This is a genomic window from Pseudomonas shirazensis (genome assembly GCF_050496565.1).
In the GTDB taxonomy this organism is placed as follows: Bacteria; Pseudomonadota; Gammaproteobacteria; order Pseudomonadales; family Pseudomonadaceae; genus Aquipseudomonas; species Aquipseudomonas shirazensis_A.
In genome coordinates this window covers 790934-846833 of record NZ_JBNWAE010000001.1, presented here as the reverse complement: position 1 = coordinate 846833, position 55900 = coordinate 790934, and the positions used below count along the sequence as shown (strand labels likewise).

Sequence of the window (55900 nt, the reverse complement as noted above, 5' to 3'; positions counted from 1 at the left end):
CACGGCCTGTCCTACGGGCCTTCGGTGCAGCGCGAAAGCTTCGGCGACAGCGGCATGCTCAGCCTCAACGCCGACCTCGAGCGCGAAGACCTCAACGCAGCGATCAAGGTGCTGCAGGAGCTGTTCGAGCACCTGCGCAAAAACGGTCTGGACGCGGACACCTTTGCCCGTATCAAAGAAGCCGCCATCGCCCGCGAGAGCTGGAACAGCCAGGGCAACAGCGCTTTGGCCGACTACTACTGGGGCGGCTTGAACAACTACACCGACGGCCGCTTCAGCGACCCGATCCGCGCATTGCGCCAGGTCAGTCTGAAACAGGCCGACGCCGCCTTGCAGGAGTTGCTCAAGGAGCCGGGCTATGTGCGCATCGAGCAGCCGCTGCTTGGCTATGACGAACTGTATGGCCTGGTCGCCTTGCTGCTCGGTGTGATTCTCGCCCTGGGCCTGCTGCGCCGCCGCCGTCACACACCGAGCAAGCCCAGCGGTGCTACACGCCAGCGCTGATTCAGCGGTAAGCTGTGCACAGCCATCGCGGGGCTCCCGCGATGGTGGCCCTCATACTCTTTCTGTAGCCCGTCCATGCCGCCCATCCCGCATATAGTCCAGCGCATCATCGAACTGCTCAAACGCTACCCAGGCGTTATCGCGCTTGGCGGCTTCCTCTCCGGGATCGGCAGTTTCATCCTGGTCGACCGTCAGGCCGGGCTGGCCAGCTGGGTGGCGATCCTGCTGTTGGTCAGCTGGATATGGCTGATGCTGGAGAACACCCTGACCGGTTTGTTCGCCCGCACCTTCAAGCGCGAGATCCCGCAGCCGCTGCTGCGTTACGCCACCCAGATGATCCACCAGGAAAGCCTGTTCTTCGTCCTGCCATTTTTCTTCATCACCACCACCTGGAACAGCGGCCAGTTGATCTTCACCGGCCTGCTTGGCGCCGCCGGTCTGATCTCGATCGTCGACCCGCTGTACTACCGCTGGCTGGCGCCGCGGCGCTGGCTGTTCATGGCCTTGCATACCCTGACCCTGTTTGCCGCGCTGCTGACGGCGCTGCCGATCATCCTCCACCTGACCACCGCGCAGAGCTTCAAGCTGGCGCTGATCGCGGCCATGGCGCTGTCGTTCCCGAGCCTGGCCAGCAGCTTCCCGATCACCAGCTGGCGCCGCGGCGTCGCCCTGGTGCTGGTGACGTTGTCGGTGGGTGCCGGCGGCTGGCTGCTGCGCTCCTGGGTGCCGCCCGCCACGCTGTGGCTGACCGAAGTGGCGGTGAGCACCGAAGTGATTAACCGCGAGCCGGGTGATTCGCTGGATGAGATCCCGGTCAGCCAGATTCGCGGCGCCGGGCTGTATGCATACACCGCGATCAACGCACCGCGCGGGCTCAACGAGCGCATCTATCATGTCTGGCAGTTGAACGGCCAAGAGGTCGACCGGATTGCCCTGGATATTCATGGCGGGCGCAAGGAAGGCTACCGTGCCTGGACCCACAAGCAGAACTTCCCGCCCAACCCGGTGGGCCGCTGGCAAGTCCGCGTGCTGACCGAGGATGGCCAGGTTATCGGCGTGCTGCGCTTCAAGGTGGTTGACGCTGCAACGGGCCCGGCCAGCTGAGCAGATTGCCATTGCCCGGCAGCGCCTGCACTGCGCTATGATCGGTGCCTTCCTCGCGCACTGTCAGAAGCATGGAGCCCATGACTACACCGAGCGCCACTCTGGACACCAGCAGCCAACCGCCGTGCCTGCGTATCAGCGGTGACTGGACCCTGGCCCACTACGCCCAGCTCAAGCGCGACAGCGAGCGCCTGCGCAGTCAATACAGCAGTGACACCTGCGCCGACCTCAGCCAGCTCGGCCGCCTCGACACTGCCGGCGCCTCGCTGCTGGCCGAACTGCTCGGCAGCGAGCGCCTGTCGCGCTGCACCGATGACCTCGGCGCGGCCAATCGGGCCCTGCTGAAGACGGTTTACCACTCGGTGCAGGATTACTGCATTCCGCTCAAGCAAGCCGAACGGCCGGTGCTGCTGATGCTGCTCGAGCGGATCGGCTGCTCGGTCAACAAGCTGTGGGGCGACACCCTGCAACTGCTCGGCTTCATTGGCCTGATCATCCAGACCCTGCTGTTGCGCGCGCTGCAGCCACACCGCTGGCGGCTCACACCGGTCGTTGCCCATATCGAACAGACTGGCCTGAACGCCGCGCCAATCATCGCTTTGCTGACCTTTCTGGTCGGCGCAGTGGTGGCTTTTCTCGGCGCCACGGTGCTCGCCGCGTTTGGTGCGACCATCTTCACCGTGGACCTGGTAGCGTTCTCGTTCCTGCGTGAGTTTGGCGTGCTGCTGACGGCCATCCTCATGGCCGGGCGCACCGCCAGCGCCTTCACGGCGCAGATCGGCTCGATGAAGGCCAACGAAGAGATCGACGCCATCCGCACCCTCGGACTCAACCCGATCGAACTGCTGGTAGTGCCACGCGTACTGGCATTGCTGATCACACTGCCGCTGCTGACGTTTGTCGCGATGATCTGCGGCATCGTCGGTGGCGGCGTGGTCTGTGCGCTGTCGCTGGATATCTCGCCGGCCATGTTCCTCTCGCTGTTGCAGACCGATATCGGTGTGCAGCACCTGCTGGTAGGCCTGGCCAAGGCGCCGTTCTTTGCCTTTCTGATTGCCGCGATCGGTTGCCTGGAAGGCTTCAAGGTCAGCGGCAGTGCCGAGTCGGTTGGCGCCCACACCACCTCGGCCGTGGTCCAGTCGATCTTCGTGGTGATCGTGCTGGATGCCGTTGCCGCGCTGTTCTTCATGGAGATGGGCTGGTGAGTGCAGCAACCCAGGCAGTTATCGAGGCGCGCGGGCTGTGCAACCGCTTTGGCACCCAGAGCGTGCACGAGAACCTCGACCTTGATCTGTACAAAGGCGAGATTCTCGCGGTAGTTGGCGGCTCGGGCAGCGGCAAGTCGGTGCTGCTGCGCAGTATCGTTGGCCTGCGCCAGCCCGACGAGGGTCAGGTCAAGGTGTTCGGCCAGGACCTGGCCACCCTCGACAACGAACAGCGCTCGCAGGTCGAGCGGCGCTTTGGCGTACTGTTCCAGAAGGGCGCGTTGTTCTCGTCGCTGACCATAACCGAAAACGTAGCCCTGCCTTTGATCGAACACGCTGGCCTGTCGCGCAGCGATGCCGAGCATCTGGCCGGGGTCAAGCTGGCCCTGGCCGGGCTGCCGATTTCCGCCGCCGACAAGTACCCCGCATCGCTGTCGGGCGGGATGATCAAGCGCGCGGCGCTGGCGCGGGCATTGGCGCTGGACCCGGACATCCTGTTTCTGGATGAACCCACCGCCGGGCTCGACCCAATCGGCGCAGCGGCCTTCGATCAGTTGATCCTGACCCTGCGCGACGCGCTGGGTTTGAGCGTGTTCCTGATCACCCATGACCTGGATACGCTGTACACCATTACCGACCGCATCGCCGTGCTGTCGCAGAAAAAGGTGCTGGTAGCCGGCCCCTTGGCCGAGGTCGAGCTTACCGACGACCCCTGGATCCACGATTACTTTCACGGCCCACGCGGGCGCGCAGCGGCTCAAGCTGCCAGCCGTGTCGGGCAGGAGCGCTGAAGCATGGAAACCCGAGCTCATCATGTGTTGATCGGTCTGGTCACCGTTCTGGTCGTGGCTGGCGCCTTGTTGTTCGGCCTGTGGCTGACCAAGTCCAGCGTCGACTCGACCTTCAAGGACTATCAGGTGGTATTCAACGAGGCGGTGTCCGGCCTGTCGCGCGGCAGCCCGGTGCAGTACAACGGCATCAAGGTCGGTGACGTCACCACCCTGCGCCTGGACCCGCAAGACCCGCGCCGGGTGCTGGCACGCATCCGCCTCAGCGCCGACACGCCGGTCAAGCAGGACACCCAGGCCAAGCTGACCCTGGCCGGGGTTACCGGCAACGCCTTTATCCAGCTCAGCGGCGGAACCCCGCAAAGCCCCGAACTCAAAGGCAAGGACGGCCAGTTGCCGGTGATCGTTGCCTCGCCATCGCCGATCTCGCGCCTGCTCAACGACAGCAGCGACGTGGTCGGCAACATCAACCTGTTGCTGCACAACGCCAATCAGCTGCTCTCCGACGACAACGTCAGCCGCCTCAGCAACACCTTGGCCAACCTTGAGCAGACCACCGGCGCTTTCGCCAGCCAAAAGGGCGGTATCAGCGACGCCATCGCCCAGCTGGCTGCAGTCGGCAAGCAGGCCAACGCCACCCTGGCCGAGACCCAGGCGCTGATGCGCAACGCCAACGGCTTGCTCGGCACCCAGGGCAAGCAAGCCTTTGGCAGCGCCGAGCAGGCCATGAACGCCCTGGCCGAGAGCACCGCGACCATCAACGACCTGCTCAAGAACAACCGCGAGGCCATCGACGATGGCGCGCAGGGCTTGAACCAGCTGACCCCGGCGATCCGCGAACTGCGCGAAACCCTCAATGCCCTCAAGGGCATCTCGCGCCGCCTCGAAGCCGACCCCAGCGGCTACCTGCTGGGCCGCGACAATGACAAGGAGTTCCAGCCATGACCCCGCTGCGCCTGATCGCCCTGCTGGCCACGCTGAGCCTGGCCAGCGCCTGCTCGATCCTGCCGCAAAGCCCGCCGGTGGATATCTACCGCCTGCCGGTCAAGCAACCCATCAGCAGCAATACGCCGCTGGTCTGGTCACTGCGGGTGAACAAGCCGTTGGCCAGCGAGGCACTGGCCGGACAGCGCATTGCGGTGATCGCCGAGGGCGACGTGATCAGTGGCTACAAAGGCGCCCGCTGGAGCGACCCGGTGCCGTTGCTGGTACGCAACCGGCTGCTCGATGGCTTCCAGCGTGACGGCCGGGTACAGCGCCTGAGCGCCGACGACAGCAATCTGCAAGCCGACTACGAGCTGGCCGGCGAGCTGCTGGCGTTCAACAGCGAATACCGCGAGGGCAGGGTGGAGGTGGTGATCAGCTACGATGCGCGCCTGGTCCAGGGCCGCAGCCAGCGCATCGTCGCCAGCCGGCGCTTTGAAGTGCGCCAGCCGCTAAGTGCTACCCAGGTGCCTGCGGTGGTCACAGGCTTTGGTGCCGCCAGTGACCAGCTGATGAGCCAGCTGGTCGACTGGACACTGGCTCAGGTTGCTCAGGCTCAGGCTCAGGCTCAGGCGAAGAACCAGTAGCAGACGCAGATCGCCGCGATCACCCCGGACAGCTCGGCCAGCAGCGCGCAGCCCACTGCATGGCGCACGCGCTGGATACCGACCGCACCGAAGTACACCGCCAGCACGTAGAAGGTGGTCTCGGTGCTGCCCTGAATGGTGGCCGCAACCAACGCCGGGAAGCTGTCGACGCCCTGGCTTTGCATGGTTTCGATCATCATCGCCCGCGCCGCGCTGCCCGAGAACGGCTTGACCAGCGCGGTGGGCAGGCCGTCGACGAAGCGCGTGTCCAGGCCAAACCACTGCACCGCGTGGCGAATCCCGTCCAGTGCCAGCTCCAGCGCCCCGGAAGCGCGCAGCACGCCTACTGCACAGAGCATGGCGACCAGATACGGCAACAGGCTCTTGGCGACGTCAAAGCCTTCCTTGGCGCCTTCGATGAAGGTTTCGTACACCTTGACCCGGCGCAGGGCGCCAACCACCAGGAACGACATGATGATGCCGAACAGAGTCAGGTTGCCCAGGATCGACGACAGGCCTGCCAGCGCGGTCGCCGACAGCGTCCCCAGAAACGCCATGAAGCCGCCCAGCAGCAGCGCACCAGGGATCAGGTAAGCGAGCACCACCGGGTCCCACAGCCGCAGGCGCTGCATCACCGCGACCGACAGCAGGCCGACCAGGGTCGAGACGCTGGTCGCCAGCAGGATTGGCAGGAACACCATGGTCGGGTCAGGCGCGCCTTGCTGGGCGCGGAACATGAAGATGGTCACCGGCAGCAGGGTCAGCGATGAGGCGTTGAGCACCAGAAACAGGATCTGCGCATTGCTCGCCGTGGTGCTGCTCGGGTTGAGCTCCTGCAGCGCGCGCATGGCCTTCAGGCCGATCGGCGTCGCCGCGTTGTCCAGGCCCAGGCCATTGGCGGCGAAGTTCATGGTGATCAGGCCCAGCGCAGGGTGGCCACGGGGCACCTCCGGCATCAGCCGGGCGAACAGCGGGCCGAGCATCTTCGCCAGCCATTCGACAATGCCGGCCTGCTCGGCAACCTTGAGAAAGCCCAGCCACAGGGTCAGGGTGCCGAACAGCAGGACCATGACTTCGACCGACAGCTTGGCCATGGCAAAGATGCTCTCGACCATCGCGGCGAAGATCCCGGCGTTGCCGCCGACCAGCCACTGCGCCATGGCGGAGATGGCCGCGACCAGGAAAAAGCTGAGCCAAAGGCCGTTTAGCATCCGCGTGTTCCCCCGAAAAATGCCACGCATGATAACGCAAGCGGTTGGGTACTTTCCTGCAGGCAACAAAAAACCCCGGCATGCGGGGCTTTTGTTCACCTTGAGTCGGTACCGCCTGACAGAGGGGCTGCTGCGCAGCCCTTTCGCGACACAAGGCCGCTCCTACAAAGAGCAAACCGCGTTCGAAGGCCGGATGCTTCTGTAGGAGCGGCCTTGTGTCGCGAAAGGGCCGCAAAGCGGCCCCAACCACCGCAAATCTTACTGCTTGGCCGCTTCGCCCACAGCGCCAGCAACCTTGTTACCGGCCATATGCGGCAGCGAGTTGTAATACGCCTCACCCTTGGCCGAGTCGTACATACCTTCCCAACGAGCGATGACCAGTGCGGCCAGGGCATTGCCGATCACGTTCAGGGCAGTCCGCGCCATGTCCATGATGCGGTCGACACCGGCGATGAATGCCAGGCCTTCCAGCGGGATGCCAACACTGCCCAGGGTCGCCAGCAGGACCACGAACGACACGCCCGGCACACCGGCGATACCTTTGGAGGTGACCATCAAGGTCAGCACCAGCAGCAGCTGCTGGCTCCACGACAGGTCGATGCCATACAGCTGGGCAATGAAGATTGCCGCGATGCTCTGGTACAGGGTCGAGCCGTCGAGGTTGAACGAGTAGCCAGTCGGTACCACGAAGCTGCAGATCGACTTCGGCGCGCCGTACTTCTCCATCTTCTCGATCACACGTGGCAACACGGTCTCGGAGCTGGAGGTGGAGTAGGCGAGGATCATTTCGTCTTTCATGATGCGCATGATCTTGATGATCGAGAAGCCGAACATCCGCGCGACCAGGCCCAGCACCATGAAGGCGAAGAAGGCGATGGCGAAGTACACCAGCACCACCAGCTTGGCCAGCGGCAGCAGCGACGAGAAGCCGAAGTTGGCGACGGTCACAGCGATCAGGGCGAACACGCCGATCGGGGCGTAGTTCATGATCATGTGGGTGACCTTGAACATGGTTTCCGATACGGCCTGGAAGGTGCGTACCAGCGGATCACGCAGGTCAGCCTGCAGGCTCGACAGGCCCAGACCGAACATCACCGAGAAGAAGATGATCGGCAGCATTTCGCCGCGGGCAACCGCTGCAAAGATGTTCGAAGGGATCAGGTTGAGCAGGGTCTCGATGAACGCATGCTCATGCTGCACCTCGGCCGCAGTGGCCTGGTACTTGGAGATATCCACCGTACCCAGAGTGCTCATGTCGATGCCGACACCAGGGTGGAACAGGTTGGCCAGGCCCAGGCCGACGACGATGGCAATGGTCGTCACTACCTCGAAGTAGAGAATGGTCTTCAGGCCGATACTGCCCAGCTTCTTCGCGTCGCCAACCCCGGCGATACCCACGATCAGCGACGAAATCACGATCGGGACGACGATCATCTTGATCAGGCGAATGAAGATATCACCGGCTGGCTGCAGGACATTGGTGATCCACCATGCCTTTTCTGCACTGAAATGGTTCAGCAGCGCGCCGATTGCAACGCCCAGTACAAGCCCGATGAGGATTTGCCAGGCGAGGCTTAGTTTTGCCTTCTTCATGTCGTTACCTTTTCTTCTAGTGGTCATGGGCATCGAGCGGAAACGCGCGTACCAGAGCCATTAGAAGCATGCTTGGCAGCGAGATTGTTCCGTACGACGACTCCATCGAAGGTCAGCGCAAGCGAGCGGTTCGGCGCTCTGGCTAGCGAAAAAGGCGGCAACTATTGCTACGCAGGCGGAGCCAGTCTAATGCCGGAAACGACTACCCTATGCCGGATCGGCATAATAGCCCGAGGCAAAACGACGCAGCTGCAAGTCATTGATTTATAACGTTCGGCTTTCCGAACAAGACCAAAGCGCCATGAAACGGCCAATTTGGCAGATATGGCATGGTCATGCACAACTTCTGTTCGACAATCCGAATGGGATGCACAGGGTGTAGGAAGGGGGATGTCAGCGAGGAAAATAATTCGATGTACGGTCACGAAAAAATGTGTCTTCAGCAAGATTTTGCAACAAGCGCTCTGAGCACATCCATAGATGCTTCGGAAGCCAGGCCTGGCACGGTGCATTCGGCACTGCCAGACCTGAGACTTCCGATGCCATCTTTTCCTGACCCGGCCCAGTCAATGGAGGCACTCCCTGTACCCCTAGGCCACTCCGACCCTGCAGCAGTCAGAACAGCCCGGCCCCATGGTCATGTGCCAACCCTCTTCGAGTCGGCGCATCATAGAAGCCTGAACCTTAGAAAGGTTCGGCTTCTATTGCATTACAGTTGCGTGAACTTTAGTCAGTACCACTTCGGATCACGCTTGAGTTGCTCCTGCAACATCGCCTTCATGCCGTCATCCGGCTTGCCCAGCCAGCGGTATTGCGCATGGCGAGTTGGCGACTTGTCCTTGGGCAACCCCTCGGGTACCTCCACGAGCATCCCGTAGGCATCGTCCTTGTCCCAGCTAAACGCCACGATCAGGCGCTTGTACGTGCATTTGTCGTCCGATTCGCACAGCGGACCGACAAGGTACTTGTCGCCGTCCTCTGTTACCGCCGACATCTGCTCCTGCGAACTACCGCTGAGGTTGATCACCCACTCGGGCAATCGCTCCTCACCTTTGATGGTGTCCTGCCAGGTTTCAACATACTCAGGGTCCGTCGCCAACAATTGGTTGGCGTGGACCTGGCCATCATTGGCCGCCATCGCCGCCGCGCTACTGCCCAACAGCAGGGCAGTAGCCAGGGCTTTGCTGATCATCCGCTTCATGGCTTAGCGCCTGCCGCGCCCGAAGAAGAACGAAGCAATGAACAGCACCAAGAAGACGATGAACAGGATCTTGGCAATACCGGTAGCAGCGCCAGCGATACCACCGAAGCCCAGCACGGCAGCGACAATGGCGATGATCAGGAATGTGATAGCCCAACTAAGCATGATGAATCTCCTTTTTCCTTGAAATTGTATGCAGGCGCCTTAGAACACCCAGCGATCCTGCGGTACTACGTTTTGCACAGTGGCGGGTGACGAGGCCTTGGGCGACGGCTGTGGATCTGCCGCACGCACCAGGTTGTTGGCACGGGTTGCCTGGATCTGGCTCAACAGCGCTGTCTGCGCTGCCACCTGATCGGCCAGTCGTGCAGTCTGCAGGCTGTAGTAAAACTGGCCGGCGGCCAGGGTTACCAACAGGGCAAGTGCCACGAACAGAAACTGACGTACTGGCACTGCGGTGGTCTGCGACTGGTTGACTGGTTGGCGACTCATGCCGATGTCTCCTGCAATGTTCTTGTTAAACGCTATGAACAAGTAATTGCAGCCTGCATGCCAGTCTTGCCAATGTTAAAAAACGTATATATTTCAATAAGTTAGCTACATGCAGGTAGTGCCTGTAGGACGTATCCTGCACGATGGGCCCGTTAGCGTCGTGCGTATTGCACGACTCAACCCTCCACCTTGGTCGCCACCTTGAGCAAATCAGCGTCAACCCCGCGCACACCAAGGATTTGCCGCGCTACCTCGACAGCGATGGTTTTCTGCTCACGGCTGACCACCTCACCCGCCAGGCGGACCATGCCTTGCTCACTGCTGACCTTTAGGTTGAGGCCATCCAGGTTACGGCTGTAGCCGTAGCTGCTCTGAATCTTGTTGATGATCCAGCTATCGGAAGGCTGCTCGTCCTGGGCTGCGGCCACAGGCGTCTCGCGGGCCTTGGCCATTGCCGCTGTGTCCAGGCTGATCAGGTTGTTGACCAGGTGGATACCGTCGGTGGTGCGTGCCAGCACGCCTGCCACTTCCTTGGCCTCGACCCGGTCGACGCGACCGCGCAAGGTGACCACGCCATCGCGACTGTCTACTTCAATCGGCGCCTTGCTGGTTACCTGCGCCCAGGACAAACGCGCACGAACAATAGCTGTCAGCGTTGCATCCTCCAGCCGCTGGGCGTAAGCGCGCAGGTCCAGCGACTGCTCGACCAGACCGGGGTTGACCTGCAACTGGTTATCCACCTGCTCAATACCGCGGGTAGCCAGTGCTACATCCTCGGCCAGCTGGCGCTCCACGGCGCTTTCGACCTCACCGGTGAGGCGCGCCTGCTGTTCCTGCACCGCCACCTCGATACGAAACGGATTGAGCAGACGGTTGAGCGACAGTGCGGTTTGCAGCGCGCCTTGCAGGCGGGCGTCTTGCAGCGGATCAGCAAACACCGGAGAGGTGAAAGCGGCGATGGACAGCGCCAAAACGGCGCTTCGTGGAGAAAAAGCCATGCTGAGTGCTCCTTTTGAAACAAATCCAAATATCTTCGCAACCACCGTGCCAGGCCAAAAACACAGATAAAAGCCTTAGTATTCAACTAGTTAATCGAATACGCGACCAACGGCTAGCATGCAAAGGACGGAATCCTTCAGAATTGACCATGCAACTTGCCCGATCTTTCCGACACTAACTCAGATCAATCCGAATGGAGCGTAGGAAAATGGAGTCTGCCCAGGACAATCAAGGCCGCATTCTGCTGGTAGATGATGAGTCCGCCATCCTGCGAACCTTCCGCTACTGCCTCGAAGACGAAGGCTACAGCGTGGCCACGGCCAACAGTGCGGCCCAGGCCGAGGCGCTGTTGCAGCGTCAGGTATTCGATTTGTGTTTCCTCGATCTTCGCTTGGGCGAAGACAACGGCCTCGATGTGCTGGCGCAGATGCGCGTACAGGCACCTTGGATGCGCGTGGTGATCGTCACTGCCCATTCGGCGGTCGATACCGCCGTAGATGCCATCCAGGCTGGCGCTGCTGACTACTTGGTCAAACCGTGCAGCCCGGACCAGCTGCGCCTGGCCACTGCCAAGCAGCTTGAAGTACGCCAACTGTCGGCGCGGCTGGAAGCCCTCGAAGGCGAAGTACGCAAGCCCAAGGACGGCCTCGATTCGCACAGTCCGGCCATGATGGCCGTGCTGGAAACCGCGCGGCAGGTGGCGACCACCGATGCCAACATCCTTATCCTCGGAGAATCCGGCACGGGTAAAGGCGAACTGGCCCGGGCCATTCACGGCTGGAGCAAGCGTGCGCGCAAGGCCTGCGTGACCATCAACTGCCCATCGTTGAATGCCGAGCTGATGGAAAGCGAGCTGTTCGGGCATACCCGCGGCGCATTCACCGGTGCCAGTGAAAGCACCTTGGGTCGGGTCAGTCAGGCGGACGGCGGAACGTTGTTCCTCGACGAGATCGGAGACTTCCCGCTGGCGCTGCAACCCAAACTGCTGCGCTTTATTCAGGACAAGGAATACGAGCGCGTCGGCGACCCGGTTACCCGCCGCGCCGATGTGCGCATTCTGGCCGCAACCAACCTCAATCTGGATGACATGGTCCGCGAAGGGCGCTTCCGTGAAGACTTGCTGTACCGCCTCAATGTCATCACCCTGCACCTGCCGCCACTGCGCGAGCGCAGCGACGATATCCTGACGCTGGCTGACCGTTTCCTCGCACGCTTCGTCAAGGATTACGCACGCCCGGCACGTGGGTTCAGCGACGAGGCCCGCGCGGCCCTGCTCAACTACCGTTGGCCGGGCAACATTCGCGAGCTGCGTAACGTGATCGAGCGCGCCAGCATCATCTGCCCGCAGGAGCGGGTTGAAGTCAGCCACCTCGGCATGGCCGAGCAACCCACCAGCAACGCACCGCGGATTGGTGCTGCGCTGAGCCTGGACGAGCTCGAACGGGCCCATATCGGCGCGGTGCTGGCCTCCAGCGATACCCTTGATCAGGCAGCCAAGACGCTTGGGATCGACGCCTCGACGCTCTACCGCAAACGCAAGCAATTCAACCTGTGAAGTGGCCCATGAAGCTGCGCGCGAGGCTCTTTCTAAGCATTTCAGCGCTGGTCACGGTGGCGCTGCTGGGCCTGCTGCTGGGCCTGGTCAGCGTTTTGCAGATGGCCTCGACTCAGCAAGCGCTGGTGCGTGACACCACCCATACGCTGGAGTTGGGCCTCAAGCTGCGGCAGAACCTCGGCGAACAGTTGATTCTGATTCTGGACGAGGACAGCGACGCCGACAGCCTCAACAACCTGCAGACCCAGTTCCAGACCTTGCTCAGCCACGGCTTGCAGGAAGGCGGCGAGAAAACCGGTTTCAGCAAGGCCAGCAGCAATTACCAGGCCTTTCTTCAGGCCTACCGGCAAACCCCCAATCCTGCCCGCAGCATGGCCACCGACAAGCCCCTCGGCGCTGCTTTCAATCAGGTCCGTACTGACTTGATCGACTCCTACAAGCAATCACTGGAGCAGATATCCCGCAGTGAAGAGGCCAGCCGTGATCGCGCGCTGCTGATCAGTGGCCTGCTCGGGCTGATGGGCTTGACTGTGCTGATCCTCGGCTTTGTCACTGCGCACAATATCGCGCGCCGCTTCGGCCTGCCGATCGAAGCCTTGGCCAAGGCCGCCGATGAAGTCGGTCAAGGCAACTTCAATGTCACCCTGCCGCTGTCCCAGGCCACCGAGCTGAACCAGCTGACCCGCCGCTTCGGGCTGATGGCAGATGCCCTGCGCAAGCATCAGGCGACCAATATCGACGAAGTTCTCGCTGGTCAGCAGCGCCTGCAAGCGGTGCTCGACAGCATTGATGATGGTTTGCTGATCATTGACCAGCAAGGCCACCTTGAGCACCTCAACCCGGTTGCCCAGCGGCAATTGGGCTGGGAAACCAGCCGCCACGGCACCAGCCTGGTCGAGGCGCTGCAACGTCCCGAGCTTGAACAACAGCTGCGCCAGGTATTACGCGGCGGCAGCCTGGACCGGCCACCGGAAGACCTGAGCATTGAAGTCGAAGACGAAACGCGCCTGCTGTCGTACAGCCTGACCCCGGTCAGCCATCCGCAAGGGCCGATTCTAGGGGCGGTGATGGTGCTGCACGACGTCACCGAGCAACGCGCCTTCGAGCGCGTGCGCAGCGAGTTCGTGCTGCGCGCCTCGCATGAGTTGCGCACCCCGGTTACCGGCATGCATATGGCCTTTGGCCTACTGCGCGAGCGGATCTCGTTCCCGCCACAGGCCCGCGAAAACGACCTGCTCGATACCATCGGCGAAGAAATGCAGCGCCTGACCCAGCTGATCAACGACCTGCTCAACTTCTCCCGCTATCAGAGTGGTTTGCAGAAGCTCGAGCTGGCCCACTGCGGTGTCGAAGAGATGCTTGAGCGGGCGCAGGCGCGCATCGCCGAGCTGACAGCGGACAAGCAGGTCGAGCTGGTGATCGAGCTTGAACAGCCATTGCCACGTATCCAGGCCGACGTTGCGCAGCTTGATCGGGTGCTGGACAACCTCCTGCACAACGCCGTGCGCCATACGCCTGATGGTGGCCGGATTCGCCTGCATGCACGGCGCCACGGCGAGCGGGTGATCATCAGCGTCGAAGACAACGGTGAGGGGATTGCCTACGGCCAGCAAGGACGGATCTTCGAACCCTTCGTTCAGGTTGGGCGCAAAAAGGGCGGGGCGGGGCTCGGGCTGGCCCTGTGCAAGGAAATCGTCCAACTGCACGGTGGGCGCATGGGGGTTATTTCACGGCCCGGCGAGGGCACCCAGTTCTACATGGCCCTGCCAGTCTGAACCCGCTCACGGCTCATCATCGATGCGCCGTGAGCGGACTCGCCGGCCGCGGGTAATCAGCTCGGCGAACTGGCGGGCGCTGAGTGGATGGGCAAACAGCCAACCCTGGCCATAGTTGACCCCCTCGCTGTTGAGCAGCAGCGCCTGATCCTCGCACTCGATGCCCTCGGCAATCACCCGCAGGTGCAGGTCGTGGGCCATGCGGATGATATGCGGTGCGACGCCACTGCTGGCGGCATCATGGCCAAGCGCGTCAATGAACGCCTTGTCGATCTTCAGGCAATCCACCGGCAGGGTCTGCAGGTAGGCCAAGCTGCAATAGCCGGTGCCAAAGTCGTCGATCAGCACCTGATGGCCAACCGCGCGCAAGGCTTGCAGGTTGTCGCGCGCCACCACCACGTCGATCAGCCCGCGCTCGGTGACCTCAAAGGCGATCTGGCTGGCCGGGACCCGGTGCAAGGCCAGTAAACGTGCCGCCACCGGCCCGATGCGCGGCACCATCACATCGCACGCGGCAAGGTTGACCGAGATGTACAGCTGGCGGTTGGCGCGCAGCAACTGGCCCAGTTGCTCCAGCACTCGCTGCAACACAAAGTCGGTGATTTCGCGGATCTGCCCGGTGTTCTCGGCCAACGGAATGAACAGGTCGGGGCTGGTCAGGCTGCCGTCCGGGCGGCGCCAGCGCACCAACGCTTCGGCGCCGACGCAGCGCCGGCTGTCCAGCTCGAAGATAGGCTGATAGAGCACCTGCAGTTCACCCCGGCGCAGTGCGTGCTGCAGCTCGGAGCTCATCGAACGACGCTGCCGAATCAGCTGCAGCACCAGCCAGCCAATGCAGCACGCCAACAACAAGCTGCCTGGAAACAGCAACCAGAGCAGGCCGTTCATCTTCAGGGGCAGGCCCACACGCGGGGCGATCAGCACCAGTTGGTAGTCCGGCGACTTGGTCGGCATGCTGTAGATCAGCCGGTCGCTTTGCTCGAACAATGACTGGCCCGAAGGCGGCGGCCATTCGGCCAGCGGTGGCCAGGGCTGGGCCGGGCCCAGTACGGGGATCGCCCGGCTGCCATGATCAAGCACTACCAACAAGCTGCCACCCGGTGGCAGATCGACCACATCGGTCAGATGCCCGCGCGAGGTCGACACCAGAAACTTACCCCGGCCAAGCATCAACGCGGCCAGGTTTTCATCAGGTTCGGTGGTGGTGTTGAGCCAGTAGCTGTAGGTGGGCCCGCGGATATCCGGTGGGCGCAGCGGCTGCATGGCGCTTTCCTTGCCACGGCTGGAGCAGAGCACGTTGCCGTCCAGGTAAGCGGTTTCGTAGATGAAGCGCGAGCTCAGGCTGACCTGCTGCAACGCCGCCAGCATGCGCCCGTCGCAGCCGCGCAAGGGCAGCGCCTGCAGCTGGTCGACGCCCTCGCGCAGTTGCCCAAATACCTGCTCCAGACGCTCGAGAAACCGCTCGCCCTGGGCGTTCATCTGCGCGCTTTCGCTTTCTTTCATCTGTTGCAGGGCAACGCCAACGCTGCCGGCAATCAACAGGACGGCGCTGGCCAGGGCCGCGAATGCGGCCAGCAGCCAGGGACGGTGGAAAATTTGGCGCAACCCATCGAGAAAGGTCGGCATCGCACTCATCCAGTTGATTACCAAAGGTATAGCAACGGATCGGCTAATCAGCATGGCCGTCTGGCGTATTACTCACGGCTGCCAGCCACGCACTGCTCAGCGAGCACGCTCCGGCAGTCGCTGCAGCAGCTTCAGCGCATCTGATTGAGTACTTGCAGCATGGCCGCAGTTTGCGCGTCTGGTTGCCCGTCAAAGCGCTGCGGGCGGAAGCGCATCTGGAACGCCGCGATCACGTGCCGGGTAGCGACATCCAGCTCGCCGGTCTGCTCGATGGCATAGCCAAACCGTGCCAGCTGCTGCTGATACCAGTTGATGCTGGGTGGATTGACCGCAAAGAAGCCCTGCTGACGCGCCACTGCGTTGGCATCAGGCCAGATGCCGATGCCTGCATCCGCCAGGCGCTTCCATGGGAACAGCGGGCCTGGATCGAGCTTGCGCAGCGGTGCGATGTCACTGTGGCCAATGATGTAACGAGGTTTGATGTTGTTACGTTTGACGATGTCCTTGAGCAAGGCGATCAACGACTGCACCTGCGCCTCGCTGTAGGGATACCAGACGCGGCCGTTGGGCGTGTCATCGAAACCGGGATTGACGATTTCGATACCGATCGAGGTCGAGTTGAGCCAGGTTCGTCCATCCCACTGACTGTCGCCGGCATGCCAGGCGCGGCGGCTTTCGTCGACCAACTGATACACCGTGGCCGGGCCGTCGCCAATCAGGTAATGGCTGCTGACTTCGCCCTTGGTGAGCAGTGCGAGCGAGCGCTCCAGCGAAGCATTGGTGTAATGCAGCACGACGAACTGGATGCGTTCGTCCTGGTTGGCGGAGGTGTGGCTGCGGTCAATGCGCAGCCCCGAGCTACAGCCGGTCAGAGCCAGAACGAGCAGGGCGGTAAGGAGAGTTTTCATCGGCAGGGAACACATATCAGCAGCTACGAAGTTGCTACAGTATAACGTGCTCCCTGCCCACTGTTTGTAGGAAACCGCTTAGCCCTGCTCCACCCGATTTCGCCCCAGATCCTTGGCCCGGTACAACGCCGTGTCGGCACGCTTGAGCACCTGGTCGCCACGCTCGCCCGTGCGAAAGGCGCTGATACCAATGGAGGTAGTGATCACTACCCGCTCGCCCTTGAAGTGGAACGGGCAGGCTTCGATGGCCGCGCGCAGGGCCTCAGCCACCTGCAAGCCGGCTGCGGGCGAGGTCTGCGGCAGCAATACAACGAATTCCTCGCCGCCAAACCGGGCAATGAAGTCGCGCCCGCGCAGGCGCTTGCGCAACTGGTCGGCGACGATCTTAAGGACCTTGTCCCCGGCCAGGTGGCCGTAGCCATCGTTGATCCGCTTGAAATGGTCGAGGTCGAGGATGGCCATCAGCAGGTGACCGCCATTTTCCTGCCAGTCGAGTACTTCGCGCTCGACCTGCTCGGACCAGGCCGCGCGGTTGGGCAGCCCGGTCAACGGGTCGATCAGGGCTTTCTGGCGTTGCTCTTCAAGGTGCTCGCGATAGCCCAGCGCTTCCTGCTCCATGTTCGCCACACGCTCAGCCAGGCCGTGCAGGCGCCCAGCCAACTCCTGTTCGCGGCGGTCACGTTCCTGCTGATGGTCGTCGATGGTGACCAGCAAGCCTTCAAGGCGATTGTCGAGGACATGCTTGAGGCTGTTGAGGTCAGCTGCGCCCTGAACACTGCTTTGCAGGCCATCGACCTGCTCACGCAGCTGGGTGTCGAGTTCGCGGGCCGCCGTGGAGTTGTCGGCATGCCCGGCACTGGCTTCGTGCAGATGGCTCTGGAAGGTTTCCAGACGCTCGTTCAGCTGCTGCAGGTAGGCTTCGAACTCGTGCTGACCGCTGTCGGTGATGGCCAGCATCAATACGGCCAGGTCATCCAGCACCGGGATCAACTCGTACCAGTTCAAGCCACGTGCAACCCGCTCGCGCATTTCCAGCGCCTGCGCCTTGTGCCGCTCGGGCAGGCTGAGGTCATCGAGCAGGCCGATCAAGGTCTGCTCGATGTGCAAAGCTACCTGGCTGTAGGGCGGCTCGACGGCGTCAGGCAAAGCGTAGGGGCCGTCGTCGTCGACTGGCTCGGCATCCACCTCGGGCGCCTCGCTCGGCACCAGCTCGTCGGGCTCGACCTCGGCCAATGCTGGCTGCTGCGGTTCGCCGGGCTGTTCGTCACTCTCGGCGACCGATGTCAGCGGCTCTACCAGCGCAGGCCCTGGCGACGCGGGCTCTACGGGTTGTACTTGCACGATTTCAGTGAGTGCCGGCTGAACACCTTGCTCAACGATTGTCGGGAGGACATCTGCTGCGCGTACCGGGATGACCGGCTCAGGAGCTGCTGGAGCCTGTACTTGGTCCGGCACGACGGGCGGCTGGGCCTCACTGGCGAGGACCGGCAGAGCCTGCACTTCAGCAACCGGCACATTCGGCGCGGGGCTGCTCGGCTCCGGCGCATCCGCGCGCGGCTCGCTGTCGCCCTTGCCGAACAAGCGTTGCAGAAAACCCGGGCGATGCTCATCGTCCTGATTTTGCAGCGAACTCAGCGCTTTGCCCTGCAGGCCACTGAGCTCACCCAGCAACGGCGGCAGTTCGCGTGACTGGCCAACGCCGCCGTCGAGCTTTTTCGCCAGTTTTTTCAGCGGCCGGGCAACTTCGCCAGGCAGCGGCAGACTCTGCAACTGGCTAACCAGTGCTGTCAGCGCGTCGCTGACCTGATTCATGCGGGTTTCGCGCCGCTGCTCGGAGTCGAGTACGGTTTTTTCCAGGCGTGGGATCAGGTTGGCCAGGCCGGCGTCCATGTTGTCGCTGCGGATGACCTCGCGCATTTCCTTCATGCACTGGTCCACCGCCTTGTCGCTACCCTCAGCCGCCAGGGTGCTGCGCACCAGGCCACGACGCAGCAGGTCGAGGCGGGCGTCCCAACGACGCTCGAGCTTTTCCTGCTGTTCGATGCTTTTGAGGTATTTTTCTTTCCAACGCTCTGCGTCGTCTGTCATGCCCGGATCCACTGCGCGGTGATGGCAATTAGCTCAAGACGGGCAGGGTATCCACAGTCAATGCGTCAGGCAATCGAATCTCGACCGCAACTGGGAGGTGATCGGAAATTGGCTGGGCCAATACCTCGACACGCTCCAGCGTCAGGCTCGGGCTGAGCAGAATATGATCAAGGCAGCGCTGCGGGCGCCAACTGGGGAAGGTCGCTTCGACCTGTGGTGCAATCAGCCCCAGGTCACGCAGTGGCGAGGTTTGCAGCAGGTCGTTGGCGTGGGTGTTCATGTCACCCATCAACACCTGGTGACGATAGCCGCCTATCAGCTCGCGGATGTAGCTGAGCTGCATCGCACGGGTCTTGGCACCGAGGGCCAGGTGCATCATGACCACTATCAGCGCATCTTCACCCTCGCCGAAGCGCACCAGAATTGCACCACGACCGGCGGGGCCGGGCAGCGGATGATCTTCCAGATGCGTCGGTTTGAGCCGACTGAGGACGCCATTGCTGTGCTGGGCAAAACGCCCCAGGTTGCGATTGAGCTGCTGATACCAGTAAGGGAACGCCCCCAACTGCGCCAGATGCTCGACCTGATTGACGTAGCCCGAGCGCATGCTGCCGCCATCGACCTCCTGCAAGGCCACCAGGTCGAAGTCGCTGATCAGCGCGCCGATCTTCTGCAGGTTGCCGGCCCGCCCGGTGTGCGGCAGCAGGTGCTGCCAGCTGCGGGTCAGATAATGGCGGTAGCGCTCGGTACTGATACCAACCTGGATATTGAAACTGAGCAGGCGCAGGCGACCATCTTCCGGCAGGCCGGGTGCCTGCAGGTGATGCTCGTTGACCTGCGGCTGATGCAGGCCAACGCCTCGGGTGGTTCGCACGCGAGCCATGGGTTCGCCGCTTACTTAGCGGCGCGCTCCTTGGCGATCAGCTGGTCGGCGACGTTGAGTACGCCGTCCGGCCCACCGGCGGTGCCGAGGTCAAAGCGGTATTTGCCGTTGACGATCATGCTTGGAACACCAGTGATTTCGTACTTCTTCGCCAGTTCTTTGGCCTGTTTGACCTGGCCTTTGATGGCGAAGGAGTTGAAGGTGGCAAGGAACTTGTCTTTGTCGACGCCCTGAGTGGCGAGGAACTCGGCCATCTCTTCAGGATCGGTCAGGCGCTTGTGCTGGTTCTGGATCGCATCGAACACTGCGGCGTGAACCTTGTGCTCTACGCCCATGGCTTCGAGGGTCAGGAACATCTGGCCGTGTGCATCCCACGGGCCGCCAAACATGGCTGGAATACGTTTGAAATTGACATCGGCAGGCAGCTTTTCAGCCCACGGATTGATCACCGGCTCGAAGTGATAGCAGTGCGGGCAGCCATACCAGAACAGCTCGACGACTTCGATCTTGCCTGGCTGGGAGACTGCAACCGGGTTGCTCAGCTCGATATATTCTTTACCCGCAGTAGCCGTGTCGGCTGCCTGAACGGCGGTGATACCGAAAACGCTGGCGGCGACCAGCGCAGCGCTGAGAATCAGTTTACGCATGCATTACTCCTGAGCATTCAGAGGTCACCTCGACGCGACCTCAACTAAGACCGGCCGGGAAGGGTGCGAGTTCGATAGTGTAACGGCAACAGACGAAAAAAAGGGCAGCCAAGGCGTAATGCATCAGCCGAGCCCGCCAACACCGCCGCCCCCTGTGTAGGAGCGGCCTTGTGTCGCGATGGGCTGCAAAGCAGCCCCTAACTCTACCGACTGGCACCAACCCAGCCACCCTTCATCATTTACCAATCAATCATTAACTGAAGGTTAAAAACCTCAGTGCAGCCCCTGAATATAACTGGCCAATGCCTCGACATCCTTGTTGCTCAGCTTGCTGGCGATGCTGCGCATGGTCATCGCATCACCGTCGTTGGTGCGATTGCCTTCACGGAAGTCGGTCAGCTGCTTGCTGATGTACTGAGCATGCTGGCCACTCAGATGCGGGAAACCTGCCAGGGCGATGCCGGCGCCATCGGGCGAGTGGCAGCCGGTACAGGCGGGCATGCCCTTGCTCAGGTCGCCGCCATTGAACAGCGCACGCCCGCGCTCGACCAGCTTCGGATCGGCTGCGCCGACGCTGCCCTTTTGGCTAGCGAAGTAGCTGGCGATGTCGGCCAGGTCCTGGTCATTAAACGGTTCGAGCATGCCGGTCATTTCCAGCACCACGCGCTTGCCGGTCTTGATGTCGTGCAGTTGTTTTTCCAGGTAGCGTTCGCCCTGGCCGGCGAGTTTCGGGAAGTTAGGCGCCAGGCTGTTGCCGTCGGGGTTGTGGCAGGCACCACAGACGGCGGTTTTCGCCTGGCCGGCGGCGGCATCGCCTTTGATAGGGTCCGCAGCACTTGCCGCACCTGCAACCCCCATGGTCAACAGCAGACTCACGAATAGTTTGTTCATCAGCTAATCCAACACGGCTAAGGGTGAAATGTTATGTATCGGGACTGCCGCTCATCCAAAGGATGACCAAACGGTAGTCCTCGGTACTGCAGTCCATGCACAATCCACGCGGCGGCATAGCCTTGAAACCCTTGTTAACATGCGCCACCAGTACCTCCATACCCTGCGCCAGCCTTGGCTCCCAGGCCGCCACGTCACCCTTCATCGGGGCCTGTGGCAGTTGTCCGGCGTGACAGGCAGCACAGCTGCGGTTGTACAACGCCTCGGGATCCTGTGTAGCCTGTGCACTGAAAAACGGTAGGAACATACCAACAGCCATTAGCCATTGCGCCTTGCGTAACGACCTTTCAGGGTTGGGGGCCGCGCTGCGTTCTAATGCGCGAGCTATTGTTCGACACCCCATGTGCGCCTCCTTCGCTGGGAGAATGCACACACAAAAACTGGGGCATTATATACTTCCGCGATCCAAACGGAAACGACACTGCTTGCCGAGCCTGGCTCAGGCAACACCCACATCGGATATCCCATGCAAGTCAAGAACCCCATCCTCGGCCTCTGCCAGAAAGCCACCTTCGCCCTTAGCGCCGCCAAGGTCGATCAATGCCCGGAAGACCAGGGTTACGAGGTGGCTTTCGCCGGCCGTTCCAACGCCGGTAAATCCAGCGCCCTCAACACCCTGACCCATGCCAGCCTGGCGCGGACCTCGAAAACCCCAGGCCGCACGCAGCTGTTGAACTTCTTCAGTCTGGACGATGAACGGCGTTTGGTCGACTTGCCGGGCTACGGTTATGCCAAGGTGCCGATCCCGCTCAAGCAGCACTGGCAGCGCCACCTGGAAGCCTACCTGGGCGGCCGTGAGTGCCTGCGCGGGATCATTTTGATGATGGACGTGCGCCATCCGATGACCGACTTCGACAAGATGATGCTGGACTGGGCCAAGGCCAGCGGCATGCCCATGCACATCCTGCTGACCAAGGCCGACAAGCTCACCTACGGCGCAGCGAAGAACACCCTGCTGAAAATCCAGGCAGAAATCCGCAAGGGCTGGGGCGATACCGCCTCTATCCAGTTGTTCTCGGCGCCCAAGCGCCAGGGCCTGGAAGAAGCCTACGTGGTCCTGGCCGGCTGGATGGAACTGGAAGACAAGCCTGTCGAGTAAGCGCTGACGCGAGGATGCTGTTAGCGGCAAATTGCCGCTGCAGCCAAATCGCAGGCAAAAAAAACCCCGGACTTCGTATGGGGAGGGGGAAGTTCGGGGTTCAAGTCCGGACCGTTAGGGCGGGGTCCAGATATTCTGCCAACACTTAACACAACATAGGAGCATCGAACGGCTTCACCAGCCATTCAGATACTCTGAGTCCTGCTTCACTGGTTTAGTTCCTCAGCGCTTGCAATAATTTGCGCTAAGAGGCAGCCCTTTCAAGGTTTCTGCATTTTTCTCTGGCTTGAGATCGCTGGGGCCGCTTCGCAGCCCTTTCGCGACACAAGGCCGCTCCTACAGGACGGCGTACGCCGTGATTTTTGCTCTATACGCGAAAACCTCTGCACGGCACCGTCCGTGTAGGAGCGGCCTTGTGTCGCGAAAGGGCCGCGCAGCGGCCCCAGCAGGCTCAAGTCGAGACGAATTCCGAAGACCTTGAAAGGGATGGCGCTAAGAGGGGCTGCCCAGCCCGCAAAAATGCCAAAGCCAACGCGGGTCCACGGATAGCCGCAGACCCCGCGCAGACGCCTTAGTGCGCCTCGTCCCAGTTATTTCCGACCCCCACCTCGACCAGCAATGGCACGTCCAGCTGGGCCGCGTCGCTCATGTGCGGGCGGATCTCGGCCTTGATCTGCTCGACCAGGTCTTCACGCACTTCCAGCACCAGTTCATCGTGTACCTGCAGGATCACCCGTGCATCCAGACCGCTGCTGCTCAGCCAGTTATCCACAGCGACCATGGCGCGCTTGATGATGTCGGCGGCAGTGCCTTGCATCGGGGCGTTGATCGCGGTGCGCTCGGCGCCTTTGCGCAGGGCCTGGTTCTTCGCGTTGATATCCGGCAGGTACAGGCGACGACCGAAGAAGGTTTCGACATAGCCTTGCTCGGCAGCTTGGGCCCTAGTGCGCTCCATGTAGGCGAGCACGCCGGGGTAGCGGGTGAAGTAGCGGTCGATGTAGTCCTGCGACTGTTTACGGTCGACGCCAAGCTGCTTGGCCAGGCCAAAGGCGCTCATGCCATAGATCAGGCCGAAGTTGATCGCCTTGGCGCTGCGGCGTTGGTCGGTGGTGACGGCAGCAAGGTCGACGCCGAATACTTCGGCCGCAGTCGCCCGGTGCACGTCCAGGTCGTTGCGGAAAGCATGCAGCAGGCCTTCATCCTTGGCCAGGTGGGCCATGATCCGTAATTCGATTTGCGAGTAGTCGGCCGCAAGCAATTTGTAACCGGGGCTGGCGATGAACGCCTGCCGAATCCGCCGGCCTTCTGCGGTGCGGATCGGGATGTTCTGCAGGTTCGGATCACTCGACGACAGGCGACCGGTGGCCGCCACCGCCTGCTGATACGAAGTATGGATCCGGCCGGTGCGCGGGTTGATCTGATGCGGCAGCTTGTCGGTGTAGGTGCTCTTGAGCTTGCTCAGCGAGCGGTACTGCATCAGCACCTTGGGCAGCGGATAGTCCTGCTCGGCCAACTCGGCCAGCACCGCCTCGGCGGTAGACGCCTGGCCTTTGCTGGTCTTGCTCAGGATCGGCATGCCCAGCTTGTCGTAGAGGATCACGCCGAGTTGCTTGGGCGAGCCGAGGTTGAACTCTTCCCCGGCCAATTCATACGCCTCGCGCTCCAGTTCAGCCATTTTCAGGCCGAGCTCGCCGCTCTGGATCGCCAGCAGGTTGGCATCGACCAGCGCGCCCTGGCGCTCGATCCGCGCCAGCACCGGCACCAGCGGCATCTCGATGTCCATCAGTACCGGCTGCACGCTTGGGGTTTTCGCCAGGTGCGCCTGCAAAGCCTGATGCAGGCGCAGGGTGATGTCGGCGTCTTCCGCGGCGTAAGGGCCGGCCTTGTCCAGAGGGATCTGGTTGAAGGTCAGCTGCTTGGCGCCCTTGCCGGCGATCTGCTCGAAGGTGATGGTGGTGTGATCGAGGTACTTCTGCGCCAGGCTGTCCATGTCATGGCGGGTAGCATTGGAGTTGAGCACGTAGGATTCGAGCATGGTGTCGTAGGCGACACCCCGCATGTCGATGCCATTGGCCTGATCGCCGCCAATTGCGCAGTTGGCCAGAATGTTGATGTCGTACTTGGCGTTCTGGCCGATCTTGCCTTTGTGCGGGTCTTCCAGCAGCGGCTTGAGCGCCAGCAATACCTGGTCACGGTCGAGCTGGGCCGGTGCGCCTTCGTAATCATGGGTCAGCGGCACATAAGCGGCCACATGCGGTTCGACTGCGAACGACACGCCAACCAGCTGCGCCTTTTGCGCGTCCAGCCCGGTGGTCTCGGTGTCGAAGGCAAACAGCGGCGCCTGGCGCAGTTTTTCCAGCCAGGCATCGAAGCTGGCCTGATCGAGGATGGTCTCGTACTGCGGTTCGACCTTGGCCTGCGGCGCTTCTGCTACCGGCGCCGGCGCCAGCTCGTCGCCAACCTTTGCCGCGTCACGCTGCACATCGGCAATCCAGCTCTTGAACTCCATTTCGGCATACAGCGCCAGCAGCGCGTCGCGATCCGGCTCGGCGCAAACCAGCGCATCGACTTCGATATCCAGCGGCACATCAATTTTGATGGTAGCCAGCTCATACGACATGAACGCCGCATCGCGGTGCTCCTCGAGCTTGGCAGGCAGGCTCTTGGCGCCGCGAATCGGTAGTGCCGGGATCTTGTCGAGGTTGGCGTAGACGTCTTTCAAGCCACCGCCGATGCCGGTCAGCAGGCCGACCGCAGTCTTTTCGCCAACGCCGGGCACACCGGGGATGTTGTCGACCTTGTCGCCCATCAGCGCCAGGAAGTCGATGATGTGCTCAGGGCCGACGCCGAACTTCTCGTGCACACCGGCAATGTCCATGACGCTGCCGGTCATGGTGTTGACCAGGGTGATGTGGCCGTCGACCAACTGGGCCATGTCCTTGTCGCCGGTCGAGATGATCACCGGGCGCCCGGCCGCCGCACTGCTGCGGGCCAGGGTGCCGATGACGTCATCGGCTTCGACCCCTTCCACGCACAACAGCGGATAGCCCAGCGCCTTGACGCTGGCATGCAACGGCTCGACCTGCACCCGCAGGTCGCTCGGCATGCTAGGCCGGTTGGCCTTGTAATCGGCGAACAGGGCGTCGCGGAAGGTCCCGCCCTTGGCATCGAAGACCACCGCGAACAGGCTGTCCGGATACTGCCGGCGCAGGCTCTTGAGCATGTTCAGCACGCCCTTGACCGCACCGGTGGGCATACCCTTGGAGGTGGTCAGCGGCGGCAGCGCGTGAAAGGCGCGATACAGGTAGGACGAACCGTCCACCAGGACGAGGGGAGCTAGGCTCATGAGCAGAATCAACCTTTTCGACGGGTCCGGCGCTAGAATAGCCAGATCAATGACGACAAAGGGACAAGGTTATCATGCGGACACTCAATCGCCTGTTACTGCTCGGCCTTCTGGCAACCATGCCGATCGTCTCCCAGGCGGCGGACGACGCCCCATCGGCTGATCCCGATGTGACCATTCGCACGGAAGGCGATAAAACCATTCAGGAATACCGGCAAAACGGCTTCCTGTATGCGATCAAAGTCACGCCGAAAGGCGGCAAGCCTTATTTTCTGGTACGCGCCGACGGTTCGGATGGCAATTTCATCCGCTCCGACCAGCCGGACATGCTGATTCCATCGTGGAAGATCTTCGAGTGGTAATCTGACGCGTACCGTCACATCAACCTGGCACTTCCCGGCGGAAGTGCCCGCATGGGCAACTTTTTCATGTCAGTTTTCACCCCTGTGTCCCGGCCCGAGCTGGAAACCTTTCTGGCGCCGTATCAGCTGGGCCGTCTGCTCGACTTCCAGGGCATCGCCGCCGGTACCGAGAACAGCAACTTCTTCGTCAGCATGGAGCAGGGTGAGTTTGTCCTGACCCTGATCGAACGCGGTCCGGCCGAAGACATGCCGTTTTTCATCGACCTGCTGGATGTGCTGCACCAGGCCGACATGCCAGTGCCCTACGCCCTGCGCGACCGCGATGGCCATGGCCTGCGTGAGTTGTGCGGCAAGCCCGCGCTGCTGCAACCACGGCTGAACGGCAAGCATGTGATGGCGCCGAACAACCAGCACTGCGCCCAGGTTGGCGAGCTGCAGGCGCATATCCATCTCGCGACCCGCGAGCAGATCCTCGAGCGCAAGACCGACCGTGGCCTGGACTGGATGCTGGAGTCGGGTGCCGAGCTGTTGTCGCACCTGAGCGAGCAGCAGCAGGCCCTGCTGCAGCCGACCCTGGCTGACATCGCCGCGCACAAGGCGCAGATCCTGGCGCTGCCACGGGCCAACCTGCACGCCGATTTGTTCCGCGACAACGTGATGTTCGAAGGCACCCACCTGACCGGCTTGATCGACTTCTACAACGCATGCTCGGGGCCGATGCTGTATGACATCGCCATCACCGTGAACGACTGGTGCCTGGACGAAGCCGCAGGGATCAACCTGCCGCGCGCACAGGCCTTGCTTGGTGCCTATGCCGCGCTGCGCCCGTTCACTGCGGCCGAAGCCGAGCTGTGGCCGCTGATGCTGCGTGTGGCCTGTGTGCGCTTCTGGCTGTCGCGGCTGATCGCCGCCGAGCAGTTCGCCGGGATGGACGTCACCATCCACGACCCACGCGAGTTCGAAGTGCGCCTGGCCCAACGTCAGCACATCGACCTGAAGCTGCCGTTCGCGCTCTGAGCCAGCTGAGCCCGCTCCTACATTTGTCCGCGTATGCCCCTGCTGCGCGCCGTCTGTAGGAGCGGCCTTGCCGGGGCGCCGGACCGGTCGGATAGGGCCGCAAAGCGGCCCCAAACTTTCAGCTCCGCCGCCAGCATCGCCGGGCCAGCTGCGCTGGCCTTTCGCGACGCAAGGCCGCTCCTACATTTGTCCGCGTATGCCCCCTGCCGCGCGCCGTCTGTAGGAGCGGCCTTGCCGGGGCGCCGGACCGGTCGGAAAGGGGCGCGTAGCGGCCCCAGCATTTTTACGGGCAGCATAGATGGAGGCAACTGCTAGAGCTGTTCCAGGCAGCCGGCCAGGCCGTTCGCGAGGTTTTCCAGCAAGCGCTCGTAGCCTTTGCTGTCAACCGGCTCGGTGCCGCCCAGCGCATCCAGCTCAGCCAGCCGCACCGGCAGCCCTGCGGTCAGGGTTTCGGCCAGCCGTGGGCGCAGCGGCGGTTCGCTGAAGACGCAGGTCTTGCCCACTTCCTGCAAGCGCTTGCGCATCGCGGCCACATGCTGGGCCCCCGGCTGCACCTCCGAAGCCACGCTGAACACGCCGGTGTGCTTGAGGCCGTAAGCCGATTCGAAGTAATCGAACGCCTCGTGAAAGACGAAGTACGGCTTGTCGGCAATGCCCGCCACACGGGTCTTGATCCGCTGATCAAGTGCATCCAGGCGCGTATCGAAGGCCTTGAGATTGCTCTGATAACGCGCCGCGTTGGCCGGGTCGAGCTTGCTCAGGTCGCCTGCCATCTGCCCGGCAATTACCCGCGCATTGACCGACGACAGCCACAGGTGCGCATCCAGGCTACCGGGGCGGTGGTCATGATCATGCTCGTCGTGGTCAGCTTCATCATGACCGGCCTCATCATGGGAATGGCTGTCTTCGCCAAAATGACGCAGGTGCATGCCTTTGAGCGACTGTACCGCCACGGTCTGCTTGCTGCGGCTGCCGAGCACCCGCGGCAAGAAGCTCTCCATGTCCGGGCCGATCCAGTACAGCAGGTCGGCATCGGCCACGCGCCGTACGTCGGACGGACGCAGCGCATAGTGGTGCGGCGAAGCGCCCGGCGGCAGCAGCACTTCGGGGCTGCCGACACCGTCCTGAACGGCTGCAGCGATCTGTTGCAGCGGCTTGATACTGGTCAGTACGCGGACTTCGGCATGGGCAGAGCCGGCAAGCAAAGCGACAAAAAGCACAAGGAAACGGGGCACGGTGAATACTCGTCGTGTCAGAAACAGGTAACATAATAACGTCTCCATTAAGAACCGTCGCCGCCCATGTCGATCACCCCGCTGGCTCACCGCCCACATGACCATTCCCATTGCGTGCACAGTGCGCTGGCTGAAGCCGACGCCATCTGCGTGCGTCAGGGCCTGCGTTTGACTGCCCTGCGCAAGCGGGTGCTGGAGCTGGTGTGGCAGAGCCACAAGCCGCTGGGCGCCTACGACATACTTGCCGTGCTGAGCGAGCAGGATGGCCGCCGCGCGGCGCCGCCGACCGTTTATCGGGCGCTGGACTTCCTCCTCGAGAACGGCCTGGTGCACCGCATCGCCTCGCTCAACGCCTTCATCGGCTGCAGCCACCCGGAGCACGCCCATCAGGGCCAGTTTCTGATCTGCCGCGAGTGCCATATCGCCATCGAGCTTGAGCAGGACAGCATCAGCGGCGCGATCATCGCCAGCGCCGATGCGGTCGGTTTCAAGGTTGAAACCCAAACCGTGGAAGTAGTCGGCCTGTGCGGCAACTGCCGAGGCGCGGCATGAGCGACGCCCTGATCCGCCTTGAACAAGTCGGCGTCAGCTTTGCCGGCGAAGCCGTACTGGACAACATCGACCTGGCGGTTGCGCCAGGCCAGATCGTCACGCTGATCGGCCCCAACGGTGCCGGCAAGACCACCTTGGTGCGGGCCGTGCTCGGCCTGCTCAAGCCGCATCGCGGCAGCGTCTGGCGCAAGCCCAAGCTGCGTATCGGCTACATGCCGCAAAAGATCCAGGTCGACCCGACCCTGCCACTGTCGGTACTTCGCTTCCTGCGTCTGGTGCCCGGAGTAGACCGTGCCGCAGCTCTGGCGGCGTTGCAGGAAGTCGGCGCCGAGCAGGTCATCGACAGCCCGCTGCAGACCGTTTCCGGTGGCGAGATGCAACGCGTGCTGCTGGCCCGGGCTCTGCTGCGCAAGCCGCAACTGCTGGTGCTCGATGAACCGGTACAAGGCGTCGATGTGGCAGGGCAGTCCGAGCTGTACAGCTTGATCACACGCCTGCGCGACCGTTACGGCTGCGGCGTGCTGATGGTCTCCCACGACCTGCACCTGGTGATGAGCACCACCGATCAGGTGGTCTGCCTGAACCGCCATGTGTGCTGCTCCGGCCACCCCGAGCAAGTCAGCGGCGACCCGGCCTTTGTTGAGCTGTTCGGCCAGAACGCCCCGAGCCTGGCCATCTATCACCATCACCACGACCACAGCCACGACCTGCACGGCGCAGTTGTCACCCCTGGCGCCCATGTTCACGGAGAGCACTGCAAGCATGGCTGATTTTCTTCTTTACGCCCTGCTGGCCGGTTTGTCCCTGGCAGTTGTTGCAGGTCCGCTGGGCTCATTCGTGGTCTGGCGGCGGATGGCCTATTTTGGCGACACGTTGTCGCACGCAGCCTTGCTCGGCGTTGCCCTGGGCTTCGTGCTGGATGTCAGCCCGGCGTTGGCGGTGACCGTCGGCTGCCTGCTGCTGGCGATCCTGCTGGTGACGCTGCAGCAGCGCCAGCCGCTGGCGTCGGATACGCTGCTGGGGATTCTTGCCCCAAGTACCTTGTCGCTGGGCCTGGTGGTACTGAGCTTCATGCACGACGTGCGCATCGACCTGATGGCCTATCTGTTTGGCGACTTGCTGGCGATCAGCCCGACTGACCTCGGTTGGATCATCGGCGGCAGTGCGGCCGTGCTGCTGTTGCTCGCCGCGCTCTGGCGGCCACTGCTGGCGGTGACCGTGCATGAAGAGCTGGCCACCGTCGAAGGCCTGCCGGTAGCAGCGCTGCGCCTGACCCTGATGCTGCTGATCGCCGTGGTGATTGCGGTAGCGATGAAGATCGTCGGCGTGCTGCTGATCACCTCGCTGCTGATCATCCCGGCCGCCGCCGCCCAGCGCCACGCGCGCTCGCCCGAGCAGATGGCGCTGGGTGCCAGCCTGCTCGGTGTGGTGGCGGTGTGTGGCGGGCTGGCAATGTCCTGGTTCAAGGACACGCCGGCCGGGCCATCGATCGTGGTCTGCGCAGCAGTGCTATTCTTGCTGAGCCTGGCCCTGCCCAAACGCTGAGACACGGGTCGCACTTTGGCGCATGTCGCAACCAATGCGCGGGTAAAGGGTCTGTAAGACTTGTTTTCGAGCGTGCGCACCTGGGTGTAGACTTGCTCGCTTTTTGCGCAAATAGAGAGTCGCAGGAATGAAGCCGTTCGCCTCCCGTTATCTGCTTGTTGCCGTGTTGTCGCTGGGCCTGGCCGCGTGTACCAGCGCCCCGGTCGAACAGCCGAGCGTGCCTGCCCAGGCCGACCCATGGGCCGAGCTGCAGCAGAACATCGCCAGCAACGAACTGGCCACTGCTGAAGATCAACTGACCGCCCTGCAAGCTCAGGCGCCGGAAGACCCGCGCGTGGAGCAAAACCAGCGCCAGCTGGCCGAAGCCTACCTGCAGCGCAGCCAGATCGTTCTGCAAAAAGGTGATGTGAATGCCGCCGCAACCGCGCTGGCGAGGGCCCGCGCCTTGATGCCACAAGCGCCGGCGCTGGCCGCCGGGGATGCCGTGGCCCATGCGCGCAAAGCCGAGCTGGACCGTGCCGAAGCTGCCTTGAAGGCCGCTGAAGCCAAGCCCAAGGCGCGCGTGATCGACCCCACTGCACCGAGCACCGTGATCGCCCTGAAAACCACAGACAGCCGCGCCCTGCGCCGGCAGCTGGATGACATCGCCGCAGACGTGGTCAGTTATCAGTGTGAAGTGGTGTTCCAGGTGCCACGCAAAGACGACGCGCCGTGGCTGAAAACGCTGCTGGGCAAGCGCGTACACAAGCTCGACAGTGGCTATGAGCTCAACCAGCGCCACGAAATCCAGCGCTCATTGCCTGCTCAGGTCGTGCTGGTACCGCATCAGCGTTGAAATAAAACCCCGGCAGGCGAGCCTGCCGGGGAGATCAATCAAGCCGGAATGGCTTCTGCAGCAGCTTCGCGCTCCCACACCCGATGCGCTTCGACCGCTTTGACGAAGGCATCGATCGCCTTCTGATCATTACCAAGCAACAAGCCCTTGTCTTCGGCCAGGCCAAGTTTGTCGACCAACGCCTTGCCGTCTTTGGCAAAGGCGATTGCCTTCAGGTGCTTGTACGCTTCCAGCAGGAAGTGCTTGGCCAGACCGCTCTGCCCCAGCGCATCAATTGCAGCCTTGCCGGCCGGCACCAGCACGCCATCGAACATGATCGACGGCATGCCTTCCATCGACGCATCCACCGCCAGGCTGGAACCATCGGCCGCTTTTACTGGCGCCGAGGTTGGGCCCAGCAGCATTGGCCTGGCGCTGTGCGCCTCAAGTGCCTTGACCAGACGATCGACGTCCGCCGCATCCACACCATCAGCCAGCAACAGGGCAATCTTGCGGCCCTTGATACCCACGCTGCCCGGGTGATTGAGCTGGCTCAGTGCTGGCGACTCGGCCAGGCTCGAACCTTTGACCTGCACGGTGCCTTTGCTCGGCGCCGGCAGGCCAAGGTTGGCCGCTACCGCCGCAGCCAGCTTCAGGTCGATGTTGGCGAGGATCTCGTTGACCTGACGGGCACGGATGTATTCCCGCTCGACCTTGCCCAGCTCGAAACTGTAGGCCTTGATGATGTGCTGCTGCTCGTTCGGGCTCATGCTGTGGAAGAACAACCGAGCCTGTGAGAAGTGATCGCCGAACGATTCGCTGCGCTCGCGAACCTTGCGTGCATCGATCCGCTCCTGATAGCTGTCGAAGCCACCGTCTTCAGGCGCTGCCGGGGTTTCCTTCGGCCAGCCGCCATCGATGCTGTTCGGCTCGTAGGATGCTCGACCCTTGTTGATTTCCATGCGGTGCATGCCATCGCGCTGGCCGTTGTGGTTGTGCGCGATCGGGCGGTTGATCGGAATTTCATGGAAGTTAGGCCCACCGAGGCGGCTGATCTGCGTATCGGTGTAGGAGAACAGACGGCCCTGCAGCAGCGGGTCGTTGGTGAAGTCGATGCCCGGCACGATGTGGCCAGGGCAGAAGGCAATCTGCTCGACCTCGGCAAAGAAGTTGTCGGGGTTGCGGTTAAGCACCATCTTGCCCAGCGGCGTTACCGGCACCAGCTCTTCTGGGATGATCTTGGTCGGGTCGAGCAGGTCAAAGTCGAACTTGTGCTCGTCGGCCTCTGGCACGATCTGCACGCCCAGTTCCCACTCAGGGTAGTCGCCGGTTTCAATCGCTTCGGAGAGGTCGCGACGATGGAAGTCGGTGTCCTTGCCGGCCAGTTTCTGCGCCTCGTCCCACAGCACCGAGTGCACGCCCTGTTTCGGCTTCCAGTGGAACTTGACGAAGCTGGCCACGCCTTCGGCGTTGATCAGGCGGAAGGTGTGCACGCCAAAGCCTTCCATCATCCGCAGGCTGCGCGGGATGGCCCGGTCGGACATCGCCCAGATGACCATGTGCGCCGACTCCGGCACCAGCGAGACGAAGTCCCAGAAGGTGTCATGGGCCGAACCGCCGGTAGGCATTTCATTGTGTGGTTCAGGTTTCACCGCATGGACGAAGTCGGGGAACTTGATCGCATCCTGAATGAAGAACACCGGCATGTTGTTGCCGACCAGATCGAAGTTGCCTTCGTCGGTGTAGAACTTCACGGCGAAGCCGCGCACGTCGCGCACCGTATCACCGGAGCCGCGTGGGCCCTGCACGGTGGAGAAACGCACGAACACCGGAGTGATCTTCTCCGGGTCCTGGAGGAACCCAGCCTTGGTCAGAGCGGCATGCTTGCCGTAGCTCTGGAAGTAACCATGGGCGCCAGTGCCACGGGCATGGACGATGCGCTCAGGGATGCGCTCATGGTCAAAGTGAGTGATCTTTTCGCGCATGATGAAGTCTTCGAGCAACGACGGCCCGCGCGCACCGGCCTTGAGGGTGTTCTGGTTGTCAGCGATCTTCACGCCCTGATTGGTCCGCAGCGCCTCGCCGGTAGCGTCGCTACGGAAGGCTTCCAGACTCTGCAGTTTGGCGTTGGTGTTGGCACGGTCCGGGGTGTCGGTACCGGCCATCTCACTCTGTTTCGGGGTATCCGGGTGCTTGCGCGACATGTCGGCTCTCCTCATCGGTCTTCAGGGCGGCCCATTCGGGCTCGTTAGCTAGTGACTGATGGCCACGCGCATGCGTTCAATCCAGTTGCCGACCGTCGCGTTATGTCGGTTGGATTGGACCAATACGAAATAAATGCTAAGAAGACCTAGGGGAAAAGGCTAAAATGCGCGCCCCGGCTAACCGCCAGACCCTATTTCCATTGCGCCCCACAAGGTTCGCTCAGTGATCGAGTTTCAACATGTGCACAAGACCTACCGCGTCGCCGGTAGGGACATCCCCGCCCTGAACCCGACCAGCCTGACCATAGAAAATGGCCAGGTGTTCGGCCTCATCGGCCATTCCGGCGCCGGCAAGAGCACCTTGCTGCGCCTGATCAACCGCCTTGAAGCGCCCAGCGGTGGCAAGATCATCGTCGACGGCGAAGACGTCACCGGCTTCGATGCCAATCAGCTGCGGCGCTTCCGCCAGCAGGTCGGGATGATCTTCCAGCACTTCAACCTGCTGGCTTCCAAGACCGTGGCCGACAACGTGGCGCTGCCGCTGACCCTGGCCGGTGAGCTGTCGCGCAGCGAAATCGACCAGCGCGTCACCGAGCTGCTGGCGCGGGTCGGTTTGTCCGATCACGCCAAAAAATATCCGGCGCAGCTGTCCGGCGGGCAGAAGCAACGTGTCGGCATCGCCCGCGCGCTGTCGACCCGGCCGAAGATTCTGCTGTGCGACGAGGCCACCAGCGCCCTTGACCCGCAGACCACCGCCTCGGTCCTGCAACTGCTGGCCGAGATCAACCGCGAGCTGAAGCTGACCATCGTCCTGATCACCCACGAAATGGACGTGATCCGCCGGGTCTGCGACCGCGTGGCGGTAATGGACGCCGGCCTGATCGTCGAGCAAGGCACGGTTGCCGAGGTGTTCCTGCACCCGCAGCACCCGACCACCAAGCGCTTCGTGCAGGAAGACGAGCAGGTCGACGAAGGCGAACAGCGCGACGACTTTGCCCACGTGCCAGGGCGCATCGTGCGATTGACCTTCCAGGGCGATGCCACCTACGCACCGCTGCTCGGCACTGTCGCCCGCGAAACCGGGGTCGACTACAGCATCCTCGCCGGGCGTATCGACCGCATCAAGGACGTGCCTTACGGGCAATTGACCCTGGCCGTTACCGGCGGCGACATGCAAGCCGCGTTCGATCGTTTCAGCGCAGCTGATGTGCATATGGAGGTACTGCGTTGATGGACGCTTTGAATTTCTTCGCCAATGTCGACTGGGCCGAAATCTGGCTGGCCACCATCGACACCATGATCATGCTGTTCGGCTCGCTGTTCTTCACCGTGCTGCTGGGCCTGCCGCTGGGCGTGCTGCTGTTCCTGTGCGGGCCGCGGCAGATGTTCGAACAGAAGGGCCTGTATGCGCTGCTGTCGCTGGTGGTGAACATCCTGCGCTCGTTACCGTTCATCATCCTGCTGATCGTGATGATCCCGTTCACCGTACTCATCACCGGCACCTCGCTGGGCGTCGCCGGGGCCATCCCGCCACTGGTGGTCGGTGCCACACCGTTCTTCGCCCGCCTGGTCGAGACCGCGCTGCGTGAAGTTGACCGCGGCATCATCGAAGCGACCCAGTCGATGGGCGCAACCACCCGCCAGATCATCACCAACGCGCTGCTGCCCGAGGCGCGCCCGGGCATCTTCGCGGCGATTACCGTGACCGCGATCACCCTGGTGTCGTACACCGCCATGGCTGGTGTGGTCGGTGCCGGTGGCCTCGGCGACCTGGCGATCCGCTTTGGTTATCAGCGTTTCCAGACCGACGTAATGGTGGTCACCGTAGTGATGTTGCTGATCCTGGTTCAAGTTCTGCAAAGCGTCGGCGACAAACTGGTCGTGCATTTTTCCCGTAAGTAACCCCAATGGGGTCGGCCAGGCCGACCCGTTCGGGGGCCGTCGCGGCCCTCACAAGGAGTGTTTGATGAAAAAACTGCTTGCTGTTGTTGCCGCTGTGGCGGCTTTTTCGGCCCACGCCGCCGAGACCATCACCGTCGCTGCCAGCCCGGTGCCGCACGCCGAGATCCTCGAGTTCGTCAAACCGGTGCTGGCCAAAGAGGGCGTCGACCTCAAGGTCAAGGTCTTCACTGACTACGTGCAGCCGAACGTGCAGGTTGCCGAGAAGCGCCTGGATGCCAACTTCTTCCAGCATCAGCCGTACCTGGATGAGTTCAACAAGGCCAAGGGCACCAACCTGGTCAGCGTTGCCGGCGTGCACCTAGAGCCGCTGGGCGCTTACTCGAGCAAGCTGAAGAAGCTCGACGAGCTGCCGTCCGGCGCTACCGTGGTCATCCCCAACGATGCCACCAACGGCGGCCGCGCGCTGCTGCTGCTGGACAAGGCCGGTGTGATCAGCCTGAAGGACAAGGGCAACATCCTGTCGACTGTGAAAGACATCACCACCAACAGCAAAAACCTCAAGTTCCGCGAGCTGGAAGCGGCCACCATTCCGCGTGTGCTGACCCAGGTCGATCTGGCCCTGATCAACACCAACTACGCGCTGGAAGCCAAGCTTGATCCGTCCAAGGATGCCCTGGTGATCGAAGGCAGCGACTCGCCTTACGTCAACATCCTGGTGGCACGCCCAGACAACAAGGACTCGGACGCAATGAAGAAGCTGGTTGCAGCGCTGCATTCGCCTGAAGTCAAAGCATTCATCACCGAGAAGTACAAAGGCGCGGTACTGCCAGCGTTCTAAGCTGTAGACCTACGCGTCCTTTTCGCGGGCAAGCCCGCTCCCACAGGGTTCGATGTGATCCTTGTGGGAGCGGGCTTGCCCGCGAAGCTTTTTGAGCTGGCTAAAACTGCCAGTTTTTCGGTCCAGCTCAGCATCCTGTGTGGGGCTTGCCGGAACGCCGGACCGCCGCGAAGCTTTTGCGGCCAACTCAGTCGCGCTTGACCAGCCCCGGCAGTTGCGCCGCCAGCTTCTGGTTGTTGAACGGCGCGCGGATAAAGCCACGCTGGCGCCCATCAGGCCCGACCACAGCCAGGTTGCCGCTGTGATCGACGGTGTAGCCAGGCTTGCTAGTGTCAGCTGGGATAAACGGAATGCTCAAGGCATTGGCCAGCTTCTGGGTGTCCTCGATCGAGCCGGCCAGGCCGACGAAATCCTTGTCGAAGTAGCCCAGGTACTGCTTCAGCTGGGTGGCGGTGTCGCGGTGCGGATCGACGCTGACCAGCACCACCTGCAAGCGCTCCAGGGCTTCCTTGGGCAGCTCGCTCTTGACCTGGCGCAGCTGCGCCAGGGTGGTCGGGCAGATGTCCGGGCAGTAGGTGTAACCGAAGAACAGCAACGACCATTTGCCCTTGAGCTGATCGAGCTCGACCGCCTGGCCGTTCTGGTCGGTCATGCTCACCGCTGGCACGGTGCGACTCTGCGGAAGCAGGATGATGCCGGCATCGATCAGTTCGGCTGGGTTGGCCTCGCTGCGGCCATTGAGCACCTTGTTGACGGTCAGGCCGAGGATCAAGGCAACCACGGCAACGAGAATGAAGACGGTTTTCTGGGTTCGGGTCATAGATTCAGTAACAAGTAGTGGTCAACGAGCAGGGCGATGAACAGGGCGAACAGGTACCCGATAGAGTACTTGAAGGTCTTGATCGCCGCGTGCGGCCGGGTGCCACGGTACAGCACCCAGGCCCAGCGGACAAAACCCAGGCCCAGCAGCAGCGCACAGGCCAGATACAGCAAGCCGCTCATGTGGATGGCGAACGGCAGCAAGCTCGCCGCCAGCAGCACCCAGGTATACAGCAGGATATGCAGCTTGGTGTAGGCCTCGCCATGGGTCACCGGCAGCATCGGGATCGCGGCCTTGGCGTATTCCTCCTTGCGGTGGATGGCCAGCGCCCAGAAGTGCGGCGGGGTCCAGGCGAAGATGATCAGCACCAGCAGCAACGGCTCGGCGCTGATCTGCCCGGTCACTGCAACCCAACCCAGTAACGGCGGCGCGGCTCCGGCCAGGCCACCGATCACGATATTCTGCGGTGTCGCACGCTTGAGAAAGCCGGTGTAGAGCACCGCATAGCCGAGCAGTGAGGCCAGAGTCAGCCAGGCCGTCAGGGCGTTGGTGAACACCAGCAGCACGCTCATACCGAGCACCGCCAGCAGCAAGGCAAAGGCCAGCGCCGACGCGGGCGCGATTCTGCCATCGGCCAACGGCCGCTTGTGCGTGCGCGCCATCAGCCCGTCGATACGCCGATCGACCACATGGTTGACAGCTGCCGCCGCTCCCGCGCACAGGCCGATGCCCAGATTGCCGAACAGCAACACCGCCCACGGCACGCCCGCACGGGTCGCGAGAAACATGCCGACCAGCGAGGTGATCAGCATCAACAGCACCACCTTGGGCTTGGTCAGCTCGACATAATCGCGCCAGCTGGCCTGCTGCCGCGTGCTCAGAACCGTCGCCATGCGTCGCTCCTCATTGGTACATGTGCCCCGGCCACGCGGGTCAAGCGCCAGCCGTGGCCGACGCGGACCTTGTCGACCACGCGAATGCGGTAATTCACCAACACCATGCACAGCAGCAGCGCGGCGCCACCGGCGTTGTGCGCCACCGCGACCGCCAGCGGCAGGTGCAGCAGAACATTGCTGATGCCCAGGCTGATCTGCACCGCCAGCGCCAGCACGACCAGCCCGGCCAGTGCGTGCAAACCGTTGCGGTAGAGCTTGTGGCTGAGCAGCAACAGCACGGCCGTGACCAGCAACGCGCCTAACCGATGGCTGATATGAATCGCCGTGCGCGCGTCACTGTCGAGCTGGCCACCGAGGTAATTGGGGCCAACGTGTTGGGTCAGGTGAAAGCCATTGCTGAAGTCAGCCGCAGGCCACCACTGGCCATGGCAAGTCGGCAGGTCGATGCAGGCGACGGCGGCATAGTTGGCACTGACCCAACCGCCCAACGCGATCTGGCCAATCACGGTCAGCAGCCCCAGCGCAGCGACTCGACGCAGGCTCAACGGCAGCTTGGGCAATGGCGCAGAGGTCCGGGATAGACGCAGTGACAGCAGTAACAGCAGGCTCAACGTGGTGAAGCCACCGAGCAGGTGCGCAGTGACCACCTGCGGCCACAACTTCAAGGTCACCGTCCACATACCGAAAGCCGCTTGCGCCAGCACCACTGCCAGCAACAGCAGTGGCAGACGGTAGGGCTGACCGTCGCGGGCGTGCCGGCGCAACGCCTGCAATGCCAGCCAGGCGATCACCAGCGCCAAGCCACCGGCAAAGTAGCGGTGGACCATCTCGGCCCAGCCCTTGGCTGCTTCAACCGGATGTTCGGGGAAGTGCAGCTCGGCATGAGCCAGCTGCGCGTCGCTTTTCGGCACGCTGATAAAGCCGTAGCAACCGGGCCAGTCCGGGCAGCCAAGGCCGGCATGGGTCAGCCGGGTGTAGGCGCCCAGCAGTACCACCACCAGCGCCAGCAGGGTTGCGAACACAGCGAGGCGATAGCCGGGTCTGGCCATGGCAGAGCTCCTATCCGATGTTGGACAGCTTGAGCAGATGACGCAGGTCGTCGAGCACGTGCTTGCCCTTGACCGTGGCGTCGTAGCGCAACACCAGGTTGCCGTGCGGGTCGACGATCCACAGTTGTGGCCCCGGCTCGCTGACGTGCTCGCCGTAGCGCTGCAGGTCCAGCGGATAATGCTGCAACTGCGGGTACTCGCGGGTGAGCCGCTGCTGGTAATCGCTGCTCAGTGGCTGCGCAGCCGCCAGCGCATGGCTGGCGCGGCTGGCATCGCGGCCCAGGCCGATCTGGATCTGCCGCGCCAGGTACACAAGGTTCTGGCAGGGCTGATCACACGCCGCCGGGGCGCTGACCAGCAGTTGCCAGCGCTGCTCCTGCGCCTGGACACCAATGTCGGCCCGGCTCAGGCCGTTGCCGATCATTGCACCGTGATAACTGCGGCCATCCGGCACCCAGAACTTGAACTTGTACATGCTGGTGGCAAGGATCATCGGGCCAAGGGTGACCAGCAAGATCAGCAACAGCTGCCAGCGCCCGCGGCTGCGGGGCTTGCGGCCTTCAGGCACGTCCAGTGGACTCGTGGCGGCGCTCATGGTGATGCTCCTTGTTGTTATGCCAGCCGAAGTACAGGTAAAGCAGTACCAGCGCAGCCGCCAGGGCGAACCACTGCACGGCGTAGCCCAGGTGCTTTTCCGGACCCATGGCGACTATCGGCCAGTCCAGCCGGTAGCTGGCTGGCCCGCCGAGCAGGCGCAGTTCGTGGGCGTAACCTTCGCGGCCCAACTGCTGCCAGAGCGGGGCGGGGTCGACGGCAGTGAGCAGGTGCGGCCACTGCCCGCCGACCGGGTCCGGGTGCAGTTGGAAGGCCGCGCCAGGGGCGATATAGACCGACGCCTGCAGCGCCAGCGTTTGCGAAGGGGTATCGAAGCGCACCGGCACACGCCGATCGGGCCAGGGCAGCCAGCCGCGATTGATCAGCAGCCAGTGGCCGCTGGCCTGATCGAGAAACGGTTGCAGCAGCTCGACGCCGACCTGGCCGTCGCGCAAGCGGTTGTCCAGCAGCAGGCTGTGATTGGCGTCAAAGTGGCCAAACAGCTGCACCCGATGAAAGGCCGGATCTGCCAGCGCCTGCAGCTCGGCCAGTGCCAGCGGCGCTTCGACCTGGCGCTCGGCATAGGTCGCCAGCAGTTCGCGCTTCTGCTCGGCGCGGCTCAGTTGCCAGCAGCCCAGCGCGATCAACCCCGGCAGCAGTGCAAGCACCACCAGAGTCGGCACCAGCCCGGGGCGAAACGGCTTCACCTTGGGCCACGCTGTGCGAACGCTATACTTGCCTGCATCACCAAGCCCCCCGGGGAGTGCCGCCATGCTCAAGGCCGCCATTGTTTTGCTGTTGTTGGCCACTGTTGCCAGCCTGTTCAGTGGCCTGGTGTTTCTGGTCAAGGACGATCAAGACTCGACCCGCCTGCTCAAAGCCCTGACCGTGCGCGTCAGCCTCGCCGCGCTGACCATCGGCCTGATTGCCTGGGGCTTCATGAGCGGGCAACTGGTCTCCCACGCACCTTTTTAAGATCACCCACGCCCCCCCTGTAGGAGCGGCCTTGTGTCGCGAAAGGGTCGCGGAGCGGCCCCTCTACAAGACACCGCGTTCCTTCAGGCAAACCGTGTCGATTGACACAGGGGCCGCTTTGCGGCCCTATCGCGACACAAGGCCGCTCCTACCCAGGGCCGCGCAGGCCGTTACAGCACATAAACAAAGACAACCAACCCAAACCACATCGACAAAATGCCAATACCAACTGGTTTCCCACGCACCTTTTCAAGATCACCCACGCCCCCCCTGTAGGAGCGGCCTTGTGTCGCGAAAGGGTCGCGGAGCGGCCCCTCTACAAGACACCGCGTTCCTTCAGGCAAACCGTGTCGGCTGATACAGGGGCCGCTTTGCGGCCCAATCGCGACACAAGGCCGCTCCTACCCAGGGCCGCGCAGGCCGTTACAGCACATAAGCAAAGACAACCAACCCAAACCACATCGACAAAATGCCAATACCAACTGGTCTCCCACGCACCTTTTTGAGATCACCCACGCGCCCCCTGTAGGAGCGGCCTTGTGTCGCGAAAGGGTCGCGGAGCGGCCCCCTCTACAAGACACCGCGTTCCTTCAGGCAAACCGTGTCGACTGACACAGGGGCCGCTTTGCGGCCCAATCGCGACACAAGGCCGCTCCTACCCAGGGCCGCGCAGGCCGTTACAGCACATATACAAAGACAAACAACCCAACCCAAACCACGTCGACAAAATGCCAATACCAACTGGCCGCCTCGAAACCGAAATGCTGGTTGGCATCAAAATGCCCGCGCAGCACGCGCACGAACATCACGATCAAAATCACCGTCCCCAACGTCACGTGCGCACCATGGAACCCGGTCAGCATGAAGAACGTCGCGCCATAGATCCCCGAGCCCAATGTCAGCCCCAGATGCACATAGGCTTCGTAATATTCGTAGGCCTGCAACGCCAGAAACGACAGCCCCAGCAGAATGGTCAGTCCCAGCCACAGCTTGAGCGCCCCGCGATGGCCCTTGCGTAACGCGTGGTGGGCGATGGTGATGGTCACACTCGAGCTGATCAGCAAAATGGTGTTGATCAACGGCAGGTGCCACGGGTCGATGACATCCTTGGGCGGCGGAAACAGCTTCGGGTCCGGCGTGTGCAACAGCGGCCAGGCAAACTCGAAGTTCGGCCACAGCATATGCGCCACCCCCTTCGCGCCATCCCCACCCAACCACGGCCCGGCCAGCACGCGCACATAGAACAGCGCGCCAAAGAAGGCCAGAAAGAACATCACCTCGGAGAAGATGAACCAGCCCATGCCCCAGCGGAACGAGCGATTCATCTGTGCGCTGTATAGCCCCGCCTTGTTCTCCCTGATCACCGCACCAAACCAGCCGAACAGCATGTAGGCCAGGCACAGCGCACCGAAGAAGAAAATCAGCGGCCCGTGCGAATCCGGGTGGCCGGCTTTCAGATCATTGAACCAGGTGCCCAGGCCGAACACCGTGACGAACATGCCGATGGTGGCGATGATCGGCCATTTGCTCTGCGCCGGGACGTAGTAGTGATCGTGGTGTGCCATTGCTGTTCTCCTTCCCTCAGCGGGCGCGCTGGACGCCCTCGGTGCTCAACTGGGCAACCGGCGGGTGGCGAGCGGTGATGTCGAACAAGGTGTAGGCCAGAGTTAGGTGCTTGACGTTGCCCGGCAGGTCGCGGTCGACGATGAACCGCACGGGCATCTCGATGCGCTCACCCGGCTGCAGCACCTGCTGGGTAAAGCAGAAGCATTCGGTCTTGTGGAAATACGCCGCCGCCTCGGCCGGAGTGATGCTCGGTACTGCCTGAGCGCTCATCGGCTTGTCGGTCGGGTTGTGCGCGACAAAGATCATCTGGTTGACCGCGCCCGGGTTGACCTCGACCTGGTCGGCACGCGAGTAGAAGTCCCAGCTCATGTCGCCGGCATTGGTCGACATGAACTGCACCCGCACCGTGCGCGAAGGGTCGCTGACCTGGCTGCCTTCATATTGCCCGCCGGTCTTGCCATTGATGCCGAACGCCTTGCACATCACGTCGTACAGCGGCACCAGGGCAAAGCCGAAGGCAAACATCACCACCGTCAGCAGCAACAGGCGGCGCACCAGGCTTTTGAGTGGCGTGCTGGTCATGGCAGGGTCCTATTTCACTTCCGGCGGTGTCTGGAAGGTGTGGTACGGCGCCGGTGACGGCACCGACCATTCCAGCCCTTCGGCGCCATCCCACGGTTTGGCCGGCGCTGGCGGGCCACCGCGGATGGTCTTGATGACGATGAACAGGAAGAAGATCTGCGTAGCGCCAAACAGGAAGGCACCAATCGACGAGACCATGTTGAAGTCGGCGAACTGCAGGTTGTAGTCGGGGATGCGCCGGGGCATGCCGGCCAGGCCAACGAAGTGCATCGGGAAGAACGCCAGGTTCATGCCGATGAACGACAACCAGAAATGCAGCTTGCCGAGGGTTTCGTCGTACATGTGGCCAGTCCATTTCGGCAGCCAGTAGTAGGCCGACGCGAAGATGCCAAAGATCGCCCCAGGCACCAGCACGTAGTGGAAGTGCGCCACCACGAAATAGGTGTCGTGGTACTGGAAGTCCGCCGGGGCAATCGCCAGCATCAAGCCGGAGAAGCCGCCAATGGTGAACAGGATGACGAAGGCGATGGCGAACAGCATCGGCGTCTCGAAGGTCAGCGAGCCTTCCCACATGGTGCTGACCCAGTTGAACACCTTGACCCCGGTCGGCACCGCAATCAGCATCGTCGCGTACATGAAGAACAGTTCGCCCACCACCGGGATGCCGACCACGAACATGTGGTGGGCCCAGACGATGAACGACAGAAACGCGATCGCCCCGGTGGCGTAGACCATCGAGGTGTAGCCAAACAGCGGCTTGCGCGAAAACGCCGGGATGATTGAGCTGACCGCGCCGAACGCCGGCAGGATCATGATGTACACCTCGGGGTGGCCGAAGAACCAGAACACATGCTGGAACAACACCGGATCACCACCGCCGGCCGCGCTGAAGAAGCTGGTGCCGAAGTGAATATCCATCAGCATCATCGTCACCACCCCGGCCAGCACCGGCATCACGGCGATCAGCAGGAAGGCGGTGATCAACCAGGTCCAGACGAACAGCGGCATTTTCATCAAGGTCATGCCCGGTGCGCGCAGGTTGAGGATGGTCGCGATCACGTTGATCGCGCCCATGATCGAGCTGACGCCCATCAGGTGGATGGCAAAGATGAAGAAGGTCACGCTGGCCGGCGCATAGGTGGTGGATAGCGGCGCGTAGAAGGTCCAGCCGAAGTTGGGCCCGCCACCGGCGCTGAACAGGGTCGATACCAGCAGCAGAAACGCCGCCGGCAGCAGCCAGAAACTGAAGTTGTTCATCCGCGGCAGGGCCATGTCCGGCGCGCCGATCATCAACGGGATCATCCAGTTGGCCAGGCCCACAAACGCCGGCATCACCGCGCCGAACACCATGATCAGGCCGTGCATGGTGGTCATCTGGTTGAAGAACGCCGGTTCGACGATCTGCAGCCCCGGCTGGAACAGCTCGGCGCGAATGACCATGGCGAACGAGCCGCCGAGCAGGAACATGCAGAAGCTGAACCACAGGTACATCGTGCCGATGTCCTTGTGGTTGGTGGTCAACACCCAGCGCATCAAGCCCTTGGCCGGGCCGTGGGCATGGTCGTGGCCATGCTCGTCGATCACTGCACTCATGTCCTGTCTCCTGCCAGCCACTGGCTGCGGCGCAATTTACGGCTCATTTGGCTTCTGCCTGCTTGAGCGCGAGCACGTCTTTGGGCGTGACCATGTCGCCTTTGTTGTTGCCCCAGGCGTTGCGCTCATAGGTGACCACGGCAGCGATATCGACTTCCGAGAGCTGTTTGCCAAACGCGGCCATGGCCGTGCCGGGCTTGCCGTGGAAGACAATGCCCAAGTGGCCTTCAATCGGCCCGGTAGCGATTTTCGAGCCCTTGAGTGCCGGGAACATCGGCGGCAGGCCCTGGCCCTCGGCCTGGTGACAGGCAACGCAGGTGGTGTGATAGACCTTGTCGCCACGCTCGACCAGCTCTTGCAGGGTCCATTCCTTGCTGGTCAGCTCTTTCATCTGAGCCGCCTCAGCCTTGCGCTCGCCCAGCCAGGTGTCGTAATCGGCCTGCGACTTGACCTCGACCACCACCGGCATGAAGCCGTGGTCCTTGCCGCACAGCTCGGTGCACTGGCCACGGTAGATGCCGGGTTTCTCGACCCGGGTCCAGGCTTCGTTGACGAAGCCTGGGATGGCGTCACGCTTGACCGCAAAGGCCGGTACCCACCAGGAGTGGATGACGTCGGCCGCCGTGACCAGAAAACGCACCTTGGCGCCGACCGGGATCACCAGCGGCTGGTCGACCTCGAGCAGGTAATGCTCGTCCTTGGGCGCCTTGTTGTTGATCTGATCGGCGGGGGTGGCGAGGTTGCTGAAGAACTCGACATCCTGGCCCAGGTATTTGTAATGCCACTTCCACTGGTAGCCGGTGACCTGTATATCGATATCCGATTCACTGGCGTCGTAGATTTCGATCAGGGTCTTGGTGGCAGGGATGGCCATGACGATGAGGATCAGCAGCGGCACCACGGTCCACATGATCTCGACCCAGGTGTGCTCGTGGAAGTGCGCGGCCTGCTGGCCGGTGGAGCGGCGGTGGATCACCATCGACCAGAACATCGCGCCAAACACCACGATGCCGATAACGACGCAGATCCAGAAGATGATCATGTGCAGGTCGAACACTGCGTGGGAGACTTCGGTAGCCCCGGGCGCCATGTTGACGGTCCATGCGCCATGCGCCTGACCGATAACCGACCACAACAGAAGGCCCATCCAGACATGTGGATGTCGCATCATTGCGGGTTCCCCTTATCATTCTTGTAATCCCGGAGGCATAGACCTTGGGCAAGGGGGGGCGGCGGTCAAGACTGCCTGCTTCGACGACCGAGCTCCTCTGCAAACTGCAGGTGGGCCTCATCAACCAATCACGTTCAACCCGAGTATAGACAGCGCTCTAGGCCACGCAACGCGGCCCATGAAAACATCGTCACAAAACCTGCGAAACCCAGCAAACCCGCGCCGCTGCTGGCTCATGGCATAATAGTGGCATCGCTATATTCTTGAGCTCGCACACGTTTGCACTGCTTATAACAAATGCGTCTTAGGCATCCGGTATACCGAGCTAACTTAGAGTCTTCCGTAAGTACTGTCTTCCGTTTGTCACCCAATGTCCCTGGAGTTGTCATGAACATCGCCGCTGTACGCGAGCAGATTAAACAAGCCCATCAACATGAGAGCCAGAGCGGCCAATTGAAACAGCGCCTCGAAGCGCAACTGCCTCACCTGCATCCGTCCATCCAACTCCCTGAGAAAGATGCTCAGGGCACCCTGGCGCGCTTTGTTGGCGCCTATATCGATGAGGTTCCAGAGCTGCTCGAAGCTGCCCATGCGGTCGCGCTCGAAGCTGGCATCGAGTCGCAGATCAAACCGGTATTGAAGATCGCCGAAGCCTATTTCATGCAACCGCCCAGCGTTATGCAAGGGCATGTCGGCCTCGATTGCCTGCTCGATGAAGCCTACCTCGCCCATCGTCTGGTCGAAGAGGTCAACGATCTGTACATCAAGCACTTCGGGCAGCCGCTGATTCCGGCGGACACCACCGTGGCCAACCTGATCGCCCATCAACTGATCGGCGAAGAGTTTGCCAACCAACTGGATGAAGTGATCCATCACTCGGTCGACGAGATGCTCGACGACGACAGCTTCGCCCTGGAATCGGTCGAAGCCTACCGCGCCACGCTGAGCAGTCCGGCGACCGGTGAAGCCTGGAAACGCTGGCCGTGCCTGTCGCGCCAGCTGGGTGTCGAGCTCGGTCGTGGGCAAGTCGTGAACGGATAATCCCCTTCTGAATCCGGGGCCCGGCATCACCGGCCCCGGCGCTGGACGTCGATAGCACTTTCAGACTGGCAAGCGATGATGTCAAAATGCCTTTAATTACTTATTCGAGGCATGGATGCTCACGTTTTTGCGCTTGCCCCTGCGCCAGGTTCTGTTCGGCCTCGTCGTGATCCTGATCGCGCTGCTGGATCCTTTTGGCCTGGCCACATCCACCGATGACGCCTCCGCAAACTGGCTGAACCGGTTGTTGGCCACTCAGTATGCGGATGACGGCCAGCGCCAGGTTGTGGTGGTCATGATCGACGACGCCTACCTGCAGCGTAATCAGACCTACTGGCCACTACCCTATGGCGAGCAGAGCAAAGTGTTCAAGCGGCTGCTTGCCTATCAGCCGGCAGCCGTGTTCGTCGACCTGCTGTACAGCCATGACCATTCCCGGACCCTGCCTGGGCAGGCACCACGCCTGGAAAGCCAGTTGCTGGCAAACGTGTTTGCGCGCTATCAGCAGCAGGGTATCCCACTGTTTCTGGCCAACACCGGTCTGCCACGCGGCGAGCAAGGTGCAGTCAATGCCCTGCAACGCTTTACCGAGGTCAGCACGCCGGCATTGGTCACCTGGAGCGGTCACGGCGACCATTATCCATTGGCCGAACAGACCCGGCTGGGATTGATGGAAACCCCGGCGCTGAAACTATACCGCGAGTACTGCCGGCGCACGGCCTGCCCGGCGCTGCCGGTCGACGCCAGCGCGGCCTCGCAGTTGCCGGACATGGCCGTGCAATGGGGCCTGTACCGGTCCCCGGAACAGGCCAAGGTTGCCAAGGTCGGCGACTGCAACTTGCCGACCCTGAGCCAGCAACTGCTGCAGGCGGTGTTCTGGAAACTGGGCAGCAACGCGCAGTCGAACTGTGTCTACAGCCTGACCCTGTCCGCCAGCGACCTGGAAACCACCGACGCGGATGAGCAAGCGCTGCTCAAACGCCTGCTGCAAGGCAAGCTGGTACTGGTCGGTGCGAGCATCACCGGTACCGGCGACATTACCGTTTCGCCCCTGCACGGCAAGATTGCCGGGGTCTACTCGCACGCAATGGCTCTGGACAACCTGATCAACTGGGGCATGGACTACTACCGCGATACGCCAAGCCTGGCCGATTACGGCTTCACTCGTGCGGGCGGGGTTGATGTCCTGGACCTGGCCGAACTGGCCCTGCTGGCTCTCATCGCCTACCTCAGGGGCAGTCTCGATGCGCCAATACTGACTCGCTCGCTGATGCACCAGCAACGTCGCCCGCTGCTGCGCTCGCTCGCCGCGTGGGCGCTGGTGCTGCTGCTGCTTCTCGGCTTGAGCGCGGTGCTGTGGCTGAAAAACTTCACCCCGGCCAACGTTCTCGGCCTGTTACTGCTTTCACTCACATTGTTCAGCACAAGGATCCAGGCCCGCTCCGCGAGCAGTACCTGGTAAGTCGCCAATTCATCTAAAGGAACCCAGAGATGCGCAAGACTTCACTTTTCCTTCTGTCGGTGCTGTTCAGCCCGAGTCTGCTCGCCGCGCCAATGGTCGAGGCGTTTCTAGGCGAGCAAATCACCGTGTTGGACGATCAGGGCGGCATACAGCGCGAGGTTGCCAGCGCCAGCCTGGGGAAACAGCCCTTGCCGGTGCTGCAGTACAACAAGGATCTGGATCTGGTCGAGGTCGAGCTGGCTGGGCAGAAGGTCTGGCTGGACCCTCTGCAGCTGCGTATCAACCCTCCCCTGAACATGGTCAAGATGCCCTGCGAAAAATTGCCCACAACCCTTGCAAGCGATCACAAGAACAACTCGACCATGGGCTATGGTGGGTGCAGCGAATGAACCCGGTCAGCCTCAAAGGCCTCATCACTTCGGTGGCGATCATGACAACAGCCCTGTTGAGCGGCTGCCAGACCCTCAACGGCGCCAATCACGCGCTGATGAACCTGGTAGGCCCCTCTACCCAATCGCGCCTGACCGGGCCATACCTTGAGCACAGCGATGTTCGCCAGTACTACCGACTCGACCCTCAGCACGCCAGCCAGCAACGCCTGAGCTTCGATGGCCGGACTCTTCCAGCAAACGAGATCCGGCAACAGAACCTGGTGCGCATTCCCCAGCTGGAAACCTACCTGCAAGGAATCGTCAAGCGACTCGCCAAAGGCTGGCCAGGTGAGCTACCCACCCTCCAGGTGCGCATCATCGACAGCTATACGTTCGGTCCTTCAGCCGATCCTTACGGGACGATCTTCGTGCCCTTGGGCATGCTCGACAACGTCGAAAGCGAGGACGAAATCGCCGCCATGCTCGGCCACGAAATGAGCCATGTATTGCTGCGTCATCACGATCGAATGGCAGCATTCCAGAAGCAGAAAGAACTGGTCACCAACGTGGCAACCACCGTGATGGTCGCCACGGTGATCCAGAATACCGGCGTCGAACGCAGCGCCGGGACAGTGAAATTCATCAGCAAAGATCCACTGCGCGCGCAGAAAGTCATCGGCGACACCGTGCTCTACACCGCCCTGACCAACAGCTTCTCGGATAACGTCTGGAGCACTGCGTGGGGCCGCACTCAGGAAGACCAGGCCGACCTGCTGGGCACCGACCTGATGGTCCGTGCCGGCTATGCACCGCGCGCTTCGAGCGTCAGCCTGCAACGGCTGAACGATTTTCAGGGCAAGCAGAAGCCACTGCTGAGCAGCTTCCTCAAGGAGCGCCAGGACGCCCTGCAGGCCTCGGCGCAGCAATTTAACCTCAAGCAGTTCAACCAGGAGCTGCAAACGCTGGTCAACCAGGGGGTCGGCACCGCTATCACGTCCACCAGCCAGTATCTTTCACGCTCACACATGTCACCCGCCGATCGCGATGAAGAGTTGCGTCAGTACCTGCAACGAGAGTATCGCCAGCAGAGCAGAGCACGTGTGGATCGGCGGAGTTGGCCGCAGGTGCGTGACCAGATTGCTGTACGCCAGGCCCTCCAGGGCTATCGTGACGCCTATGCGGCGCTGGCAGCACTGGACCAGAAGCAGATCAAAGCCGCCTCCGCATTTATCGACCGCGCGCTGGCCTCTCCCGTCGCCAATCAACCCGGCATCCGTCGCGCCGCCCTCAGCCTGCATCTGGCCCAAGGCAACCAGCGCGCTGCCATCGCCGACCTGCAAGCGGTTGAGGATTGGTCACTGGCGGGGCCGTCGATCTACGACCTGATGATCGGCCACCATCTCAAGCGTGGTGAGGCCCAGGCGGCGCTGGCGCTTATAGACAAGGCAGAGCGCAACCTGGGTTCAGAGGAGCTGTTCATCACCGAAAAGCTCCTCGCCAACCGTCAGCTCAAGTCCGCTGACCAGGTGCAGCAAGTACTGCGCAAGTGCGAGCAATACCCCAGCCGCAAGGAAGGCTGCCGCAAGCTGGTACCCAAATCCGCCTGATCACCCATCTCAGGTAAGCGCGGCACGGCGCAAGCGCCCCTCGACTCGGCGTTTGAGCCCGCGTTGCTCAACCCGCAGGCGCGAGCCGGTCGCTCGATTGGCCCGGCCCCAGTCCTCGAGCAGTTCCAGCACCGAGTGGTCGATATAGCTCAGGTTGCCCAGCGGCACGTGCAGGGTCGTGCCCGCAGGCACCTGCTCAAGCACCTGGGTCAGGGCCGGCACCTTGAGGAAGGTGGCCGCGCCGCTCAGGCGCAACTCCATATGCCCAGGCTTGGCCAGGTCGACCAGGTTGATTTTCAGGCGCGCCGCCTTGAACGCCAGCTTCAACAGGGTCAAGGCAAAGCCCAGCAAGACCCCGGTCAGCAGGTCGGTGAAGATGATCGCCAGCGCTGTTGCGGCATAGGTGAACATCGGCATCCGGCCATACCGGCCAAGGCTGCGAAACGCCTTGAAATCAACCAGCTTGATCCCGGTATACACCAGCACCCCGGCCAGGCTCGCTACCGGAATCTGCTGCAGCACGCTGCTCAGCACAACCACAAAGCCCAGCAACCAGACGCCATGCAGGATCGCCGAAGCGCGGGTCTGCGCGCCGGCCTGGACGTTGGCCGAGCTGCGCACGATCACCCCGGTCATCGGCAGCGCACCGAGCACGCCGCAGAGCATGTTGCCGATACCTTGCGCCGACAGCTCCTTGTCGAAGTCCGAGCGCTGCCCGCTGTGCATGCGGTCTACCGCTGCAGCCGACAGCAGCGTTTCGGCACTGGCGATGAAGGCCAGGGCAAAGGCGGCTACCAGCAAGGTCGGATCGGCCAGCTTCAGCAGGTCATCCGGGCGCAGCCAGTCGATCGCTTCGGACAAGTCCGCTGGCACCACCACGCGATTGACCGGCAGCGCCAGCCACATGGCGATTGCGGTCATGCTCGCTACACCGAGCAACGCGCCCGGCACAAAGCGCAGCCGCTGCGGCCGGAAGCGCTCCCAGGCCCACATTATGGCGATGGTACCCAGACCCAGCGCGCCGGCCTGCCAGCCACTACCGGCGCTTTCCAGCGGCAACGCTGCCAGTAATGTTTCGGGGAAGGCCAGCAGGTTGTTCAGGCCCGAAGGCTGCGGCGCGGTGTCGAACATCACATGCACCTGCGACAGCACAATCAACACGCCAATCCCGGCGAGCATGCCGTACACCACCGCCGGTGCCGTGACCCGAAACCAGCAGCCCAGGCGAAAACGCCCGGCCAGTAGCTGCAGCAAGCCCGCCAACAGCAGAATCGGCCCCAGCATGGCCATGCCATGCTGGCGTACCAGCTCGAACACCAGCACCGCCAGGCCTGCCGCCGGGCCACTGACCTGCAGCGGCGAACCGGCAATGAAGCCAACCACTATGCCGCCGATAATGCCGGTAATCAGCCCCTTGGCGGGCGGCATGCCGGATGCGATGGCGATGCCCATGCAAAGGGGCAGAGCCACCAGAAACACCACCACTGAAGCCAGTAACTCTCGCGGCAGGGCCGCCTTGATCTGTGTTTTGTTCACCGTATTTCTCCTTTCTAGACACATGGCCGGTCCGCTGGCCATGGGCACAATGGGCCCCTGACAGACGCGCAGGCGCCCGCCGCCAGCGCAGATGCCGGCAACTCGGTCAGGGAAATTCAAGGCAGCCGAAGGCCGCACCGCGCCCCTCAGGGTGCGCGGTCGGCTATCAAGGTTTTGCGGGTGTCAGGGTCGCTTAGTAGCGGCCTCTCGGCGTGGCGCTAGGGATCGGCTGGCCAGCTTCCAACGGCAGGAAGCTGTCGCTGACGGCGTCATAGGCTTCGATCCGGCTGGTCTCGATGTCGTAGATCCAACCGTGGATGTGCAATTGGCCAGCGGCCAGGCGCGAAGCGACCGACGGGTGCGTGCGCAGGTGCTGCAGCTGGGCGATGACGTTTTCTTTGGTCACGACCTGCATGGTTTCGTGCTCGCTGCCGCAGGAGCAGTTGTCTTCAACCACGGTGCGGGCCACTTCGGCGTGGCGCAGCCAGGCCTTTACCGTCGGCATCTTTTCCAGCGAAGCAGGGTTGAGCACCGCACGCATGGCGCCGCAGTCGGAGTGACCACAGATGATGATGTGGTGCACACCGAGGGCCAGCACGGCGTACTCGATAGCTGTCGAAACACCACCGTTCATCTGGCCATAAGGCGGGACCACGTTACCGACGTTACGGGTCACGAACAGGTCGCCTGGCGAGCTCTGGGTGATCAGCTCGGGAACAATCCGCGAGTCGGCGCAGGTAATGAACATGGCGCGTGGGGTTTGCGCCGTGGCGAGCTTCTTGAACAGCTCTTGCTGTTCGGGAAACACATCGTGATGAAACTTCAGGAAGCCGTCGACGATATGCTTAAGGGCGGCATCGGCGCTTTCGGCCGGGACAGCAGCCGGGGCGGCTTTGGATGGGTCCTTGATGGGCATGATTCATCCTCTAGACGGTGTGGGTAAGTTCCATATTACCGGTTAAAGATTCTGGCTATGCGGGGAATTAGATGACACGCACGGGCCATGAATCACAGTCGGTGTGGACTGATTTCCTACGCTACCGGGGAAAACTTAACTGAAACTTAATTTGAAGGCTCTAGAACGGGCGTTCCAGCTTCATTTGGCGGGACTTTGATAATAGCAAAAAAACATCAGACGCCAAGTGTCATTAGTAAAAATATTGTGCAGTATTAGTTGGGTTGAAGGGTAACTGGCATGCCTCAAAACAGTGCCATCTGCCCGCCGGGTCTACAAAACGCCGAGCAGTCCAGCGTTTGCGCCTCGCGGCCGGCAAAATCCAGCCGGCGCATGGCGCGGGCGAAGCGCTGCTGCAACAATTCGGCAAACACTCCTTCACCGCGCATGCGGCTGCCGAACCGGCTGTCGTAAAGTTCGCCGCCGCGGCTCTGGCGGATCAGGCTGAGCACGTGCGCGGCGCGTTGCGGGTAATGATCCTGCAACCACTGCTCGAACAACGGCGCCACCTCCAACGGCAAACGCAACATCATGTACGCCGCACTTTGCGCGCCGGCCTCCTTGGCCGCTTCAAGCAGATGCTCCAGCTCACTGTCGTTGATCATCGGGATCATCGGCGAGCACAGCACGCCGACCGGGATCCCCGCCGCACGCATCACCCGGATCGCCCGCAGGCGCGCCTTGGGCGCTGCCGCACGCGGCTCGAGCACACGTTTAAGCTCATCATCGAGGGTGGTCAGGCTGATCATCACCCGCACCAGACGCTGCTGGGCCAGCTCGGTGAGCAAGTCGAGGTCACGCAGAATCAACGAGCCCTTGGTAACGATGGTGACCGGATGGCGAAAGCGCAGCAGCACCTCCAGCAAGCGCCGGGTCAGCAACTGCTCCCGCTCGATGGGCTGGTAAGGGTCGGTGTTGGAGCCGAGGTTGATCGGTGCACAGACATAGCCCGGCTTGCTCAGCTGTTGCTCGAGCACTTCGGCAGCGTTGGTCTTGGCGATCAGCTTGGTTTCGAAGTCCAGCCCAGGGGACAAATCCCAATAGGCATGGCTCGGGCGGGCATAGCAGTAGATACAGCCGTGCTCGCAACCTCGATAGGGGTTGATCGAACGGTCGAAGGGCAGGTCGGGGGAAGTGTTGCGGGTGATGATGGTCTTGGCGGTTTCGCTACGGATCTCGGTGCCTTGGGTGAGCGGCACCTCCTGATACCAGCCGTCATCCTCCGCCACCGATACGCTTGGCGCGAAGCGGTTGTGAGGATTGTCGGCGGTGCCACGACCGCGCACAGGAGAGACTGACATGGGCATATCCGGAGCACTGTTTTTATATACAGTACTCCGGTTACGCGACCAATGCCATGACCGCCCGGCGCTGAGTTACTCGCTGGGCTTTTTCAACTTGGGGTTAGGGAAGAACTGCACCGTCTGTACTTTGATCGGCTCAGCCTTGACCGCCTGTTGATTGACCCGCGTGCCCAGCTCCTTGGGCACCGAAAGGCCTTGTTCGTTGAGCGTATCGGTAAACCCACAGGCGACACACTCTCGGTGCGGCACGCCGTCTTCGCTCCACATGGTCAAGCGATCCGGCTCGCTGCACGCCGGGCACACCGCCCCGGCGATAAAGCGTTTTTTGGTTTTGCTCACAGGCACCTCACTCATGCCGCTGCATCCTCGCTCAAGCCGCAGTGACGCAGCAGGGCATCGATCGACGGCTCGCGGCCACGGAAGTCGACAAACAGTACCATCGGCTCACGCGAACCACCGCGGGCAAGAATCGCCTCACGGAAGGCGCGGCCGGTTTCGGCATTGAGCACGCCTTCTTCTTCGAAGCGCGAGAAGGCATCAGCCGACAGCACCTCGGCCCATTTGTAGCTGTAGTAACCGGCTGCGTAACCGCCAGCAAAGATGTGCGCGAAGCTGTTCGGGAAGCGGTTGTAGGCCGGCGGACGCATCACCGTGACTTCATCACGCACGCCTTCCAGCACCTCCAACGCGCTACGGCCGTCGCCATGGGTGGCGTGCAGCTCGAAATCGAACAGCGAGAACTCGAGCTGGCGCACCATCATCATGCCGGACTGGAAGTTCTTCGCCGCGAGCATCTTGTCGAGCAGGTCCTGCGGCAGTGGCTCGGCGCTCTCGAAGTGGCCCGAGATCAACGCCAGGCCCTCAGGCTCCCAGCACCAGTTTTCCATGAACTGGCTTGGCAGCTCTACCGCATCCCAGGCCACGCCGTTGATGCCGGAGACGCCGGCATGCTCGATGCGGGTCAGCAGGTGATGCAGGCCGTGGCCGAATTCGTGGAACAGGGTGGTGACTTCATCGTGGGTCAGCAGCGCCGGCTTGCCAGGCGCCGCCGGGGTGAAGTTGCACACCAGGTTGGCCACCGGGCTCTGCAGGCTGCCAGCCTCGGTACGGCGACGGTCGCGCGCGCCATCCATCCAGGCACCGCCACGCTTGTTGGCGCGGGCATAGAGGTCGAAGAAGAAGCGCCCGACGTGCTCGCCGTTCTCCTTGATCTCGAACAGGCGCACGTCCGGGTGCCAGCTGTCGAAGCCTTTGAGTTCGGCGATTTCGATGCCGTACAGGCGCTGGACGATGGCGAACAGGCCAGACAGCACCTTGTCGATCGGGAAGTAGGCGCGCAGGGTTTCTTGCGAAACGCTGTAGCGCTGCTCGCGCAGCTTCTCGCCGAAGTAACCGACGTCCCAGCTGGCCAGCTCAGGGCAGCCTTGCTCGGCCGCGTAGGCCTTGAGCTGGGCCAGGTCCTGGGCGGCAAACGGCTTGCTGCGCTTGGCCAGGTCCCGCAGGAAGCTCAGCACCTGGTCGCTCGATTCGGCCATCTTGGTCGCCAGGCTCAGCTCGGCGAAGTTCGGGTAACCGAGCAGCTGCGCTAGCTCCTGACGCAGGTCGAGGATCTCGTTCATGACCGGGCCGTTGTCGAACTGGCCGGCGTTTGGGCCTTGGTCCGAGGCGCGGGTGCAGTAGGCGGCGTACAGTTCTTCACGCAGGGCGCGGTCGTTGGCGTAGGTCATCACCGCGTAGTAGCTGGGGAATTCCAGGGTGATCAGCCAGCCATCGAGGCCCTTGGCCTGCGCCGCGGCAGCCATCTGCGCCTTGGCCGATTCGGTCAGGCCGGCGAGGGCGGCTTCGTCGCTGACGTGCTTGCTCCAGGCCTGGGTGGCGTCGAGCAGTTGGTTGGAGAAGCGGCTGCCCAGCTCGCTGAGCTTGCTCTGCACTTCGGCATAGCGCTGCTGTTTGTCCGCCGGCAGGTCGATACCCGACAGGCGGAAGTCACGCAGAGCGTGTTCGAGGATGGTTTTCTGAGCCACATCGAAATTGGCCGACTCGGGGCTGTTGGCCAGAGCTTCATAAGCCTGGAACAGCTCGCGGTTCTGGCCCATCTCGGTGGAGTAGGCGCTCAAGGCTGGCAGGCACGACTCATAAGCCTCGCGCAGCTCGGCGCTGTTGCACACCGCGTTGAGGTGGCTGACCGGGCTCCAGGCGGCGCCGAGGCGGTCGTTGAGTTCGTCCATCGCCAGCACCAGGCCGGCCCAGCTTGGTGTCTGGCCTTGGGTTTTGAGAATTTCGGCAATGGCTTTACGGTTATCGGCCAGGATCTGTTCGATCGCCGGCAACACGTGTTCGGCACGGATTGCCGAGAAGGGCGG

The 55900-nt window shown here is 62.3% G+C and carries 53 protein-coding genes (2 of these 53 cut by a window edge); 23 read left to right on the top strand and 30 right to left on the bottom strand.

All coding sequences use genetic code 11. The annotated features are described in order from the left end of the window. From ACQZ2L_RS03850 to ACQZ2L_RS03825, 6 genes are all read left to right on the top strand, one after another. Positions 1-504 carry the end of a M16 family metallopeptidase gene (locus tag ACQZ2L_RS03850; protein ID WP_430324723.1) on the top strand. Its footprint begins 903 nt before the window's first position, so 504 of the gene's 1407 nt are visible here — the last part of the coding sequence; the start codon falls outside the window, past its left edge; it ends in the stop codon at positions 502-504. A 75-nt stretch (positions 505-579) separates the two neighbouring features. After that, positions 580-1608: a DUF5924 family protein gene (locus ACQZ2L_RS03845; RefSeq protein WP_430324722.1), complete on the top strand. Its 1029-nt coding sequence runs from the start codon at positions 580-582 to the stop codon at positions 1606-1608. Positions 1609-1679: 71 nt separating this feature from the next. Then, a complete protein-coding gene (locus ACQZ2L_RS03840; RefSeq protein ID WP_430324721.1) occupies positions 1680-2813 on the top strand; it encodes an ABC transporter permease in 1134 nt (377 codons plus the stop codon). Continuing rightward, on the top strand, positions 2810-3604 hold the full coding sequence (locus ACQZ2L_RS03835; protein ID WP_430324719.1) for an ABC transporter ATP-binding protein: 795 nt from the start codon (positions 2810-2812) through the stop codon (positions 3602-3604). Before ACQZ2L_RS03840 ends, ACQZ2L_RS03835 begins: the two co-directional genes overlap by 4 nt. Before the next feature lie 3 nt (positions 3605-3607). Beyond that, on the top strand, positions 3608-4546 hold the full coding sequence (locus ACQZ2L_RS03830) for an MlaD family protein (protein WP_101322689.1): 939 nt from the start codon (positions 3608-3610) through the stop codon (positions 4544-4546). Beyond that, entirely contained in the window at positions 4543-5172 is a 630-nt protein-coding gene (locus ACQZ2L_RS03825; RefSeq protein WP_430324717.1) for an ABC-type transport auxiliary lipoprotein family protein, read from the top strand. The genes ACQZ2L_RS03830 and ACQZ2L_RS03825 overlap by 4 nt, the downstream gene beginning before the upstream one ends. On the opposite strand, the gene ACQZ2L_RS03820 is transcribed toward ACQZ2L_RS03825, so the two are convergent. The 6 genes from ACQZ2L_RS03820 to ACQZ2L_RS03795 form a co-directional block, all read right to left on the bottom strand. Continuing rightward, a complete protein-coding gene (locus ACQZ2L_RS03820) occupies positions 5154-6383 on the bottom strand; it encodes a nucleoside recognition domain-containing protein (protein ID WP_430324716.1) in 1230 nt (409 codons plus the stop codon). The two genes, ACQZ2L_RS03825 and ACQZ2L_RS03820, sit on opposite strands and share 19 nt — an antisense overlap. Positions 6384-6641: 258 nt before the next feature. After that, a complete protein-coding gene (gene gltP / locus ACQZ2L_RS03815; protein WP_430324714.1) occupies positions 6642-7976 on the bottom strand; it encodes a glutamate/aspartate:proton symporter GltP in 1335 nt (444 codons plus the stop codon). A 730-nt stretch (positions 7977-8706) separates the two neighbouring features. Beyond that, complete coding sequence (locus ACQZ2L_RS03810) at positions 8707-9177, bottom strand: inhibitor of vertebrate lysozyme family protein (protein WP_430324713.1); 471 nt, start codon at positions 9175-9177, stop codon at positions 8707-8709. Between the two features lie 3 nt (positions 9178-9180). Next, the gene (locus tag ACQZ2L_RS03805; RefSeq protein WP_101322694.1) at positions 9181-9342 is read right to left on the bottom strand and encodes a DUF1328 domain-containing protein; all 162 of its coding nucleotides are present in this window, start codon (positions 9340-9342) and stop codon (positions 9181-9183) included. Between the two features lie 39 nt (positions 9343-9381). Further along, on the bottom strand, positions 9382-9669 hold the full coding sequence (locus ACQZ2L_RS03800) for a hypothetical protein (protein ID WP_101322695.1): 288 nt from the start codon (positions 9667-9669) through the stop codon (positions 9382-9384). A gap of 176 nt (positions 9670-9845) precedes the next feature. After that, the gene (locus ACQZ2L_RS03795; RefSeq protein ID WP_430324712.1) at positions 9846-10667 is read right to left on the bottom strand and encodes a BON domain-containing protein; all 822 of its coding nucleotides are present in this window, start codon (positions 10665-10667) and stop codon (positions 9846-9848) included. A gap of 209 nt (positions 10668-10876) precedes the next feature. On the opposite strand from ACQZ2L_RS03795, the gene algB reads away from it, so the two are divergent. Both algB and ACQZ2L_RS03785 read left to right on the top strand, forming a co-directional pair. After that, positions 10877-12223, top strand: a complete 1347-nt coding sequence (gene algB / locus ACQZ2L_RS03790) for a sigma-54-dependent response regulator transcription factor AlgB (protein ID WP_430324711.1) — start codon at positions 10877-10879, stop codon at positions 12221-12223. Between the two features lie 8 nt (positions 12224-12231). After that, a complete protein-coding gene (locus ACQZ2L_RS03785; protein WP_430324710.1) occupies positions 12232-13998 on the top strand; it encodes a KinB sensor domain-containing domain in 1767 nt (588 codons plus the stop codon). A gap of 6 nt (positions 13999-14004) precedes the next feature. Here ACQZ2L_RS03785 and ACQZ2L_RS03780 read toward each other — a convergent pair whose 3' ends face one another. The 7 genes from ACQZ2L_RS03780 to ACQZ2L_RS03750 form a co-directional block, all read right to left on the bottom strand. Further along, positions 14005-15624 carry an EAL domain-containing protein gene (locus ACQZ2L_RS03780; protein WP_430324709.1) on the bottom strand — a complete coding sequence of 540 codons (1620 nt, stop codon included), beginning with the start codon at positions 15622-15624 and terminating at the stop codon, positions 14005-14007. Positions 15625-15755: 131 nt separating this feature from the next. Next, positions 15756-16547: an N-acetylmuramoyl-L-alanine amidase gene (locus tag ACQZ2L_RS03775; RefSeq protein WP_430324708.1), complete on the bottom strand. Its 792-nt coding sequence runs from the start codon at positions 16545-16547 to the stop codon at positions 15756-15758. Between the two features lie 63 nt (positions 16548-16610). Then, a complete protein-coding gene (locus ACQZ2L_RS03770; protein ID WP_430324707.1) occupies positions 16611-18620 on the bottom strand; it encodes a diguanylate cyclase in 2010 nt (669 codons plus the stop codon). Positions 18621-18648: 28 nt separating this feature from the next. Then, positions 18649-19503, bottom strand: a complete 855-nt coding sequence (locus ACQZ2L_RS03765; protein ID WP_430324705.1) for an endonuclease/exonuclease/phosphatase family protein — start codon at positions 19501-19503, stop codon at positions 18649-18651. A gap of 11 nt (positions 19504-19514) precedes the next feature. Further along, complete coding sequence (gene dsbA, locus ACQZ2L_RS03760; protein ID WP_430324703.1) at positions 19515-20150, bottom strand: thiol:disulfide interchange protein DsbA; 636 nt, start codon at positions 20148-20150, stop codon at positions 19515-19517. Between the two features lie 273 nt (positions 20151-20423). Continuing rightward, entirely contained in the window at positions 20424-21041 is a 618-nt protein-coding gene (locus ACQZ2L_RS03755; RefSeq protein WP_101322703.1) for a c-type cytochrome, read from the bottom strand. Positions 21042-21072: 31 nt separating this feature from the next. Further along, positions 21073-21360, bottom strand: a complete 288-nt coding sequence (locus tag ACQZ2L_RS03750) for a c-type cytochrome (protein WP_224785572.1) — start codon at positions 21358-21360, stop codon at positions 21073-21075. A gap of 207 nt (positions 21361-21567) precedes the next feature. On the opposite strand from ACQZ2L_RS03750, the gene yihA reads away from it, so the two are divergent. After that, positions 21568-22200, top strand: a complete 633-nt coding sequence (yihA, locus tag ACQZ2L_RS03745; RefSeq protein ID WP_101322705.1) for a ribosome biogenesis GTP-binding protein YihA/YsxC — start codon at positions 21568-21570, stop codon at positions 22198-22200. A 571-nt stretch (positions 22201-22771) separates the two neighbouring features. On the opposite strand, the gene polA is transcribed toward yihA, so the two are convergent. Next, positions 22772-25546 (bottom strand): DNA polymerase I, encoded by a 2775-nt coding sequence (gene polA, locus ACQZ2L_RS03740; protein WP_430324702.1) that lies wholly within the window; start codon positions 25544-25546, stop codon positions 22772-22774. Positions 25547-25620: 74 nt separating this feature from the next. Here polA and ACQZ2L_RS03735 point away from each other — a divergent pair, with 74 nt between their 5' ends. Then, positions 25621-25908 carry a DUF2782 domain-containing protein gene (locus ACQZ2L_RS03735; RefSeq protein ID WP_101322707.1) on the top strand — a complete coding sequence of 96 codons (288 nt, stop codon included), beginning with the start codon at positions 25621-25623 and terminating at the stop codon, positions 25906-25908. Positions 25909-25974: 66 nt separating this feature from the next. Then, positions 25975-26925, top strand: coding sequence for a homoserine kinase (locus ACQZ2L_RS03730; RefSeq protein ID WP_103435433.1), 951 nt, complete (start codon positions 25975-25977; stop codon positions 26923-26925). A gap of 311 nt (positions 26926-27236) precedes the next feature. On the opposite strand, the gene znuA is transcribed toward ACQZ2L_RS03730, so the two are convergent. Continuing rightward, positions 27237-28208: a zinc ABC transporter substrate-binding protein ZnuA gene (znuA, locus tag ACQZ2L_RS03725; RefSeq protein ID WP_430324700.1), complete on the bottom strand. Its 972-nt coding sequence runs from the start codon at positions 28206-28208 to the stop codon at positions 27237-27239. A gap of 18 nt (positions 28209-28226) precedes the next feature. On the opposite strand from znuA, the gene zur reads away from it, so the two are divergent. The 4 genes from zur (at position 28227) to ACQZ2L_RS03705 (ending at position 31092) form a co-directional block, all read left to right on the top strand. Further along, a complete protein-coding gene (gene zur / locus ACQZ2L_RS03720; protein ID WP_430324699.1) occupies positions 28227-28712 on the top strand; it encodes a zinc uptake transcriptional repressor Zur in 486 nt (161 codons plus the stop codon). After that, the gene (gene znuC, locus ACQZ2L_RS03715) at positions 28709-29482 is read left to right on the top strand and encodes a zinc ABC transporter ATP-binding protein ZnuC (protein ID WP_430324698.1); all 774 of its coding nucleotides are present in this window, start codon (positions 28709-28711) and stop codon (positions 29480-29482) included. Before zur ends, znuC begins: the two co-directional genes overlap by 4 nt. Continuing rightward, complete coding sequence (znuB, locus tag ACQZ2L_RS03710) at positions 29475-30257, top strand: zinc ABC transporter permease subunit ZnuB (protein WP_101322712.1); 783 nt, start codon at positions 29475-29477, stop codon at positions 30255-30257. Before znuC ends, znuB begins: the two co-directional genes overlap by 8 nt. Before the next feature lie 127 nt (positions 30258-30384). Further along, on the top strand, positions 30385-31092 hold the full coding sequence (locus tag ACQZ2L_RS03705; RefSeq protein ID WP_430324697.1) for a PA5502 family lipoprotein: 708 nt from the start codon (positions 30385-30387) through the stop codon (positions 31090-31092). Positions 31093-31130: 38 nt separating this feature from the next. Here ACQZ2L_RS03705 and katE read toward each other — a convergent pair whose 3' ends face one another. After that, entirely contained in the window at positions 31131-33275 is a 2145-nt protein-coding gene (katE, locus tag ACQZ2L_RS03700; RefSeq protein WP_430324696.1) for a catalase HPII, read from the bottom strand. Positions 33276-33498: 223 nt separating this feature from the next. Here katE and ACQZ2L_RS03695 point away from each other — a divergent pair, with 223 nt between their 5' ends. From ACQZ2L_RS03695 to ACQZ2L_RS03685, 3 genes are all read left to right on the top strand, one after another. Then, positions 33499-34506: a methionine ABC transporter ATP-binding protein gene (locus tag ACQZ2L_RS03695; protein WP_103435440.1), complete on the top strand. Its 1008-nt coding sequence runs from the start codon at positions 33499-33501 to the stop codon at positions 34504-34506. Then, the gene (locus ACQZ2L_RS03690) at positions 34506-35177 is read left to right on the top strand and encodes a methionine ABC transporter permease (RefSeq protein WP_101322716.1); all 672 of its coding nucleotides are present in this window, start codon (positions 34506-34508) and stop codon (positions 35175-35177) included. The genes ACQZ2L_RS03695 and ACQZ2L_RS03690 overlap by 1 nt, the downstream gene beginning before the upstream one ends. A gap of 64 nt (positions 35178-35241) precedes the next feature. Then, the gene (locus ACQZ2L_RS03685) at positions 35242-36015 is read left to right on the top strand and encodes a MetQ/NlpA family ABC transporter substrate-binding protein (protein ID WP_430324695.1); all 774 of its coding nucleotides are present in this window, start codon (positions 35242-35244) and stop codon (positions 36013-36015) included. A gap of 187 nt (positions 36016-36202) precedes the next feature. On the opposite strand, the gene ACQZ2L_RS03680 is transcribed toward ACQZ2L_RS03685, so the two are convergent. From ACQZ2L_RS03680 to ACQZ2L_RS03660, 5 genes are read right to left on the bottom strand one after another with little or no spacing between them, the layout of a single operon-like run. Then, a complete protein-coding gene (locus ACQZ2L_RS03680) occupies positions 36203-36835 on the bottom strand; it encodes an SCO family protein (protein ID WP_430324694.1) in 633 nt (210 codons plus the stop codon). Further along, positions 36832-37728, bottom strand: coding sequence for a heme o synthase (cyoE, locus tag ACQZ2L_RS03675; protein ID WP_430324693.1), 897 nt, complete (start codon positions 37726-37728; stop codon positions 36832-36834). Before cyoE ends, ACQZ2L_RS03680 begins: the two co-directional genes overlap by 4 nt. Next, positions 37713-38780 (bottom strand): COX15/CtaA family protein, encoded by a 1068-nt coding sequence (locus ACQZ2L_RS03670; protein ID WP_430324692.1) that lies wholly within the window; start codon positions 38778-38780, stop codon positions 37713-37715. The genes cyoE and ACQZ2L_RS03670 overlap by 16 nt, the downstream gene beginning before the upstream one ends. A 10-nt stretch (positions 38781-38790) precedes the next feature. Further along, positions 38791-39375, bottom strand: coding sequence for a hypothetical protein (locus ACQZ2L_RS03665; protein ID WP_430324691.1), 585 nt, complete (start codon positions 39373-39375; stop codon positions 38791-38793). Then, on the bottom strand, positions 39341-40081 hold the full coding sequence (locus ACQZ2L_RS03660) for an SURF1 family protein (protein WP_430324690.1): 741 nt from the start codon (positions 40079-40081) through the stop codon (positions 39341-39343). The genes ACQZ2L_RS03665 and ACQZ2L_RS03660 overlap by 35 nt, the downstream gene beginning before the upstream one ends. Before the next feature lie 64 nt (positions 40082-40145). On the opposite strand from ACQZ2L_RS03660, the gene ACQZ2L_RS03655 reads away from it, so the two are divergent. After that, positions 40146-40349, top strand: coding sequence for a twin transmembrane helix small protein (locus ACQZ2L_RS03655; protein ID WP_101322723.1), 204 nt, complete (start codon positions 40146-40148; stop codon positions 40347-40349). Between the two features lie 677 nt (positions 40350-41026). Here the strand turns inward: ACQZ2L_RS03655 and ACQZ2L_RS03650 are convergent. From ACQZ2L_RS03650 to coxB, 4 genes are read right to left on the bottom strand one after another with little or no spacing between them, the layout of a single operon-like run. Continuing rightward, positions 41027-41914 (bottom strand): cytochrome c oxidase subunit 3, encoded by an 888-nt coding sequence (locus ACQZ2L_RS03650; protein WP_430324689.1) that lies wholly within the window; start codon positions 41912-41914, stop codon positions 41027-41029. 16 nt (positions 41915-41930) lie between these two features. Further along, entirely contained in the window at positions 41931-42497 is a 567-nt protein-coding gene (locus ACQZ2L_RS03645) for a cytochrome c oxidase assembly protein (RefSeq protein WP_430324688.1), read from the bottom strand. A 9-nt stretch (positions 42498-42506) separates the two neighbouring features. Next, positions 42507-44090: a cytochrome c oxidase subunit I gene (ctaD, locus tag ACQZ2L_RS03640; RefSeq protein WP_430324686.1), complete on the bottom strand. Its 1584-nt coding sequence runs from the start codon at positions 44088-44090 to the stop codon at positions 42507-42509. A gap of 43 nt (positions 44091-44133) precedes the next feature. After that, a complete protein-coding gene (gene coxB / locus ACQZ2L_RS03635) occupies positions 44134-45261 on the bottom strand; it encodes a cytochrome c oxidase subunit II (protein ID WP_430324685.1) in 1128 nt (375 codons plus the stop codon). A gap of 387 nt (positions 45262-45648) precedes the next feature. Here coxB and ACQZ2L_RS03630 point away from each other — a divergent pair, with 387 nt between their 5' ends. From ACQZ2L_RS03630 to ACQZ2L_RS03615, 4 genes are all read left to right on the top strand, one after another. After that, a complete protein-coding gene (locus ACQZ2L_RS03630; protein ID WP_430324684.1) occupies positions 45649-46302 on the top strand; it encodes a hypothetical protein in 654 nt (217 codons plus the stop codon). Between the two features lie 115 nt (positions 46303-46417). Then, a complete protein-coding gene (locus tag ACQZ2L_RS03625; protein ID WP_430324683.1) occupies positions 46418-47764 on the top strand; it encodes a CHASE2 domain-containing protein in 1347 nt (448 codons plus the stop codon). 29 nt (positions 47765-47793) lie between these two features. After that, positions 47794-48153 (top strand): hypothetical protein, encoded by a 360-nt coding sequence (locus ACQZ2L_RS03620; RefSeq protein ID WP_430324682.1) that lies wholly within the window; start codon positions 47794-47796, stop codon positions 48151-48153. Continuing rightward, positions 48150-49742, top strand: a complete 1593-nt coding sequence (locus ACQZ2L_RS03615; protein ID WP_430324681.1) for a M48 family metalloprotease — start codon at positions 48150-48152, stop codon at positions 49740-49742. The genes ACQZ2L_RS03620 and ACQZ2L_RS03615 overlap by 4 nt, the downstream gene beginning before the upstream one ends. A gap of 9 nt (positions 49743-49751) precedes the next feature. On the opposite strand, the gene ACQZ2L_RS03610 is transcribed toward ACQZ2L_RS03615, so the two are convergent. The 5 genes from ACQZ2L_RS03610 to prlC form a co-directional block, all read right to left on the bottom strand. Beyond that, entirely contained in the window at positions 49752-51278 is a 1527-nt protein-coding gene (locus tag ACQZ2L_RS03610) for a SulP family inorganic anion transporter (protein ID WP_430324679.1), read from the bottom strand. Between the two features lie 193 nt (positions 51279-51471). Continuing rightward, a complete protein-coding gene (locus ACQZ2L_RS03605) occupies positions 51472-52194 on the bottom strand; it encodes a carbonic anhydrase (protein ID WP_101322730.1) in 723 nt (240 codons plus the stop codon). Positions 52195-52478: 284 nt separating this feature from the next. Beyond that, positions 52479-53534, bottom strand: a complete 1056-nt coding sequence (locus ACQZ2L_RS03600; RefSeq protein WP_375140261.1) for a PA0069 family radical SAM protein — start codon at positions 53532-53534, stop codon at positions 52479-52481. Between the two features lie 75 nt (positions 53535-53609). Continuing rightward, a complete protein-coding gene (locus ACQZ2L_RS03595; RefSeq protein ID WP_314875382.1) occupies positions 53610-53891 on the bottom strand; it encodes a YheV family putative zinc ribbon protein in 282 nt (93 codons plus the stop codon). Further along, positions 53888-55900 carry the 3' portion of an oligopeptidase A gene (gene prlC / locus ACQZ2L_RS03590; protein WP_430324678.1) on the bottom strand. 75 nt of this gene lie beyond the right edge of the window, so the window shows 2013 of its 2088 coding nt (coding positions 76-2088); its start codon lies beyond the right edge, outside the window; the stop codon is at positions 53888-53890. Before prlC ends, ACQZ2L_RS03595 begins: the two co-directional genes overlap by 4 nt.

Excerpts from the sequence above, each read along its gene's own strand:
- ACQZ2L_RS03845 (WP_430324722.1), top strand. The coding sequence starts at position 580 with ATGCCGCCCATCCCGCATATAGTCCAGCGCATCATCGAACTGCTCAAA.
- ACQZ2L_RS03840 (WP_430324721.1), top strand. The coding sequence starts at position 1,680 with ATGGAGCCCATGACTACACCGAGCGCCACTCTGGACACCAGCAGCCAA.
- ACQZ2L_RS03830 (WP_101322689.1), top strand. The coding sequence starts at position 3,608 with ATGGAAACCCGAGCTCATCATGTGTTGATCGGTCTGGTCACCGTTCTG.
- ACQZ2L_RS03825 (WP_430324717.1), top strand. The coding sequence starts at position 4,543 with ATGACCCCGCTGCGCCTGATCGCCCTGCTGGCCACGCTGAGCCTGGCC.
- ACQZ2L_RS03820 (WP_430324716.1), bottom strand. The coding sequence starts at position 6,383 with ATGCTAAACGGCCTTTGGCTCAGCTTTTTCCTGGTCGCGGCCATCTCC.
- gltP (WP_430324714.1), bottom strand. The coding sequence starts at position 7,976 with ATGAAGAAGGCAAAACTAAGCCTCGCCTGGCAAATCCTCATCGGGCTT.
- ACQZ2L_RS03810 (WP_430324713.1), bottom strand. The coding sequence starts at position 9,177 with ATGAAGCGGATGATCAGCAAAGCCCTGGCTACTGCCCTGCTGTTGGGC.
- ACQZ2L_RS03805 (WP_101322694.1), bottom strand. The coding sequence starts at position 9,342 with ATGCTTAGTTGGGCTATCACATTCCTGATCATCGCCATTGTCGCTGCC.
- ACQZ2L_RS03800 (WP_101322695.1), bottom strand. The coding sequence starts at position 9,669 with ATGAGTCGCCAACCAGTCAACCAGTCGCAGACCACCGCAGTGCCAGTA.
- ACQZ2L_RS03795 (WP_430324712.1), bottom strand. The coding sequence starts at position 10,667 with ATGGCTTTTTCTCCACGAAGCGCCGTTTTGGCGCTGTCCATCGCCGCT.
- algB (WP_430324711.1), top strand. The coding sequence starts at position 10,877 with ATGGAGTCTGCCCAGGACAATCAAGGCCGCATTCTGCTGGTAGATGAT.
- ACQZ2L_RS03785 (WP_430324710.1), top strand. The coding sequence starts at position 12,232 with ATGAAGCTGCGCGCGAGGCTCTTTCTAAGCATTTCAGCGCTGGTCACG.
- ACQZ2L_RS03780 (WP_430324709.1), bottom strand. The coding sequence starts at position 15,624 with ATGCCGACCTTTCTCGATGGGTTGCGCCAAATTTTCCACCGTCCCTGG.
- ACQZ2L_RS03775 (WP_430324708.1), bottom strand. The coding sequence starts at position 16,547 with ATGTGTTCCCTGCCGATGAAAACTCTCCTTACCGCCCTGCTCGTTCTG.
- ACQZ2L_RS03770 (WP_430324707.1), bottom strand. The coding sequence starts at position 18,620 with ATGACAGACGACGCAGAGCGTTGGAAAGAAAAATACCTCAAAAGCATC.
- ACQZ2L_RS03765 (WP_430324705.1), bottom strand. The coding sequence starts at position 19,503 with ATGGCTCGCGTGCGAACCACCCGAGGCGTTGGCCTGCATCAGCCGCAG.
- dsbA (WP_430324703.1), bottom strand. The coding sequence starts at position 20,150 with ATGCGTAAACTGATTCTCAGCGCTGCGCTGGTCGCCGCCAGCGTTTTC.
- ACQZ2L_RS03755 (WP_101322703.1), bottom strand. The coding sequence starts at position 21,041 with ATGAACAAACTATTCGTGAGTCTGCTGTTGACCATGGGGGTTGCAGGT.
- ACQZ2L_RS03750 (WP_224785572.1), bottom strand. The coding sequence starts at position 21,360 with ATGGCTGTTGGTATGTTCCTACCGTTTTTCAGTGCACAGGCTACACAG.
- yihA (WP_101322705.1), top strand. The coding sequence starts at position 21,568 with ATGCAAGTCAAGAACCCCATCCTCGGCCTCTGCCAGAAAGCCACCTTC.
- polA (WP_430324702.1), bottom strand. The coding sequence starts at position 25,546 with ATGAGCCTAGCTCCCCTCGTCCTGGTGGACGGTTCGTCCTACCTGTAT.
- ACQZ2L_RS03735 (WP_101322707.1), top strand. The coding sequence starts at position 25,621 with ATGCGGACACTCAATCGCCTGTTACTGCTCGGCCTTCTGGCAACCATG.
- ACQZ2L_RS03730 (WP_103435433.1), top strand. The coding sequence starts at position 25,975 with ATGTCAGTTTTCACCCCTGTGTCCCGGCCCGAGCTGGAAACCTTTCTG.
- znuA (WP_430324700.1), bottom strand. The coding sequence starts at position 28,208 with ATGGAGACGTTATTATGTTACCTGTTTCTGACACGACGAGTATTCACC.
- zur (WP_430324699.1), top strand. The coding sequence starts at position 28,227 with ATGTCGATCACCCCGCTGGCTCACCGCCCACATGACCATTCCCATTGC.
- znuC (WP_430324698.1), top strand. The coding sequence starts at position 28,709 with ATGAGCGACGCCCTGATCCGCCTTGAACAAGTCGGCGTCAGCTTTGCC.
- znuB (WP_101322712.1), top strand. The coding sequence starts at position 29,475 with ATGGCTGATTTTCTTCTTTACGCCCTGCTGGCCGGTTTGTCCCTGGCA.
- ACQZ2L_RS03705 (WP_430324697.1), top strand. The coding sequence starts at position 30,385 with ATGAAGCCGTTCGCCTCCCGTTATCTGCTTGTTGCCGTGTTGTCGCTG.
- katE (WP_430324696.1), bottom strand. The coding sequence starts at position 33,275 with ATGTCGCGCAAGCACCCGGATACCCCGAAACAGAGTGAGATGGCCGGT.
- ACQZ2L_RS03690 (WP_101322716.1), top strand. The coding sequence starts at position 34,506 with ATGGACGCTTTGAATTTCTTCGCCAATGTCGACTGGGCCGAAATCTGG.
- ACQZ2L_RS03685 (WP_430324695.1), top strand. The coding sequence starts at position 35,242 with ATGAAAAAACTGCTTGCTGTTGTTGCCGCTGTGGCGGCTTTTTCGGCC.
- ACQZ2L_RS03680 (WP_430324694.1), bottom strand. The coding sequence starts at position 36,835 with ATGACCCGAACCCAGAAAACCGTCTTCATTCTCGTTGCCGTGGTTGCC.
- cyoE (WP_430324693.1), bottom strand. The coding sequence starts at position 37,728 with ATGGCGACGGTTCTGAGCACGCGGCAGCAGGCCAGCTGGCGCGATTAT.
- ACQZ2L_RS03670 (WP_430324692.1), bottom strand. The coding sequence starts at position 38,780 with ATGGCCAGACCCGGCTATCGCCTCGCTGTGTTCGCAACCCTGCTGGCG.
- ACQZ2L_RS03665 (WP_430324691.1), bottom strand. The coding sequence starts at position 39,375 with ATGAGCGCCGCCACGAGTCCACTGGACGTGCCTGAAGGCCGCAAGCCC.
- ACQZ2L_RS03655 (WP_101322723.1), top strand. The coding sequence starts at position 40,146 with ATGCTCAAGGCCGCCATTGTTTTGCTGTTGTTGGCCACTGTTGCCAGC.
- ACQZ2L_RS03650 (WP_430324689.1), bottom strand. The coding sequence starts at position 41,914 with ATGGCACACCACGATCACTACTACGTCCCGGCGCAGAGCAAATGGCCG.
- ACQZ2L_RS03645 (WP_430324688.1), bottom strand. The coding sequence starts at position 42,497 with ATGACCAGCACGCCACTCAAAAGCCTGGTGCGCCGCCTGTTGCTGCTG.
- ctaD (WP_430324686.1), bottom strand. The coding sequence starts at position 44,090 with ATGAGTGCAGTGATCGACGAGCATGGCCACGACCATGCCCACGGCCCG.
- coxB (WP_430324685.1), bottom strand. The coding sequence starts at position 45,261 with ATGATGCGACATCCACATGTCTGGATGGGCCTTCTGTTGTGGTCGGTT.
- ACQZ2L_RS03630 (WP_430324684.1), top strand. The coding sequence starts at position 45,649 with ATGAACATCGCCGCTGTACGCGAGCAGATTAAACAAGCCCATCAACAT.
- ACQZ2L_RS03625 (WP_430324683.1), top strand. The coding sequence starts at position 46,418 with ATGCTCACGTTTTTGCGCTTGCCCCTGCGCCAGGTTCTGTTCGGCCTC.
- ACQZ2L_RS03620 (WP_430324682.1), top strand. The coding sequence starts at position 47,794 with ATGCGCAAGACTTCACTTTTCCTTCTGTCGGTGCTGTTCAGCCCGAGT.
- ACQZ2L_RS03615 (WP_430324681.1), top strand. The coding sequence starts at position 48,150 with ATGAACCCGGTCAGCCTCAAAGGCCTCATCACTTCGGTGGCGATCATG.
- ACQZ2L_RS03605 (WP_101322730.1), bottom strand. The coding sequence starts at position 52,194 with ATGCCCATCAAGGACCCATCCAAAGCCGCCCCGGCTGCTGTCCCGGCC.
- ACQZ2L_RS03600 (WP_375140261.1), bottom strand. The coding sequence starts at position 53,534 with ATGTCAGTCTCTCCTGTGCGCGGTCGTGGCACCGCCGACAATCCTCAC.
- ACQZ2L_RS03595 (WP_314875382.1), bottom strand. The coding sequence starts at position 53,891 with ATGAGTGAGGTGCCTGTGAGCAAAACCAAAAAACGCTTTATCGCCGGG.